Source organism: Rhodococcus sp. T9N (genome assembly GCF_024436645.1).
GTDB classification, from domain to species: domain Bacteria; phylum Actinomycetota; class Actinomycetes; order Mycobacteriales; family Mycobacteriaceae; genus Rhodococcus_F; species Rhodococcus_F qingshengii.
Genome location: NZ_JAMSKS010000019.1, coordinates 56,791 through 114,461 on the forward strand (window position 1 = coordinate 56,791; position 57,671 = coordinate 114,461).

Consider the following 57,671-nt stretch of genomic DNA (forward strand, 5'->3'; position numbering starts at 1 on the left):
GGTTGTCGGCCCGCGCGACGGAGACACGCCTCGTACGCGGTTGACACACTCGATGGAGGTCGCACAGATCGGGCGAGGGATCGCCGACGGACTCGGTTGCGATCCGGACCTGGTGGACCTCGCCGGTCTCGCGCACGACATCGGGCACCCACCGTACGGTCACAACGGCGAGAAGGCCCTCGACGAAGTCGCCAAGGACTGCGGAGGTTTCGAGGGCAATGCGCAGAATCTGCGGATCTTGACCAGCCTCGAACCCAAGATCCTGCGCCCCGACGGTCTGAGTGCCGGCCTCAATCTCACCAGGGCATCACTCGACGCAGCCATCAAGTACCCGTGGACCCGGCCGCAGCCCGGCGCGAAGTTCGGGGCATACGACGACGACGCAGAGGTGCTCGCCTGGGTTCGAGAGGGGGCGCTCGAGCGTCGGCAATGCCTGGAAGCTCAGGTCATGGACTGGGCCGACGACATCGCGTACTCCGTGCACGACGTGGAGGACGGGGTGATCGCAGGCCGTATCGACCTTCGCTCGCTTGCTGATCCGTCCGAGCAGCGCGCACTGGCAGAACTGGGGGCCTCCGAGTTTCGGGGGTTGGTAGTCGACGATCTGATCGACGCCGCTCAACGGTTGTCCGAACTCCCCGTCGTACGCGGGGTCGGAAGTTTCGACGGAACACTCGGAAGTTCCGTCGCGTTGAAGAATCTCACGAGTGAATTGGTGGGTCGCTTCGCCACCGCGGCGATCGCCAGCACCCGGCTGACACACGGTGACCGACCCCTCTCGCGCTATCAAGCCGACCTCGACATACCCGAGGCCGTCGCATCCGAGGTGGCGTTGCTCAAGACCGTGGCGCTGTACTACGTGATGTCCGACGCCGGACACAAAGCGCGTCAGGATCGGCAGCGTGATCGTGTTCATCGCGTCGCGGAATGGCTGCTGGCAACTGCGCCGGCCGGGCTCGATCCGATCCTGCTGCCCGCGTGGGAACGCGCCGCGGACGACGGTGCTCGGGTCCGGGTAGTGGTGGATCAGATCGCGTCGTACACGGAGAGTCGGCTGGAACGGGTGGACAAAGCGAGCCTGGGCGCGCAGGCCAGCTGGGGCTGAGCCACTTACGCCCTCAGCAAGTCATCCGCGTCGACGGGTCGGTAGTGGTATCGAGCCACTTGCCGTAAGCGTCGCCACCTGCTGCGCGAACGTCCTTGCAGATCTTCGACTCGGTGTTCCCGGATTCGCGATACACCGTGTAGATCGCCGTCCCCGAATCGGAGACTTGACGCAGTGACGGGCAGGACTGGTCTGTGCGTAGGTATTTCGAGCCGGGGAACGCGTCGAGGTAGTTCTGGATCTCGCTGGCGTACGTTGCCGGATCGGTGGCATTGGCCAACACCACGATTCCGGTTCCTTTGCATGAGGGGACGGTGATCGGCTTGCTCACCCCGAGATCGCCGTTCTTCGTGGCGGGGTTCGGCGCCCGCGTGGTCGTGGTTGCCTGCTGTCCGGCGGTGGGTAGCGGCTCGAGCTTCGGCGTTCTGACCGGATCCTGAATGGGCGCCAGTGCCGACGTGGCGGTGGAAGCTGCTACAGCGGTTGGTGATTCGGGGCCCGAATTCCCCAGCGTCACCCAGGCCGCCGTGCCTCCTGCGGCCAGAACGAGTGCAATTCCAGCCGCACCGATCGCGATCGGTGCTCGGTTTCGCTTGGTCTTTGTCACGATGTGCGTGTAGTTCCCGTGAGCGGGATTCGCCGTGGTGTAGATGGGCGGCCCGACGATCGTGGGGTGCAGTCCGCCGGCGGCACCGGGGGTGTCGGTCGTCGAGAGGGTCTGCCGCGCTTGGAGTGCGAGCGCTCCCGTAGTCGGATAGCGGTGTGCGGGATCCTTTGCCATGCCGCGAGCCACGATGGCGTCAAAACCTTGCGGGAGCGATGGAACCGTCAGCGTGGGGCGTGGCGGCCGAGCGTTCAGGTGCGAATTGACCAGATGCTCGATGCTTGTGGTGTTGAAAGGTGTTGTTCCGGTGAGTGATTGGTAGAGGACACAAGCCAGGGAATAGACATCCGCTGCGGCCGTCGGCGTTTCGATTCCGAACCGCTCCGGCGCCATGTACGCATAGGAACCGACTGCGCTTCCCTCGGTGGTGATCTTCGTGTCCGTCTGTGAGTATGCGATTCCGAAGTCGACGAGGTAGGCGAAGCCGTTGTTCGTGAGAATGATGTTGTCTGGTTTGACGTCGCGATGGATGAGCCCGCGGGCATGTGCGGCGTCCAACGCCGAGGCGATTTGCGAGACGATGTCGACGGCTCGCGCCGGGGTGAGTCTGCCGAACTCGGCCAACTCCGCGCGCAACGTATGACCTTCGACCAATCGCATGTCGATGAAGAGAACTCCGTCGATCTCGCCCCAGTCGTGCACCGGGATCACGTGCGGTTCGTTCAGGGCGGCGGTGGTGCGAGATTCTCGGCGGAAACGAGCTTGGAATGACGGGTCGGCCGCAAGCTCTCGATGGAGCAACTTGAGAGCGACCAGGCGATCCTTCGAGGTGTCGTACGCCTCGTACACTTCACCCATTCCGCCTCGGCCGAGGAGGCTACGCAACTCGTACACGCCGAATCGGGTTCCTGATCGCCCTTCGTGCGCGCTCGAGGCGTTTTCAGTCATCGTCGGTCCCATCGCTGCGTTGCAGAGTCGGCCATCAACATATCGTTGTCAGGAGGTGCCGGGGGACCGCCTAGACTGATGTACGTGGCGGGCCGAATTTCTGACAGAGACATCGCGGCCATTCGCGAACGCACTCGCATCGAGGACATCGTCGGTGAATACGTTTCACTCAAGCGTGCCGGTGGCGATTCGATCAAAGGTCTGTGTCCCTTTCACGACGAGAAGTCGCCGTCGTTCCACGTGCGACCCAACCACGGCCTCTACCACTGCTTCGGCTGCGGTGAGGGTGGTGACGTGTACTCGTTCCTGCAGAAGATGGATCACATCAGCTTCGTAGAGGCCGTCGAGCAGTTGGCGGATCGACTCAGCTACACGATTTCGTACGAGGGCGGCGGACCGTCCGTTCAGCGCGATCGCGGCACCCGTGCACGCTTGATCGCAGCAAACGCGGCGGCTCAGGAGTTCTACGCCGCTCGTCTGCGCGAACCCGATGCCCAGGCGGCTCGCGACTACCTCACCGAGCGAAACTTCGACGGTGCAGCGGCCCTGCAGTTCGGGTGTGGATACGCGCCAGAAGGTTGGGACACTCTCACAAAACACTTGATGTCCAAAGGTTTCGAGTTCAAAGAACTAGAAGCAGCCGGGCTGTCCAAAGAAGGCCGGCGAGGTCCGATCGACCGGTTCCATCGCCGACTTCTGTGGCCGATCCGCAGCGTCGCCGGTGACGTCATCGGCTTCGGTGCCCGCAAGCTCTTCGACGACGACACCATGCCGGGTAAGTACGTCAACACGCCGGAAACGATTCTCTACAAGAAGTCTCAGGTCTTGTTCGGCTTGGACCTCGCCAAGCGCGACATCGCCAAGGGACACCAGGCGGTAGTCGTCGAGGGTTACACCGACGTCATGGCGATGCATTTGGCCGGCGTCAAGACCGCCGTCGCTTCGTGCGGAACCGCCTTCGGTGAGGAGCACCTTGCGATGCTCCGCCGACTCCTGATGGACGACAGCTACTTTCGCGGTGAGATCATCTACACCTTCGACGGTGACGCCGCGGGGCAGGCCGCTGCGATGAAGGCGTTCGAGGGTGATCAAAAGATGGCCGGGCAGACGTTCGTCGCCGTCGCGCCCGACGGAATGGACCCGTGCGATCTGCGACTGAAGTCTGGTGACGCCGCCGTTCGCGACCTCGTGGCACGGCGCACTCCGATGTTCGAGTTCGTGGTGAAGTCCATCCTCACCGAACACGATCTGGAGACCGCTGAAGGTCGTGTCGAGGCACTGCGTCGTACCGTGCCCGTCGTTGCGCAGATCAAGGAATCAACTCTGCGCGACAGCTACGCGAATCTGTTGTGCGGATGGGTCGGTTGGGACGATCTTCCGTCGGTTCGACGACGCGTGCGTGACGAAGCTCGCAAACGGGCGTCGACGCGTGGATCGTCACCGGCGCCCAAGCGTCGTCAGGTTGTCGACCAACCTGCTGCCGATGCGCTTGCGCTGCCGATCGGAATCTCCAGGCCCCGGCCCAACGATCCCGCGCTCTCGACGCAGCGAGCTGTCCTCAAGGCCGCATTGCAGCACCCTGGCATCGCCGGCAGTGTCTTCGACTCGTTGCCGCCCGAGACGTTCACCCACCCCGCCTACGTTGTCATCAGACAGGCAATGGCTGACGCCGGTGGAACGAGCAAGGGACTCGGCGGCGCCGAGTGGATCGAAGTCGTCACCAAGGGCGTCGAAGACATGACGGTGGCCTCGGTTGTATCTGAGCTGGCCGTCGAACCGATGCCGTGTGACGAAGACACGGTTCCGCGCTACATCAACGGAGTGCTCGCACGACTGCAGGAAGCGTGGGTGGGCGAGCAGGTTGCCGACCTCAAATCCAAGCTTCAGCGCGTTTCACCTGCTGCAGCCCCCGAGGAGTACAACTCACTGTTCGGCGACCTCGTGGCGCTGGAGCAGTATCGCCGACAGCTGCGTGAGCAGGCTGTCGGCGACCAAAGCGTCTGACCTAGCGGTTTTTCTTCAACTGGTCGTGGGGGACCAGAATCGTAGTCTCCTCGTTGATCGGCTTCATCGGCTCGAGCTTGGGCTGAGTACTCAGTGAGTCGGCCAGCTTCTGCCGTGACGCGTCCAACACCTTCTTGGTGGCCGGACTGGTGGCCACCGCCTTCGCGGCCCGGCTGATCTGCTCGTATCGTGCGCGGCCCGCTTTGGTTCCCAGGACGTACCCAGCTGCAACACCGATCAACAAACGCATCATTCCTGCTTCCCTCCAGCACCGATCGTCCTGACTCCATCCTGCCTGATGACTCGCTGGGCAGGCGATTTGGTACTTCGGTGAAGGATTCGCTACAGTTTCTCAGGCAACGCCGGAACGGGCGAAGCGAGCAAGACAATCCCCTGTAGCTCAATTGGCAGAGCTTCCGACTGTTAATCGGACGGTTGCTGGTTCGAGTCCAGCCGGGGGAGCAGCAAAGCCCCTCACCTGAGAAATCGGGTGGGGGGCTTTCTTGTTGTGGTCTGATCTTGTTTTTGTCTGACCTAGTGCGCTCGCAGCAGACCCACCGATCGAAGTGCCGATTCGACGTCTGCCGCCTTGTTTGCTTGTTCGCCGCGAATTCCCAGCCGTCGAGCGCTGAGGACGTTCACCGGGTTGTCGTCGACGAAGAAGGTCTGCTGTGGACGCGCATCGAGCAACTCCAGCGCAGCCAGGAAGGCCGCAGGTTCGGGTTTGGTAGCTCCGAGCATGCAGGAGAAAACATGCTCGTCGATTGCCGATGGAGTTACGACACTCTCGATGGCGGCCAAGAGAACAGGTCCGTTGTCGGAGAGTGTGGCGACCACGACCCCCTCGCTTCGAAGCGCGATTGCGAGATCGATGACCGCGCGGTCCGGGATGAAGGCCTTGGCCCAGGCTCGGCGTAGCTCGTCGCGGTCACCAGGAAACCCGAGTCGTCGAAAGCGTTCCAGGATCGCGGTTTCGGAGTGAATGCCGAGATCGCATTCCTGGTCGAACCCGGACGCGAACACGAGGGCATGAATCTCGTCTTCCGTGACGCCGATGGCCGCAGCCAGTTCTGCGGCGCGACGGTCAGGCTCGAATCGACACAGCACGCCACCCAAGTCGAACAACACGAGTTCAGGTGGTCCGCTGTCGTTCGCCATGTCGCAGAGGATAGGCGGCATCAGCATCAGTGAACGCGAAGCGAAGATGATGGCGGCGGAGATGCGAAAAGCCCGACGCAATACTCTGCGTCGGGCTTTCGGCGGAACCGTCGAACTGTTCGGCCGGTGCGCCTACTTCGCTGCGCGATCCGACGGCTCGAACAGTCGGACGATGTGGCTGGGGTTGATGTAGTAGACACCATTCGGAGAATTGAGAACGAGAGTGTCTTCGGTGAAATCGGTGACGGTGCCGTTCAGCTTCGCGCCGTCGGACATGATGATCCGGATCGTGGCCTTCGAGTTCTTGAATTCGGTCAGTGCAAGCTTCATGTGGTGATCCTGTTCCGTGGGGTGTGCACTCCCACGGTATCGGCTCATCGCGCCTGTGCCGACCAACCTTGGAAGACTCGACTCGAAAGAGTGCAACGCGTCACCGCCTGCCCGATTGTGATCCGCGTCGGATGTGCCGGTAACATTCGGATTCGCCGCGATGCATCGCATCCGGATGGGGCGGTAGCTCAGTCGGTTAGAGCCGTGGACTCATAATCCATTGGTCGCGGGTTCGAGCCCCGCCCGCCCCACAGAATAATTGCAGCTCAAATGCACTTTTGAAGAATTCGGGATGGCGTCTTTTTGCGTATGCCCACATTCTGCCCACGTTCTCAATCAATCCACGCTTCCGGCTCTATGCTGGTCACCTTGCTCTCGGCATGGGCGGCAGCATCGATTTTCGATGCCACATCACCCCTGGTTCCCGCCGACAAATCGGGCGAACTCTTTGCGGTCGGGGTATCCCGGTGGGAAGTAGCAGTCACCGGGGGTGCGGAAGCGGAAGCCGGACCGAACGCAGGGCCGAATTATGTCGTGGCGAGATGCGCGATCAGCGGAACGAAATTGGCGGACTATCCGACGATTCGCAGAACTGATGGCCGAGCTTCGTTCGGCGTGCCGCGCTACGCAACTCTTACTCCACGGCGGGCCGACTAAGTGCGCCGACAATCAGGAGTAGAAGGAGTATCTATGACACGACCTTGGGTAAGCCGGTTTGGTCCGATGGTTCAGGCTGGAAGGACGCAGCCGGAACGGTCGTATGGCTGCGTTCACTACCCTTCGGCTGGTTAATAGCGACCACAACCAGAGGTATTACCGCGACCCAAAAGATCGGGTCTATATCCCGGAATTTGGTTGCCACTTCTGTTGCGCCTGTTACGAAGAAGGCGACCATGTACGCGAGTGGGTAGAACTGGCCTTTCCTGGCCCAGCATGCGGCGGACCTGGAGGCGACGAGTAGCAGTATGCCGACAGTGAAGGCAGTGAGTAGTCCGCCAGTCGCCAGTGAATTCACGAGCATGTTGTGTCCATGGAACGCGATATCTATAAGGTCGTTTCGTACTTTGCTGATCTCGCTGTACCAGGCTTGCCCGTTGCCGAATACAGGATTTTCGCGCCAGGCTGCGAGGCTGCCAATCCAGATCCTGCCTCTCGACGACAGTGCGTTGGCATCAGTTGTCATCAATGGAATTGTGACCATCGTGGCGGCCGCAGCCATCAGAGCCACTGCGGCCCACTTTCCACGGAGCGGGCTACTCAGGAGTTTTGCAATGAAGACTGCAGCAAAGGCGGCGAGAGTGGCGGCGAGCGCAGTCCTTGACCCGGACCACAAAACTGCAACTCCGACAATACCTATCAGCGTCCATCTTACGCGAGAGCTTTGTGTGAGTAGGACTGCTGGAGCACCAAGGGCCAGAATAACTCCGAGCACGTTCGGGTGGTTGTAAAACCCTGCGAGGAGAGTGGATCCGAAGTTCGCTTTTTCGGAATCAGTGAGTGCGCCACTGGCCCCTGCCATCAAGCCTTTTGCCGGTGCGACTAGTCCGAGCGTGATGCTGCCTGCGGCAACAAGCCCGATCATCGGTGCCAGTATCCTGAGGTCAGTGATTGTAGCGGAGAAGGCGTAGAGGGCGAGCACCACTGCCGGGTACGCCGCCGCGTGTATAGGCGGCACACCCGTTTCGTACATGGTGTGGGCGATGGCCAGTGCCCAGGGGGCTAGGCAAGCCCAAAGCGCGATCTGACTGTGTTCCCCCACCTCTAGGGAGGAGTTTTTACGGACGATTGCAAGTGCGCAGCACAGCAGGGTCAGGTAGATCAGAGCGTACGAAACTAGAGCCGCGGCCTGGGCTGTGGAGGCTACGTCAGCTACTGCGTTGGCGCGCCGCTTGGTCAGCGCGACTTGAGTGAGACCCGGGATGGTGCAGGCAAGGAACGCGACGATGAGGATTGTCGAGATTTGTTTCCGACTCGGGTTTGGCTGTTCATGTTGGTTGGCCGATTTGGTGCGCCGCATCCGTCCGGACGCCCATGGCATGACGAGAGTGGCGCCTGCTGAGACGGCCGTTCCGATGAAGATAACGAGGATGGCGGTGTCTACTGTCTTAGGTTCAAACATCGACACGGTCCAGCGCTAGGTGAGGCATCGTTTCATTGTCCGGTGCGCTGGTGCCTTGGCCTACGGGTTTTGGTGCGTGGATCGTGCGACGAAGGTCCTATTTGTTTGTCGGGTGTCGCTACAAAGCCCCAATCTCGTTGCGAGGTGAGTCGATCCTCTGCGTTTGCACAAGGATCTTTGCGGTTGCACATGAATGTCGCACCTTCGTCGATCTCAGACGAGATGGAGGTCTCGGATCCGGATACCCAATCCTCGACAAGTATCGGGAGCGCAGTGCAATTGGGCGCAACCGAGCGAGCGACGTGCCGGACGTGAAGGAAATGTAGGTACCTATCCGGGTATTTCAGCGTGTGTGCTCGACGTACAGAAGTGTCACGCTGTAGACGTGCCTAACGGTGTAGGTACAAGGCAGTCGAGCCGTCCCCCCCCCGCGGCTCGGCTGCACCCAACTGTTGAGGTGGGGACCGAATAGACGCGTTAGAACTGTCGGCTGAAAGTTCCGTACCGACTCGGAGAGGGATGCGACTCGGGACCGTACGCGCAGCTACGAGATCGGTTGTCTTACGCCAGGTTCGTGATCACCGGCCCCATCATGGACAGCCGTCCTCGGTCCGCGATCGTGGCCGACGTAAACGGTCGAAATCCGTTCCACAGCTGAGCAATCCACGCCGCTATTCGTTGACGCGCTGACCGGCAGCCGACTGTCGGAAACGACTCCACGCGAGGAACGGCAACGATAGTGGGCCCCGCAACTGCGGGGCCCTTTCCCTGTCTGAAAAGCGCTGTCGGACTTGGGTCATCACCATTGAGGACTTCGTGCTCGATCACTGGAAACGAGAGCCAACGAGGGCTGTCTCGCCGTCCTTGTCTGCGTCGGATCCATTTTGCCGAGCTTCGTGAATTGCAGAATCCGCAGCCCGCGAGAGCTCAGTAGTTGCCTTGATCGGGTGCAAAACCGGGCAATCGGAACAAAACACTTGTCGATGCGTTACAACTATTGTAAAAGTGTAACGACGAACTGCAAGTGAACAGCAACTTGAAGGTCTCGCTACCGGAAGCCGATGGGCGCCGGGGGAGATTCGTCTGCTGTCGATGGACGCGACGCCGTTGGGCGGCACGGATAAAGGCTCTGTGAATTGCGCCGGGTCGCACCCCTGATCAACCTGACAGACCAACGTAACGGAGAACATACTGTGACAATCAAGAACTCGATCGGGCCTGGTGTCGAAGCCGATCATGGAAACAGGCTGTTTGGCAACACTATTCGATCGCCTGAAGGTGAGGAACTGGTCCAGCGGCTGAATGCCATGTTCGAGCGAGCGAACAGCGCAGGTCAGGTGGTGAATCAACGAGAACTCTCGACCGTGCTTTCTGTGCGGAGATCCGAGGGTTCGCCGGTCGACCGGTCGATTCCGGCGCCTGACAGGCTGATGCATGCGATCGAGGGACTCTCGTACGAATCCCTTTCCCTGTTGATTTGTGCGGCCGAGCATTTACTGCGTTCGGAAGGGGTACATGTCGACTCGACGCCCTTCACGTGAGGGGCGACGAGACCCGTCGAGGAAATCGAAGTGATCGGTCCGTCGCCGACGAACGAGTATTTTGTCACGAACGGAATGACGTAGTTACGTCGTCGTTTGTAATTCTGTTGTGCGACCGGCGAATCAGGCCTCCGGCGTTGCTCGGTCGCACGATCCCGATTTCGCTGCTTCGAAGGCTTCTTGGGTGCGCTCACGCGCCTCAGCGTCGAATCCTCTTCAGTCGTCGTGCGGTCCGCTCGTGTCATCGCGGACTCGATCGATCGGTGACGCGGAATCAGTCGGAGTAGGTCCCAGTTCTTCGGCCGATCCGAGTATCGACCGGCAAATCTTGTCGACGGAGTCAGATGCCGATACCGGCACAGAAATACGGATCAACATTCACCTCGGGAAGCCGCATGAAGTGAATTGACTATCGCAGTCTGCTGTTGTGGTGTGAACGTTGCCCAGGCGCTGGCGGAACCCACGAGTTCAGGGACATCGTTCCATCCAGGGCTCTGTAGCCGGGCCAACGCCGCCTCGACCGTCCCGAAAACTTCGAGGTACGCATGTGCGTCGTCGCATGTGAAGGCGAGTTCGTGGGGTTCCGCGTCGCCCACGTCCCCGCCACACGAAGTAAGCATCAGCACGAATGGAGTCGCAATAGCGATCATGATTCGCTTCATCGGCCAATCGAAGCAGACTGACCCCGCCCTGGCGGACTATTCTCGATCCATGCCGATCACCCCGGATACAAAGAACTGGACCTGGGTCCTCGAACGCCCATGCGCCGAGTGCGGGTTTGATTCGTCCGCTGTGGCGTTCGCGGATGTTCCAGATCTTGTGCGTAGCAATGCCGTCTCGTGGGCCGAGGTACTGGAGCGCGAGAATGTGACGGAGCGACCGGACAGCGAAACATGGTCAGCGCTGGAGTATTCCGCCCACGTACGCGACGTGTTCCGGATCTTCAAGGTGCGGTTGGAACAGATGCTCGAATTCGACGATCCGCGATTCGAGAACTGGGATCAGGACGCAACAGCCGAGGCCGAGCGGTACAACGACCAAGATCCGGCAAAGGTGGCATCGGAATTGTCCGACGCCGCGGCGGAGGTCGCGAATGCCTTCGAAACCGTGCCAGAGGGCAGCCGCCAACGACGGGGTCTCCGCAGTGACGGATCGGCGTTCACCGTCGAATCGTTGGCGGCCTACTTCATTCACGATCCGATCCATCACCTGCACGACGTCTCGGTGTAGTCAGAGCCCGCGCACCTCCTCGAGGGTTCTTCTGGCTCCGACGGAGTGCAATGAGTCGAGGGTCTTTCGGAAGCTTGCGACAAATCGGCGATCGTCCACGAGATCGCCGAACACTTGTCGGTACCCGATGAAGGCCAACGGGTCGCTCGACTGTTTCTGGGCGAGCGGCACCAGAGTGTCCGACAGCTGATCGACGACGGTGATGGGATCTCCGTTCTCGTCTGTGCCCTCGGCGTAGCGGGCCCAGCTAGCGACAATTGCGGTGGACAGGTTGATCGACCCACCGGTGTCGAGTTGGGTCCGGATGACGGGCAACAGCCACTTGGGAATTCGATCGGACGACTCGGCGCACAGACGTGCAATCGTGTCGCGGATCTGGGGGTTCGAGAATCGTTCGATGAGGGTCTTCTTGTACTGATCCAGGTCGACGCCGGGTACCGGGTCAAGGGTCGGCGTCGCTTCGAGATTCATGTAGTCGAGCAGGAACCCCGACAAGAGTTCGTCCTGGCATGCCTCGTGGACCAGGCGGTATCCGGCAAGGTAGCCGAAGTAAGCGATGCCTTGATGGCCGGCATTGAGAAGGCGCAGTTTCATCAGTTCGTACGGGCGAACATCCGGCACGAGATTGACGCCGGCATTCTCCAGAGGTGGCCTGCCTGAGGTGAACTCGTCCTCGAGGAACCACGCGGTGAACGGCTCAGCCGCGACCGGCCACTGATCTTCCACGCCAAACGTCTCGGCGATCTCGGTGGTCACCTCGGCTGTCGTGACGGGTGTGATCCGGTCGACCATGGAGTTGGGGAAGGCGCCGTTCTCGTCGATCCATTCCGCAAGTTCGGGATCTTTCAGAGCGGCGAAGGCTTCGACAGCCGTCTTGGCGACCGATCCGTTGCCTTCGATGTTGTCGCAACTCATGATCGTGAACGGGGCGAGGCCCCGGTCGCGACGGAGTGCGAGTGCCGCACAAATCAGACCGAAGGTGGTGCGGGGGAGTGTTCCCGGCTCGAGATCGTGCATTACATCGGGATCGGACGCGTCGAACTCACCCGTAGTGTGCGAGATGTTGTATCCGCCCTCGGTGATGGTGAGAGATACGATTTTCGTCGATTCGGATGCCATCTTTTCGATCACCGCCTCCGGATCCTCCGGAGCGAACAGGTACTCGACGATCGACCCGATGACCCGGGCCTCGAGGGTTCCGTCGGAATGCTTGAGCGCCAGCGTGTAGAGGCCGTCCTGCGCGCGGAGTGCGTCTTTCATTCGCTTGTCCGACGGCATCACTCCCACTCCGCAGATTCCCCAGTCGAAGCCCTCACCGCGTCGCAGGAGAGCATCGATGTACATGGCCTGGTGTGCACGGTGAAAGCCTCCGACACCGAAATGCACTATGCCGGTAGTAACTTTGCTCCGGTCGTAGGTCGGCACTTCGAGTGCAGCATCGAAGTCGAGCAGGGTCTTCGTATTGAGTTCCATGAAAGTACTAGTCTCCTTCGGCGACAATGACTACGGCTTTGATGCTGCCGGGAATGCGATCGGCCACCAGGGCCTCTTGCGACTGTTCGAGTGAAAAGCGTGCTGTGACCATCGAGTCCAGATCGACGCGCCCGGCAGCGACCAGTGCGGCGGCGATCGGCCACGTGTTGGCGTATCGGAACACTCCGGTGAGCATCAGTTCGCGATTCTGAATGATCGGGACCGGCAACGGTATCTCGTCGGCACCCATTCCGACCAGAACGACGGTTCCAGCGGGCCGAACTGCGTGAATCCCGTCGATCACTGCGGCCGTGGCCCCCGACGCGTCGATGAATGCGTCGACGGCCAGCGAGCGTACGTCGCTTACATGGGGATCAACGACGGTTGTTGCGCCGAATTTCAGTGCCACATCACGCCGGGCCGCGTCGATGTCCGAGACGATGACTTCCGTCGCGCCGAATGCCTTGGCCACCTGCGTCGTCACGATTCCTACCGGGCCGGCGCCGGCGATCAACACCCGAGAGCCGGCAGTGATCCCCGCCTTCTGGGCTGAGGCGATCCCTACGGAAAGTGGCTCGAACAGCGCAGCTGCCTCGTAGGACACGGAATCTGCGATGGGATGGGCGAAGTCGGCACCGATCGTGACGTAGTCGGTCAGCGCACCGTCGATCGGCGGCGTCGCGAAGAACTCCATATGAGGGCAGAGGTTGTATCTGCCTGCCTTGGATTCGGGACTTGTCGGATCGGGCTTCTGAGGCTCGATGGAGACACGCTGCCCGATGCGTCTTGGGTCGACGCCGTCACCGACCGCAGCGATGCGTCCCGATGCTTCGTGTCCGAGAACGAGCGGTGAGTTGACTACGTAAGGGCCGATGCGACCTTCGTGAAAGTAGTGCGCGTCCGACCCGCACACGCCCACGGCATGGATGCGAACGAGGACTTCACCCGCCTTCGGGGACGGTCGTGGTCTCTCGACCATCTGCATCTTTCCGGTCTCGACGAGGACATTTGCCCGAATTGTCGCAGGTAGATCGACGGATTCTCCGGAAACTGTTGTGTGGGTCACAACGTAGATGTTAGCTTAATGAGCATAAGAACATCTAGTGAGCATTTGCTCACGATCAAGAAACTTTGAACCTGATGCACAAGGAGACCGCGTGAACCAGTCGGCTCAGCCCACAGGACTCAAGACGTCGAAGTTGCCCGCTTCCGAAGATGTGCGGCTCGCCTTGCGGGCAGCGACCATGTATCACCTCGAAGGTGCCACTCAGGCGGAGATTGCAGCGAAGTTGGGCGTCTCGCGGCCGACAGCCGGGCGACTGTTGGCCAGGGCGCGGACGCAAGGTTTGGTCAGGGTCGAGATTTTGGTACCGCCTGAGCTCGAAGGTTCGGTGAACACGGAGTTGGAATCGAAGCTGGAGAAGCACTTCGGGTTGGCCGAAGTGTTGATCGTCCCCGAAGCGATTTCGGATGCGGACGACCCGGACTTCGACGCACTCGGTCGAAGAGCAGCGGAAGTTCTGGTTCGTCGTCTGCAGCCGTCGAGCGTTCTCGGGTTTACCTGGGGTCCGGAAACCGTTGCGGTAGCAGGATCTTTGCCAGACAAGGCCGCGAAGTGCTCGGCTGTGGTACAACTTGACGGCTCCATGACGGTGACCGACTACCAAACCGGTGTCGACTTCACCATCGGCCGATGTGCACAACAGTTGCAGGCCAATCCTATTCGTCTCAACGCTCCGCTGTATGCCGACCCGGCGACTGTGGAGTCGATGCGAAACGACTCGGTGATCTCGAAGGCGCTGCATGCCGGAACTGATTCCGACATCATGGTTTTCGGAGTTGGTGCCGTCTCGACGGCCACGACCTTGTTTGCCGGTAGCTTCGTCGACTCGACCATGCTGGACGAGTTGGAAAGTCGAGGCGCTGTCGGTGAAATCGGCGGCCGCTTCTACACGATCGACGGCAATCCAGTGGAGGGGCCACTGCCTGAGCGAACGGTCTCCGTATCGCTCGACGCAGTGAAATCCTGCGATCAGACGATTCTGATTTCGGGGGGAACACACAAACGCCAGGCCGTTCTGGGCGCATTGCGCGGAGGTTTGGCAAACGTACTCGTCACCGACGTCGAGTGCGCCCAGTGGCTGCTCGAAGGCTAGCGATCTCACGAGTTTCGCGGTCCGAGCGCGCGACTGACACGCAAGTGTGAAGGAAGGTAATCCGTGAAAACAGGAAGACGAGTGTGGGGCGCTGCCGCGGCGGCGCTCTGCCTCCTGGTGTCGGGATGTGCGGGCGCTGGTGCGCTCGGTGGTTCCGGCGAACGAACAGTCACCATCGCGATGGTGTCGAACTCGCAGATGCAGGACGCCATCAAACTGGCGCCGGCTTTCGAAGCCGAGAACCCTGGCATCGACCTCAAATTCGTCAGCCTTTCCGAGAACCAGGCGCGCGCCAAGATCACGGCCTCGACGGCAACCGGCGGCGGTGAGTTCGACGTCGTGATGATCAGCAACTACGAGACACCTCAGTGGGCCGCCAACGGTTGGCTCACGAACCTGTCCGAGTATGCAGACAAGACGCCCGGTTTTGACGAGGACGACTTCGTACCGTCGATCAAGACTTCTCTGTCATACGAGGACAGTATGTACGCGGTTCCGTTCTACGGGGAGTCGTCGTTCCTGATGTACCGCAAGGATCTGTTCGATCAGGCGGGGATAACAGTTCCCGAAGACCCGACGTGGCAAGAAGTCGCAGGTTGGGCAGCGCAGTTCGACAACCCGGATGCCAAGATGGCGGGAATCTGCTTGCGCGGAAAGCCTGGCTGGGGTGAGGTACTCGCACCGCTGAACACAGTGATCAACACCTTCGGTGGACGCTGGTACGACGAGAATTGGAATGCGCAGCTGACCAGTCCGCAGGTCGAGGATGCGGTTCAGTTCTACGTGGACACGGTCAAGGAGCACGGTCAGCCGGGTCCTGCCACAAGCGGATTCGGTGAATGTGCAACACAATTCGCGCAAGGCAACACGGCGATGTGGTACGACGCGACGTCGGCTGTGTCGGTTCTCGAGGACCCTGCGTCGTCGAAGGTAGTCGGCAACATCGGATATGCGAAGGCCCCGAAGGTCGAGAAGTCCGATCCTGGTTGGCTCTACACGTGGGCGCTCGGAATCCCGGAGTCGGCAAAGAACAAAGATGATGCCTGGAAGTTCATTTCCTGGATGACGAACAAGGACTACATCCAGAAGGTCGGAACCGAACTCGGCTGGTCGAGAGTTCCTCCGGGAAGTCGCCTATCGACCTACGAGATTCCGGAATATCAAGAGGCCGCACAGGCATTCGGTCCGATCACCCTCGAATCGATCAACAATGCAGATCCGAAAAACCCTACAGTGCAACCGGTTCCGTACACCGGCGTCCAGTTCCTAACCATCCCTGAGTTTCAGGACCTGGGCACTCGCGTCAGCCAGCAGATCAGTGCGGCCATCGCGGGTCAGAAGAGCGTGAAAGAAGCACTCGAACAATCCCAGCAGTATGCCGAGGTGGTCGGCAAGACCTATCAGGAGAACCGATGACTACGGTTGCCGAGCCCAGAACTACGGTGGACGACGCGCCACCGGTCCGTGTCGAAAAGAAGATCTCCCGCGCCGAGGGTTGGCGTCGTAGAGGTCCCCTGTTGCCGGCGTTGATCTTTTCGATCGTCGTCACCCAGATTCCGTTTCTGTTCACCCTCTACTACTCGACGCAGTCGTGGAACCTTGTCCGGCCGGGATCGCGGCACTTCAACGGGTTCGACAACTACATCGAGGTTTTCAAGGACAGTCAGTTTCGGGAAGTCGCGGTCAACACGGTCATCATGATCGTGGGGACGGTCATCGTTTCGGTGATCCTCGGACTCGCGTTGGCACTGCTACTCGACAGAGCCTTCCTCGGTCGCGGGATCGTGCGGACACTGCTGATCACGCCGTTTCTCATCACCCCCGTCGCTGGCGCATTGCTCTGGAAGACAACAATGTTCGACCCGGTGTTCGGTATCGTGAACTTCGTCCTCCAGCCTTTCGGTGTCGGCCAGGTCGACTGGGTCAGCAAGTTTCCGCTCGCCGCCGTCATGATCAATCTGATCTGGCAGTGGACGCCTTTCATGATGCTGCTCATTCTGGCCGGCTTGCAGTCCATGCCCCGAGACATCCTCGAAGCCGCACGGGTGGACGGAGCCAAGCCGTTTGCGATGTTCCGCGAACTGACACTGCCGCACCTGCGCCGTTTCATCGAACTCGGTGCAGTTCTGGGTGCGATCTATCTCGTGAACACCTTTGACGCGGTGTACATGATGACGTCGGGCGGGCCAGGCGTGGCCAGTTCGAACCTGCCGTTCTACATCTACCAGCGCGCGTTCCTCGGCTTCGACGTAGGTCAAGCTGCGGCGATGGGTGTCGTGACAGTGATCGCGACCATCATCGTGTCGACACTTGCGCTCCGATTGATCTTCAAGAGCTTCACCGGCAGCGAGGAGGCGGCGTGATGACTGCCGTAGAGACGACAAGCGTGACGACCGACAAACCCGTCGTCAAGAAAAAGAAGAGCAGTAAGTTCAGTCCGTGGTCGGTCGTGGCGTGGATCGCCGCTCTGGGATTCTTCTTCCCGGTCTTCTGGATGGTCCTGACCGCATTCAAGACCGAGGCAGACGCCTACACGGATCCGCCGAAGTTGTTCTTCACCCCGACGCTCGAGCAGTTTCGTGCCGTTCTCGATTCCGGTCTCGGCACGACGCTGGCGAACTCGGCATTTGCCACAGGAATGTCGACGATTCTTGTTCTGCTACTGGGTGTTCCGGCGGCTTTTGCGCTCTCGCTTCGCCCGGTGAAGAAGACTCAGGATGTGCTGTTCTTCTTCATCAGTACCAAGATGCTCCCAGTCGTCGCTGCAATCGTGCCGCTGTACGTGATCGTCAACGACATCGGATTGCTCGACAATATCTGGGCGCTGGTCATCTTGTACACATCGATGAATCTGCCGATCGCAGTGTGGATGATGCGTTCGTTCTTTCTCGAAGTCCCCGGCGAACTTCTCGAAGCTGCCAGCATGGACGGCGCGAGTTTGTGGACCTCGGTTCGCGAGGTGATCCTCCCGCTGATCTCGCCCGGAATTGCTGCGACTGCGCTGATCTGCGTGATCTTCTCGTGGAACGAATTCTTCTTCGCCGTCAACCTGACAGCTGTTCAAGCACAGACGATTCCGGTCTTCCTGGTCGGGTTCATCACCGGCGAGGGCCTGTACTGGGCTCGGCTCTCCGCGGCAGCGACCATGGCGGCATTGCCCGTCATCCTGGCCGGTTGGTTCGCCCAGAACAAACTGGTGCGCGGCCTGTCCTTCGGTGCAATCAAATAATTCTCCTCACCCTCTCAGGAGTTCGTCATGGCTGAAATCTCGTACCAGAAAGCGTCTTGCATCTACGAAGGTGCCGGGACCCTCGCTGTCGATTCACTCGATCTCGACATCAACGACGGGGAGTTCATCGTGCTCGTCGGTCCGTCAGGTTCCGGAAAGTCCACGGCCCTGCGCATGTTGGCAGGGCTCGAGGACATCGATTCCGGCGCGATCACCATCAACGGCAAGGACATGACCGATGTCCCGTCCAAGGATCGCGACATCGCAATGGTCTTCCAGAATTACGCGCTGTACCCCAACAAAACCGTCGGGGAAAATATGGGGTTCGCGTTGAAGATGCGCGGTGTGCCCGTCGAGGAGCGTAAGAAGAAAGTGGCCGAAGCGGCCAAACTGCTTGACCTGACTGACTATCTCGACCGCAAGCCGGCCAAGCTTTCCGGTGGTCAACGGCAGCGAGTTGCCATGGGCCGAGCTATCGTTCGTGAACCGCAAGTGTTCTGCATGGACGAGCCGCTCTCCAACCTCGACGCAAAGCTACGCGTCCAGACCCGCACGCAGATCGCGGCGTTGCAGCGTCGTCTCGGAACCACCACCGTCTACGTCACGCACGATCAGGTGGAAGCGATGACGATGGGTGATCGCGTGGCAGTGCTCAAGGGCGGCAAGTTGCAACAATTCGCTTCTCCGACCGAACTTTACGATCGGCCGGCCAATGCGTTTGTTGCCGGCTTCATCGGATCTCCAGGTATGAACTTGGTAACGGCGCCGGTCAGTTCGGGTGGGGTGCGTTTCGGCGACGTCGAGGTTCCGCTGGACCGCGAGCAGATGGCGGCAATCGCCGCGGCCGGTCTGGCTTCGGTCACAGTGGGAATTCGGCCCGAGCAATTCCAGGTGGTTGCTGCCGGAGACGGAATCGCAGCTCAGATCGACCTGGTAGAGGAACTGGGCAACGAGTCGTACATCTACGCACACGTGCCTGGTACCGAAGCCGACCCGATCTCGCTCGTTGCACGCACCGGCGGTCGATCGAAGCTGCAGTACGGCCAGACGCTGGGCTTCGAGCGGGTGGACGGCCTCGTTCACCTCTTCGACCCGGCTACGGGCGAGCGTGTGGGTAGCTGAATCCCATCACATCTATCTTCGACTGGTGAGAAGGTTAGGGTCTACCGATGAGTGATACACGCGAACGATCCGTCGTGGTGTGTGGTGAGGGATTGGTTGATCTGGTTCCGGTGGGGGAGAACTTCTCACCCAAGTTGGGCGGTGGACCGTTCAACGTTGCGATTGCACTGGGTCGACTCGGATCCGACGTGGGATTCGTCTCTCGCTTGTCCACAGACGCTTTCGGAGATCGGATGATCGACTCGCTGGCCGCGTCCAATGTCGACACAACTGGGGTCGAACGTGGGCCCGAGCCGACAACTCTGGCCGTCGTGAACCTTGCAGCGGACGGAGGTGCGCGGTATTCCTTCTACCTCGAGGGAACGGCGGATCGACAGTTCGCGCTGCCGAAACTTCCCTCTGCCCGGGCATTCTCGTTCGGAACGCTGTCGCTGGTGCTCGAGCCCGGGGCCTCTGCCTACGAAGCTTTGCTGCACGAAGCACACGCCCGCGGTCGACTCACCATGGTCGACCCCAACATTCGTCCGGCGGTGATCTCCGACCCGGACGCGTATCGACGACGGTTTCGTTCGTGGTTGCCCGCCATCGATATTCTCAAAGTGAGCGACGACGACGCGAAGTGGTTGGGTTCGGTCGACGGCGCCGAGTGGCTCCACGAAGGCGTCGGCGCCGTCCTGCTCACCCGTGGTGGTGACGGGTTGCGGTTGATCACCGAGGAACTCGATGTTTCGGTGCCGGCGCCCGCGGTCGACGTCGCGGACACGATCGGTGCGGGCGATACCGTTCACGGAGCCCTGTTGGCCTACCTTGATCGTCACGACGCACTCGACGTCGCTGTTGTGCGTGCGTTCACCGAGGCAGATTGGTCGGCCGCGTTGACCTTTGCCGCACGCGCGGCAGCCGTCACCGTGTCACGTCCCGGGGCGGATCCGCCGTGGTCAAGGGAGTTGGGCCTGCCCGTCTAGCACTGGGGACCACCGCCCTACTGCGAGCGCAGTACGTCGAACTGCCTACCTGTGCACGATGTGCGACGGGGTCGTGTATCGGCACAGTGACACGCATGTCGATATTCCTGTACAAACTCTCGCGACTCGCGTTTCGGCGCCGTTGGGCAATGGTGGGCTTCTGGGTCGTCCTGCTGGTGGCGGGCGGAGTAGGCGCAGCAACGCTGTCCGGTCCGACCGTCAATACGTTGTCGATTCCGGGCACCGAATCACAAGCGGCGCAAGATCTTCTGGCTGAAAGATTTCCGCAATCGTCCACCGACGGAGCCAGTGCTCGCATCGTCTTCGAATCTCCGGCGGGCACGACGCTCACCGATCCGGCGATTCGACAATCCGTCAGTGACTTGGTCTCTGCGCTCGGGAAGGATCCTGAGATTGCAGCGGTATCGGATCCGTATGCCTCCGGCGGAGTGTCGCCGACTGGGACGATCGGATACATGCAGGTCTCCTATACCGCCGACTCGATGGACTTACCGGACAGTTCGAAAGAACTGCTCGAGTCCGCCGTCCACGACGCCGCGGATTCAGGGCTGGCAGTCGATGTTGCCGGCAACGTGCTGATGGAAAGCAGCGCCGAATCGATGGGAGAGGTGATCGGAGTCGCGATCGCCGCGGTGGTGCTGACCGTCACCTTCGGTTCCTTGGTTGCGGCGGGGCTTCCCTTGATCAGCGCGTTGATCGGCATCGGCATCGCGATCTGCACGATCACAATCGCAACTGGTTTCATCGAATTAGGTTCGAGCACAACCGTCCTGGCAATGATGCTGGGGCTCGCCGTGGCGATCGACTATTCGCTCTTCATCGTCTCGCGCTACCGCTCCGAACTACGTGACGGACATGATCCAGAAATTGCTGCGGGCCGCGCAGCGGGGACTGCGGGTTCGGCCGTAGTGTTCGCGGGGTTGACGGTGCTCATCGCATTGGCAGGACTGTTCGTCGTGAACATCCCGTTCCTGACGAGCATGGGTCTGGCTGCAGCATTCGCAGTTGCTGTTGCAGTGGTGATTTCACTGACGCTGCTGCCCGCCACACTCGGATTTGCAGGGTCGCGCGTCATGAGTCGGTCTGATCGTCGACTGCTGGCGTCCGGCGGTGAACTGACACACCGGAAACAGTCGGAGGGGGCGGGCTCGCGATGGGCCGAGTTCGTGATCCGGCGTCGAGTTCCGGTTTTGCTCGCGTCAGTCCTCGGGCTGGGATTGCTGGCGATCCCCACATTCGGAATCAACCTGAGTTTGGCGAGCCCACCAGTGCCCGACACAACTGCCGCCAGGGCTACCGACCGACTATCCGAGGGGTTCGGTGCCGGGTTCAGCGGTCCGCTCATGGTGGTCGTCGACGTTGCCGACGCCGCAGATCCGGCAGCGGCATTGAGCGGCGCCCAGGAAAAGCTCGGTGCTCTGCCCGACGTAGCGGCAGTGACGCCGCCAGCACTCAATCAGGCCGGCGATACAGCAGTCATCACGGTGGTTCCCTCGAGTGGCCCGGAAACCGAGGCAACAAAGGCGCTCGTCGCAGATATACGTGAGGTCGCCGGATCACTGACCGACGAGACCGGAGCCACGATGTCGGTCACCGGTCAGACAGCGTTGACGATCGACGTTTCGGATCGCCTGGCCGACGCCCTGGTTCCCTACCTCGCATTGGTCGTCGGCCTCGCCTTCATCCTCCTGATGTTGGTGTTCCGCTCGATCTTGGTACCACTCAAGGCAACTCTCGGATTTCTGCTCTCGATCGGTGCGACGTTCGGTGTGCTGGTCGCGATCTTCCAGTGGGGTTGGTTCGCCGGCATTCTCGGAATCGAAGGTCAAACCGGATCAGTTGTGGCGATGTTGCCCATCTTCATGATTGGCATCGTCTTCGGGTTGGCGATGGACTACCAGGTGTTCCTGGTGACCAGAATGCGTGAAGCGTTCGTCCACGGTGACGGACCGGATGAAGCAGTCGTGAAGGGCTTCGACCAGGGCGCGCGAGTGGTCACGGCCGCGGCGCTGATCATGATCGCCGTTTTCGCGGGCTTCATCTTCGGCGGCGACGCCTTCATCATGCAGATCGGACTCGGACTCTCGTTCGCGGTTCTGTTCGACGCCTTCGTGATTCGTATGACCGTCGTACCGGCCGTCATGTCCCTGTTGGGCTCGAGGGCATGGTGGTTCCCCTCATGGCTGGACCGGTTGGTCCCGAACGTCGATGTCGAGGGGGAGCAGTTGACTGCGCTGCTCGCAGATTCGAAGGAATCCAGTGAACCCACGAGCGACAAGTTGTCGGTGTGACCCGGATACGGTAGATCGATGACTTCGACATCGACGTGGGGTCGATGGTGTGCGGAACACCCGCGCACCATCGACCTGGCACTGGCGATTCTCGTGCTCCTTGCCACGTGGACGGCGCACCGCATCGCGCTCGACGGCAATGACACCCGCGAGGTCACGGTTGTGGGAGTGCTTGTAACAGCGATCGCAGCGGCAACCATCGTGTTCCGAAGGCGCTATCCGTTCTCGGCACTGGCGGTGGCAGTACTCCTCGGCGTATTGATGATTGCGCTGTCAGCGCCGCCGAATGCCGGCACAGGTTCCGCAGCGATGGTGTGCCTCTACTACGTTGCCAGCACGAGTGACCGCCGGAGGACCTTCTTCGCAGCGGCGAGCACAGTCAGCTCGCTGATGCTCGTCACAATCTTCCTGGGAGTGGGGAACAATCTCCTGCAGGAGGCACTGGGGTTGTTGGCTTGGTTGCTGATGGCAAGTTTTGCCGGCGCCGAGGTCCGTTCTCGCCGAGCCTATCTGGAGTCCGTGGAGGCGCGCGCGGTGCAAGCGGAAAGAATGCGCGAGGACGAGGCCCGACACCGCGTCGTCGAAGAAAGGATGCGGATTGCGCGAGACCTGCACGACGTTGTCGCGCACCACATTGCCTTGGTCAACCTGCAAGTCGGGGTCGCGTCGCACTTGATCGGGAAAGACCCCGAGAAGGCGACGACTGCACTACGCGGAGTGGAGGAAACGTCCAAGGCGGCACTCGATGAAATTCGGGCCACGGTCGGAGTTCTCCGTGACGCTCAGGACGGTGATCGCTCGATGAAGCCGGCTCCGGGGCTTTCGGATCTACCGGCACTGGTGGATCAATTCGTCAGTGCGGGAATGGAAATCGAAGTGCGCGCTGTGGGTTCGCTGCGCCCTCTCGGGCCAGCAGTAGACCTCACGGCGTACCGAATTATCCAGGAAGCACTCGTGAATGCGAGCAAGCATGCGTTGCCAGGGGCCGTCACCGTGTCGTTGTCGTACGAAGCCGAGGTTCTGGTGCTGTCGGTCGAAAACTCCGGAACGGCAGTGCCTTCGACGTCACCGCCCGGGTACGGACTGCTGGGAATGAAGGAGAGGGCACAGGCAATGGGAGGCGAGGTCTCAGCAGGATTCCGCGCGGACGGGGGATTTCGTGTGGACGCCCAACTGCCGCTTGTCTCGGTGTCCAGGGGTTCGGAGAGTGGGGAGTCGTGAGTATTCGGGTGGTAGTGGCAGACGATCAGGCGCTCTTCCGTCAAACGCTTGCGCTGCTGATCGGTTCGGAAGAGGACATGGAGGTGGTCGCCGAGGCGGCAGACGGAGAGCAGGCATTCCAGGCGGCGATCGAGCACCGACCCGACGTTGTATTGATGGACATTCGAATGCCAGGCACCAGCGGAGTCGAAGCGACCGCCATGATTGCCGATCATCCGGATTTGACCGACGTGCGCGTGTTGATCCTTACCACCTTCGAAGTGGATGAGCATGTGGCACAGGCGATCCGGGCTGGAGCCAGCGGCTTCATCGGCAAAGGAATCCGAGCGGAGGATCTACTCGATGCTGTTCGGACGGTCGCAGGTGGGAACTCTTTGCTGTCGCCGATTGCGACCAGCGCGTTGATTTCTCGGTTCCTTTCCACTCCGTCGCGGGCCGACTCGACTTCTGGGATTTTCGGTCAATTGACACCACGCGAACTCGAAGTGGTAACCCTCGTTGCCCTCGGGATGTCCAACGACGAAATCGCCGCGGAATTGGTGATCAGCGCGGTCACGGCAAAAACCCATGTGAATCGGGCGATGACGAAACTGGATGTCCGCGACCGCGCGCAACTGGTGGTTCTCGCATATCAATGCGGTGTGGTGATTCCGGGACGCTCGGTGGATTGACTCGAAAAACTCTTGACTCGAACGGGTGTTCGAGTATGATATGGGGAGGGGATCGGGGGATTCAATGAGTGTCTTGTTGTCGGATGTGGTGTCTGGTTCTGCGGTGGGGTTACGTGGACGTCTGTGGCGGTTGACTGCTGCGGAGTTGCGCGCTGCTGCTGTCGAGGCGAGTGCGGAGATTCTGCGCCTGGAAGCCGTTCGTGTTGCGGTGGTCGACGAACTCTCGTTGCGCCCGGATGATCAGGTGATTGCCAGCCGCGGTGTGGGGTCCTGGTTGGCGGCGAACACGATGTTGCAGGTTCGGGACGGGAAGAAGATCGCCGCGTTGGGCGCGGCGTTGCGGCCGCTTCCGGGTGTGGCGGCTCGGTTCGGTTGTGGGGATTGCTCCTTCGATCATGCCGTGTTGATCGTGGCGTTCTGTGAATCACCACCGAAGGGGATGCCGGAGGAGGCGCTCCCGAAGTGCATCGATTTGTTGCTCGCTGCTGCGTCGGGTGTGGAGGCGACGACGACGAAAGTGCGGAACGTGATCGCGACGTTGGAGCGGTTGTTCGAATCGGATGAGATTCCGCCCGCCGAGGATGTCGATCTCAACGAGTTGCGGATCGCGTCGACGCTCAATGGTCGGGTGGTGGTGCGTGGGGATTTCGACGCCCTGACCGGTGAAATGTTGTTGTCGGCGTTGTCGAATCTGACGATGCCGACCCCCGCTCCGGATGGAACCCCGGATTCTCGGTCGGCGGCGAAACGCACTGCGGACGGGTTCACCGAACTGATCCGCCGTTACCTGGACTGCGCCAAAACAGGCACAGACGGTGGTCAACGCCCGCACGTGAACGTGCACATCAACGCTCGGGATCTCGCTGAGCATCGGGACTGCGCCGCGACACCCTCCACTGCTGATGACGGAATGGCTGTATCGGATCTCGATGTCGGGCACATGCCCTGGCTCGGACCGCTGTCGGTGTCGCAGACCAGGCTTCTCGGGTGTGATTGTTTCCTGTCCACGGTTCTGCTCGACGATCACGGCGCACCGCTCGATGCGAAACCCGGAAAACGATTGGTCACCCCCGAACAGCGAGTGGCGTTGATCGCCCGAGACAGGGGCTGCGCGTTCCCGGGGTGTTCATGTGTGCCTGCCTGGACGGATGCGCACCATATCCGGCACTGGGCCAACGGTGGCCCGACGGTGATGAACAACCTTGTCCTGCTGTGCCGTTCGCACCACCGGTTGATGCACCGGAAATCCGGGTTCGTCGGGAAATGGGAAATCCGAATAGGCGCCGACAACAAACCGTGGTTCATCCCACCACCCTCGATTGACCCGCAGCAGCAACCGAGGCCGGCCAACACCACATTCAAAACCTGAGGACGAACCTCAGATGCACCAGAACATGCCCAGGTCTGTTTCAGACCCGCTGCTCTGTGTCCGACCGATTGGTGGGGGGTGGAGTCGAATGGTTGCGTGCTTTCGGGGCGGCTCTACTTTCGGGTGCCCGTGTGGCCTGTCCCACTCAGTGGGTCATTATTCCGTTGTTGCCGCGCCGGTTGTGCCAGGTCATTTGGACGTCTGACCTGCAGTGCAAAATCTTTCGTTAGAACACGTTCCAATTTCGCAGATTTGTGGCTATGGTCACAGAGATAGATGCGGGTGTGCGAATGAAAGGGTGAAGTGACGTGAAGACCAAGGGTGCAATCCTGTGGGGCCTCAATGAAAAGTGGTCCGTCGAGGAGATCGAGATCGGTGAGCCGGTAGCCGGCGAAGTTCAGATTCGCATGGAAGCGGCCGGAATGTGCCACTCCGATCACCACATCGTCACCGGCGCGACCCCGATGCCGTCGTTCCCCGTCATGGGTGGGCACGAGGGTTCGGGCGTCATCACCAAGCTCGGCCCGGAGGTCAAGGGTCTGGAGGTCGGCGACCACGTCGTTCTGTCCTTCATTCCGGCTTGTGGAACCTGTCCGGCGTGTTCGGCCGGTCATCAGAACCTGTGTGACCTCGGGATGGGCCTCCTCAGCGGCCAGGCCATCAGTGACGGCACTTACCGGATCCAGGCTCGCGGCGAAAACGTGATCCCGATGTGCCTGCTAGGGACGTTCTCGCCCTACATGGTCGTGAACCAGTCGTCAGTGGTGAAGATCGACAAGGACATTCCGTTCGAGGTTGCCGCACTCGTCGGTTGCGGCGTTCCGACCGGTTGGGGATCGGCAACCCACATCGCCGATGTGAAGCCCGGCGAAGACGTTGTGATCATGGGTGTCGGCGGCGTCGGTATCAGTGCGCTACAGGGTGCAGTTGCATCGGGCGCCCGGTACATCTTTGCCATCGACCCCGTGCCGTGGAAGCGTGAGCAGGCTCTGAAGTTCGGCGCAACGCACGCTTTCGAAAGCGCTGCCGCTGCCATTCAGCCGATCATCGACGCTACGTATGGCCGCATGGCACAGAAGACGATCATCACCGTCGGCGAAATGAGGGGTGAGTACGTCGAAGAAGCGATGATTCTGACGGCAAAGGCCGGCCGTTGTGTCGTCACCGCAATGGGGCACCTGACGGACATGGATGTGAAGCTGAACCTGTTCCTGATGGCGATGCTTCAGAAGGACCTTCAGGGCAACATTTTCGGCGGTGGCAACGCTCGCCAGGACGTGCCGAACCTCCTCGCGATGTACAAGGCAGGCAAGCTGAACCTCGACGACATGGTGACTCGGACCTACACGCTCGAAGGCGTGAACGACGGCTACCAGGACATGTTGGATGGCAAGAACATCCGCGGCGTCATCCGCTACACCGAAGCTGACTGGTGATCGGAAGCGCAACTCTTGTGCCAGTAGTCTGATCGGGTGCCCAGTACTCACAGTCTCGACGTAATCCAGCAGTGGCCGGTCGACAATGCGGCAGCGGTCGTCCTCTCCGGGAAGAATCCCGGTGAGGGCGACCGCATTCGTGGTTTCAGTGGCGACCAGGCGCATGTTTTCCCCCTGGCTTCGGTGACAAAACTGTTGTGCGCCTACGCGATTCTCGTGGCAGTGGAGGAGGGGGCGGTCGAGTTGGATGGGCCGGCCGGGCCTGAGGGGTCGACCGTTCGTCATCTCCTCGCACATGCTTCGGGATTGGCATTCGCCGAACGTGTTGTTCAGGCGCCGGTGGCGTCGAAGCGGATCTACTCGAGTGCGGGGTTCGAGGTGCTTGCCGAGTTGGTTTCCCGGGAGACCGAGATCGAATTTGCCGACTATCTGGCCGAGGCGGTGTTCGCGCCGTTGGCGATGACCAGCGCGGCTCTTGTCGGTCCGGCCGGTCACGGTGCGCAGGCATCGGCAGACGACTTGGCCAAGTTCGCGGCTGAACTGCTCTCGCCGACTCTGGTCTCGGCGCAGACGTTCGCAGAGGCGACAACTGTGCAGTTCCCGGGGCTCAACGGAATTCTTCCGGGTTACGGCTCTCAGCGCCCCAACGACTGGGGGCTCGGATTCGAAATTCGGGGCGACAAGCGTCCGCATTGGACGGGTCTCGAGAACTCGGCCGCTACCTTCGGTCATTTCGGCCAGTCCGGGACGTTCCTGTGGGTCGATCCCACGATCGATACTGCGTGCGTCGTGCTTACCGATCGCGATTTCGGTGATTGGGCCAAGCCTTTGTGGACCGAATTGTCGGATGGCGTGGTCGGTGAAGTTTCGCGGTAGAGCACAAATTTCTCTCCTTCCACTGGCGCAACACGGGTAACACAAGGCACACTGTTCAATCGAGCGTGCTGCACGAACTCGACAGAGGTCGTTGGGGAAGACGTCCCTCGTCGAAGCAGGAGGCTCGAGTGCGCGAAATGAATCAATTCGCGGACGTGACGACTGGTGTGGTTTACATCCACTCGTCGCCCGCGGCGCTGTGCCCGCACGTGGATTGGGCTTTGTCCGCCACGTTGGACAGCCCTGCCAAGCTCAGATGGACCTCACAGCCTGCCTACGACGGGCTTCTGCGTGCGACGACGGACTGGACGGGTCCCGTCGGAACCTGTGCCCGCCTGGTCGACTCGCTACGCGCGTGGCCGATGTTGCGGTTCGAGGTCACCGAGGACCCGAGTCACGGCGTCGACGGCGAACGGTACAGCCATGTGCCCGGTCTGGGCCTGTGGCGCGGATCCACCAGTGCGAACGGTGATGTCGTCGTAGGGGAGATGAAACTGCGGTCCATCATGAATTCCGGTGGAGACATCGCCGCGGAAATCGATCGGGCGATAGGTACACCGTGGGACGAGGAACTCGAACCCTTCCGGAGTTCAGGCGAAGGTGCCGAAGTGACATGGCTGCGAAGGCGTGTCAGCTGACCGAGGTCCATCCTGAACCCGGAGTGCTCTCGCGGCTTGAACGACAAAGACTTGAATGACAAAGGTGGGCCCCGCCGTATCGGCGAGGCCCACCTTGCTGTCCAGGGTTGTCAGAGCGGAATGTTCTTGTGCCGCGCGCGGACAGATGGTGCAGACGCGAGGGCAGCGGTCACGATGCTGCGAGTCTTCGCCGGGTCGATTTCCTCGTCGACGACGCCGATTTCGACCGCGCGGTCGACGCCGCCCGCGATTGCCTCGTGCTCGGCAGCGAGTCGGTCGTGCAATGCTTCACGCTCGTCGTCCGGTGCAGCTGCGAGGGCCCGCTTGTGCAGGATGCCGACAGCAGCCTTCGCACCCATCACGGCTACTTCGGAGTTGGGCCAAGCGAATACGGCCGTGGCTCCCAGTGCTCGCGAGTTCATCGCGATGTAGGCGCCGCCGTAGATCTTTCGAGTGACGACGGTGACGCGGGGGACCGTTGCCTCGGCGAAGGCGTGAAGTAACTTCGCTCCGCGTCGGACAACGCCTTCCCACTCCATCGAGACGCCCGGCAAATACCCGGGAACATCGACGACGACCACGAGCGGCACGCCAAATGCGTTGCACAGTCGCACGAATCGAGCGGCCTTCTCTGCACTTTCGGAGTTCAGGCACCCCCCGAGTCGCAGTGGGTTGTTCGCAATGACGCCAACGGTGCGTCCGGCCATCCGGCCGAAACCGGTGACGATGCTCCGAGCGTAATTGCCTTGCAGTTCTTCGAAACTCGACTCGCCTTCGACGTTGTCGAGCATTTCGTGAACGATCGGACGAACGTCGTACGCGCGTTTCGCGGAGGCAGGCATCATGGCGCGCAGATCGCTGTCGCCGAGTTCCGCTGCCCGCTGATCGAATTCGCCCTGCTCGCACATCATCGAGACCAGGCGGCGCGCGCGGTGCAATGCGTCGGCCTCGTCGTGTGCGGCGATGTGAGCGACACCCGACTTCTTGGTGTGTGTGTCCGGACCGCCGAGTGACACCATGTCGACCTGTTCGCCGGTGACACTACGAACTACGTCTGGCCCGGTGACGAACACTCGGCCTTCCGGCGCCATGATCACGACATCGGTGAGGGCTGGACCATACGCGGCTCCGCCAGCGGCAAAGCCGAGCACGACGGAAATTTGAGGTATGAGACCCGACGCGCGGACCATGGCCTCGAAGACCAGTCCGACGGCGTGGAGCGCCTCGACGCCTTCAGCCAGACGCGCGCCACCGGAGTGCCAGAGGCCCACGATGGGGGACTCTTCCTCGATAGCGGTATCGATGGCTTTGACGAGGTGTTTGCAACCGTCGACGCCCATGGCGCCACCCATGACAGTGGCGTCGGAGCAGTACGCGATGGTGCGGACGCCGTCGATGTTTCCGGACGCGGCGAGCACACCGGATTTGTCACGGGCGTGGAGCGGCACTGTTGTGCCGGGGTCGAACAGATTTTCCAGGCGCGCAAGAGGATCGCGCGGGTCTGTCGATGATTCGGACTTTGTCACGGGGGCCAGGATGGTCATCGCGTCCTCCTTCAGTACGAGCCTTGGGTGGAACGAAAGGTCGGTGTTGTCCGCGGGTGACGTTGTGTTGCAACGACACCCGCGGACAGGTGCAAACCGCGGTTCGGGCTAGGCCCGACCGAAGGCGAGCGCGACATTGTGCCCACCGAAACCGAACGAGTTGTTCAGTGCGAAATCGAAAGAGCCGGTTCGGGGTTCACCCTTGACGACATCGAGATCGATTTCTGGATCCTGGCTGTCAACGTTGAGCGTGGGCGGGATGATCCCGTCACGCACTGCCAGAACCGTGAGGACTGATTCGAGGGCGCCGACAGCGCCGATCGAGTGTCCCAGCGCGGATTTCGGGCCGTACACCGCAGCGTGATTGCCGACTGCTGCGTTGATTGCCTTTGCCTCTGCGATGTCACCGATCGGCGTCGCAGTGGCGTGGGCGTTGATGTGCTTGATGTCGGACTTCGTCAGTCCGGCCATCTCGATTGCTCGGGTCATGGCTCGCGCCGCGCCCAGGCCTTCCGGATGCGGTGCCACGATGTGGTACCCGTCCGAAGTGATTCCGGAACCAAGCAGGCGGGCGTGAATCGTTGCCCCGCGTGCCTTTGCGTGCTCCTCGGTTTCGAGGATCATCAAGGCGCCGGCTTCGCCGAAGACAAATCCGTCGCGGTCCTTGTCGAAAGGACGTGAAGCTGCGGCCGGATTGTCGTTGTTGGTGCTCATCGCACGCATCATGGCGAAGCTCGCGATCGGAACGGCGTCGATGAAGCTCTCGACTCCACCAGCCACAACCATGTCCGCGTCACCCATGACAAGCATGCGGTGAGCGTGAGCAATTGCCTCGGAACCTGATGAACATGCCGACACCGGAGTGATGACGCCACCGCGGGCCCCGAGTTCGAGTCCGACCGTTGCGGCCGGTCCGTTGGGCATGACCATCTGCACCGAGAACGGGGACACCTTGCGGTATCCGCCGCCACGGAGCTTGTCGACGGCGTCGATGAGCGTGTCGCCGCCGCCGAGTCCGGTGCCGATGACAACGGCCAGGCGGTCCTGATCGACTTCAGGGCTGCCGGCGTTGCTCCAGACCGTGCGACTCAACGTGAGGGCAAGGCGTTCCACCCAGCTCATCCGTCGAATTTCGACGCGGGACAAGCCCTCGTCCGGTGAAACCTTCAGGTGCCCGCCGATGCGAATGGGAAGGTCGAACTCGTCGATGAACGGGTCATCGAGGATTCCGATGCCGCTTTCGCCGGCGAGTAGCGCCTTCCACGTGCCATCCACATCACCAGCCACCGAGGTCGACGTCGCGAGGCTCGTGACGACGATGTCGGGGAATTTCCCTTTGCGGGTAGAAGCGGAAGTCACGGTCGGCTCACTCTGCGTTCTTGGCTTCGGCGCCTTCGGCTTCGAGCTTCTGGATGTACGCGACGATGTCGCCGACGGTGCGCAGGCCTGCGAGATCCTCGTCGGGGACCTTCACGCCGTACTTGTCTTCGGTCTGAACGGCGATCTCGACCATGGACAGGGAGTCGATATCGAGGTCGTCCACGAAGGACTTGTCGACGGTGACCTCGGAAGGCTCGATACCGGTGACCTCCTCCACGATCTGGCCGAGTTCCGCGATGATTTCTTCCTGAGTGTGGGCCACTGGTGTGGCTCCCTTCTTGATCGATTGAGGTGGGGTGAAACGTCCGGCCGCCGTTCGGGCTGATCGGCCGGGTGGGCGTCCGAGCTAGGTCAGCTCGGACAGTGCGGAGATATCCTCCGGGTTCTTGAGGGCCACCGTCGGTGTGCCACGCATTTCACGCTTGGCAATTCCGACGAGGGTTCCGGCCGGCGGGAGTTCCACGATCGCGCTGACTTCTGCTGTCCGCAACGACGCGGAGCAGAGGTCCCAACGAACGGGGCGGGTTACCTGCGCGGCAAGCTTGGTGAGGGCGTCGGCGCCCGAGGAGACGGGTGCGCCATCCGAGTTGGAAAGCAGCGTGCGCGTCGGATCGGAAGGGGTGATCTTGGCGGCAGCAGCTGCGACGGCGTCCTGCGCCGGCGCCATGAAGCGGGTGTGGAAAGCTCCGGCGACGGGTAGTGCGCGGACTCGGGCCTTTTCGGGTGCGTTTGCTGCGAGTTCTTCGAGCGCGGTGAGCAGTCCGGCCGCCACGATCTGGCCGGCCGCATTGCGGTTGGCTGCTTCCAGCCCGAGTTCTTCGATTCGTGCGAGCACTTCGGCTTCGTCTCCACCGAGAACGGCTGACATGCCCGTGGGCTCGAGCGAACAAGCCTTGGCCATCTCGGCGCCACGGAGGGCGGCAAGCGCGACCGCGTCGTCAGCGGAGATAACACCGGCGACCGCAGCAGCGGCAAGCTCACCCACCGAATGGCCGGCAGCGATGACGTCGGCGCCGAGGAGCCCACGTGATTCGATTTCCTCGTATGCCAGCAGAGCAGCGGCAACGACGAGGGGCTGGGTTACCGAGGTGTCGGTGATTTCTTCGGCGGTCGCGGTCGTGCCGAGTCGGACGAGGTCCAGGCCGGCTGCCTTCGACCACACTTCGAGGCGGTCTTGTGCTCCGGGCAGTGCCAGCCAGGGGCTGAGCATGCCGGGTGTCTGAGAGCCCTGTCCCGGGGCGAGCAACGAAATCACTTATTAAGAGAACACCGCCGCGAGCGACCTGCGAGATGTCGGTCGCGATGAACTCTGGCGAAGTGTTTTGTAGGGTTCCCACAAAATCCCACGTCGCGCTCGGCCATCGAAATTGGACGCTCAGGGGTTACAGGTTTGTTTGTCCGGATGTTAAAGATGTGACTGAAGTAACCGAATTGTTCGATTTGAGATCGATTTGTGTCAATCGGCCCACGGTAGCGGCGATCCGTAGTACATACGCGTCGCGTGGATTCGTTGGATCCCGGCCGGTAACTTCGGCGATTCGCTTCAAGCGGTACCGAACGGTATTTGGATGAACAAACAGAAGACGTGCACAAGTCTCAACCGCACCTCCACAGTCGAGATAACTGTCTAAAGTATCGGTCAAGACTGTGCCGGATTCAGCTAAAGGTGCGACGAGGAAATCGCGAAGAGCCTTCACGGCAGCGGCGTCTCCCAGTAGTGCCCGTTCCGGGAGCAGTTCAGTCGCGAAAACGGGACGAGGTGCGCCGCGCCACCCGGCAACAGCCTTGATTCCCGCCAGAGCTTCGGACGCACTGAAGTGCGCTGCGCTCAACGAGGGTGTCGTCGGGCCGATCACCACCGGCTCGTCGGCGAAACTCATGAGCAGGTCTTGAAGGAATTGGCTGCCTTCCGTCTTACTGCTCAGCTCGCCGCTGACGATCATCACCAGTCGCGGACCCTGCACCACGGCGAGAACAGCGCGCCCGTGCGCGGCGGCAGTCGCGTGGACGGTGCCGGCAACCGAGACCCGCTCGTCCGGCGGGGGAGACCCGACGATGACGGTGGCCGGAGCCGTGGCATCCCAGTTCAAGGTGGCGGCGCGAGAGAGCATGTCCGAGCCGGTGTCTCCCTGCACGACGGCGTCGACGACGAGCGCTTCCAGTCGCGTGTCCAGGGCACCCCGCGACTCGGCAGCGCTTGCGTACACCGTCGCTGCTGCGAAACCGAGTTCACGCCCGTAGCGCAGGACGGCTTCTGTCAGCGCGATCAGCTGCTGATCGTTGCGGGCGAGAGCCGGCAGCCATTTCTCGAAGAACTCCATCGCCACCCGGACCATGTCGACGGTCTGGCGCAGCGTGAGCTGTCGAGCAAGATCCTGAGGGATGACCGGAAACGACTCGTATCCGAAGCTGATCTCCGAGTCGAGTTGCCGCAGCCATTCCAGGAAATTCACCACCGACGTCTGCACCAACAGTTGAACGTCGGCGCGTTGCGAAGCGTCGAGACTGTCGAAGAACGGAAGCTGCTCCTCCATCACGGTCACGGCCTCGGTGGAGAGCCGGCCGGAGAACTGTTTGACGCGACGGAGCAAGGCTTCTGGAAGTGGATCGCGAACCTGACGACGGCGGGCGAGTACAGCCTGCAACCCGGACGACTGTGGTCGAGTGCGGCGTACGCCCTCTTCGGGTTTCTCGGGATCAGGTTCGGGCATGAGAAAAACCTACGCCCATCGCCGCAGCGGATGTCGAGATGACACCCGCGGCGATGGGCGTAGGTCTGTTTTCGATCGCTGGGACTGTTGCCCTACGACTTAGGCGCTACCGGTGTCCCCGGTCTGCTCGGGAGCAGCATTCACGTCGTCGATGCGGTATCGGCTCGCTGCTTCGACGGCCTTCGACCGCTCGATCGATCCTTCCTTTGCCAAACCGATCAGCACGGCAACGACGATGGATTCGGCATCGACGTTGAAGTAACGACGCGCAGCGGTGCGGGTGTCGGAGAAGCCGAACCCGTCCGTGCCGAGCGTGGTGTAGTCGCCGGGAACCCACTGACGGATCTGGTCCGAGACCGCCCGCATCCAGTCCGAAGCCGCAACTACGGGGCCTTGGGCCGACGACAACGCCGTGGTGACGAAGGGAACCGGAGCATCCTCGGACGGATTGAGCAGCGCCTGACGTTCGCATTCGACGCCTTCGCGGCGCAGCTCACCCCAGGACGTGACCGACCAGACGTCGGCCGAGACGCCCCATTCGTCGGCAAGTAGCTTCTGCGCGCGCAGCCCCTCGGGCATCGCGACACCGGAGACGAGGATCTGTGCCTTCGGGCCGGATGCTTCGGACGTCTTGTAGAGGTAGATGCCCTTGAGCAAGCCCTCGACGTCGAGACCTTCGGGCTCGGCCGGCTGAACGTACGGCTCGTTGTAGATGGTCAGGTAGTAGAAGATGTTCTCGCCACCGAAACCGTCGACGCCCTCGGTGCCGCCGTACATGCGGCGCAAGCCGTCCTTGACGATGTGCGCCAACTCGTACGAGAACGCGGCGTCGTACGTGACAGCTGCGGGGTTGGTGGATGCCAGGAGCAGCGAGTGTCCGTCGGCGTGCTGGAGACCTTCACCGGTCAGAGTTGTACGACCGGCGGTGGCGCCGAGAACGAATCCCCGAGCCATCTGGTCGGCAGCCGCCCACAGGCCGTCGCCGGTGCGCTGGAAACCGAACATCGAGTAGAAGATGTACAGCGGAATCATCGGTTCACCGTGGGTGGCGTACGACGTGCCGACTGCGGTGAACGATGCCGTCGAGCCGGCCTCGTTGATGCCCTCGTGCAGGATCTGGCCGATCGGGCTCTCCTTGTAGGCGAGCATGAGTTCGGCGTCGACGGAGGTGTAGAGCTGCCCGTTGCGGTTGTAGATCTTCAGCGACGGGAACCACGAGTCCATACCGAACGTGCGAGCCTCGTCCGGGATGATCGGCACGATGCGCTTGCCGATTTCCTTGTCGCGCAACAGTTCCTTGAGGATGCGCACGATCGCCATGGTGGTGGCGACTTCCTGCTTGCCCGAACCCTTGCGGATGACGTCGTACGTCTTGTCCTCGGGGAGCTTGAGCGGAGCAGCGTCGGTGTTGCGGGAAGGCAGGAACCCGCCGAGTGCTTTACGACGGTCGAGCATGTACTTGATCTCGGGAGCGTCCGCGCCCGGGTGGTAGTACGGAGGCAGGTACGGATCCTTCTCGAGCTCGGCGTCCGAGATCGGGATGTGCTGCATGTCGCGGAACGCCTTGAGATCGTCCAGCGTCAGCTTCTTCATCTGGTGTGTGGCGTTGCGGCCCTCGAAGTGCTTACCGAGGGTGTAGCCCTTGATGGTGTGCGCCAGGATGACCGTCGGCTGGCCCTTGTGTGCCATGGCCGCTGCGTAGGCGGCGTGGACCTTGCGGTAGTCGTGGCCACCGCGCTTGAGGTTCCAGATTTCCTGGTCTGTGAGGTCCTTGACCAGTTCCTTGGTGCGGGGGTCACGTCCGAAGAAGTGATCGCGTACGAACGCGCCGTCGTTGGCCTTGTACGTCTGGTAGTCACCGTCCGGCGTCACGTTCATCAGGTTGACCAGTGCGCCGTCACGATCGGCGTGCAGCAGCGCATCCCACTCGCGACCCCAGACGACCTTGATGACGTTCCAGCCGGCACCGCGGAAGAACGATTCCAGTTCCTGGATGATCTTTCCGTTGCCGCGGACCGGGCCGTCGAGGCGTTGGAGGTTGCAGTTCACGACGAACGTGAGGTTGTCGAGGCCTTCGGTTGCCGCGACGTGAGCGAGGCCGCGTGACTCGGGCTCGTCCATTTCGCCGTCGCCGAGGAACGCCCACACGTGCTGATCGGTGGTGTCCTTGATGCCGCGGTCGTTGAGGTAGTGGTTGAACCGGGCCTGGTAGATGGCGTTCATCGGGCCGAGGCCCATCGAGACCGTCGGGAACTCCCAGAAGTCGGGAAGCAGCCGTGGGTGCGGGTAGGACGGCAGTGCGCCGCCGAAGTCGGCGTGGGACTTCTCCTGGCGGAATCCGTCGAGCTGTTCCGCGGGGATGCGGCCCTCGAGGAAGGCGCGTGCGTAGATGCCGGGGGAGGCGTGACCCTGGATGAAGATGTGGTCGCCACCGCCCGGGTGGTCCTTGCCGCGGAAGAAGTGGTTGAAGCCGACCTCGTACAACGCTGCCGAGGATGCGTAGGTGGAGATGTGACCGCCGACGCCGACGCCCGGTCGCTGAGCGCGGTGGACCATGATCGCGGCGTTCCAACGGATCCAGGCGCGATAGCGGCGCTCGACCTCTTCGTCACCGGGGAACCACGGCTCGTTTTCGGTCGGAATCGTGTTGACGTAGTCGGTCGACGTGAGCGCGGGGAGTGCGACGTGCTTCTCGCCGGCGCGTTCGAGCATGCGGAGCATGAGGTAGCGGGCACGCGTGGGTCCGGATCGATCCAGAAGTCCGTCGAATGATTCGAGCCATTCGGTGGTCTCGTCCGGATCGATGTCCGGCAGGTACGACGCAACACCTTCGCGAATGACGCGAACGCGACCGTCGGTTCCCCCCGGCGTATTCGACGCGGGCGAACCCGACTCGCCGGCGGCGCCGGAATCGGCGTTCTGCCCGGACGCGGGACCCTGGATCAGGTCAGACAACGTGTGCTCCTCATTGGTTTGGGGACGCGTGGTGGGGCGTCCTTACATAGGTGATCGAGGCCTTGTTAGGTCCGACGCACTTCCATCGTGAATATGGCGCGTACCTCATCTTTCACCATCCCGGTCGGTCCGGCACACCTCGCCTCTGGTTACTCTCGGGTAGCGTTTTTCGGCGTGACGCAGGGGTGTGATGGTTCCCCGTAGTCACAGGCTTGGGGGATCGATCGGAACGTATGAAGGGGTGGGAAAAAATAAACAAAGAAATCAATTACGGCAGGGTCGGGGCGTGGGTCTCGGTCGGATCGATCGCAGTGGGACTGTCGGTGATCGTGGGATGTTCGGCGGCGGTGACCGGATCGGCAGTACCCAATGAAGCGCACGTGGCTGCATACCAATCCGAGGTGAGTATTTCGATGGCCGCCGCATCCTCGTCGAAAGCGGCGGCAGATGCGGCAGAGGCGGCGTTCGCGATCTGTGAGGAAGCGGTCTCCCGATCGAAAAACGACGTGGTTGCGTTCAATGCCTACGTCGACGCCGGAAATCATGGTGAGACCGACCTGAGAGCCGAAGCAAGCGCTGCTGCTTCCTCGGCAAGGGAGACGGCCTCGTGGTTCGACTCGGTCTCGAGTGAACTTCCGACGCAACTTTCCGGACTGTTCGCCGAATTGGCCGCGAACCTACGTTCATCTGCTGTCGTGATCGAGAGTGATCATTCGGCCGATGAAATCAATTCGATCAGCGATACGAGCAATTCGATTCGCAAGTCGATCTTCGATGAATGTGGATCCCTGTGACCTGCGGTAATCCGCAGGCGTAAGGTTCGCCGTGTGTCAGAAGACGATCTTTGGTGAAAGTTTTCGGCGTGGTCGGCTTGCGCTAACGCCTCAGACCATGTTCGCTTTCCCTAATTGATCGTCAAACGGTAGGTGTGCGGGGTCGCCACACACCATCAACAAAAGGAGGACCCCACCGTGGTCGCCGCGGCGGATGCCCAGAACTACGCTCAGAAACTCGGGATTACCACTGACATGGTGGTGCAGGAACTGGGCTGGGATGAGGATACCGACGACGGCATTCGTGCCGCGGTTGAGGAAACCATCGGCGGGGAAATGCTCGACGAGGATTCCGACGAGGTCATCGACGTCGTGCTGCTGTGGTGGCGCGACGAGGACGGTGACCTGGTAGACGCCCTCATGGATGCCATCGGGCCCCTCGCCGACGAAGGCTTCGTGTGGGTTCTCACTCCCAAGACCGGTCTCGACGGACATGTCGAGCCCAGCGAGATCGCCGAATCGGCGCCGACTGCCGGCCTGACGCAGACATCGGCAGCCAACCTCGGTGACTGGTCGGGAAGTCGACTGGTTCAGCCGAAGGCTCGTCCGGCCAACAAGCGCTGACCCGGTCCTTTCCGCACTTTCCCAAGGAATCGCACATGCCTCTCGAAGTTGGTGCCCAGGCACCGGATTTCACCTTGAAGGACCAGAACAACCAGGAAGTTTCGCTCGCAGATTTCCGCGGTAAGAAGAACGTTCTGCTGGTCTTCTATCCGTTGGCCTTCACCGGGACTTGTCAGGGGGAACTCTGCAAGGTCCGTGACGAGCTTCCGAAGTTCGAGAACGACGACACCGCCATTCTCGCGATTTCTGTCGGTGCTTCGCCGACTCACAAGATCTGGTCGGCCGAGCAGGGATACACATTTCCCTTGCTGTCGGACTTCTGGCCGCACGGTGAGGTCGCTCAGAAGTACGAGGTGTTCAACGACAAGTTGGGCTTCGCGAATCGTGGCACCTTTGTCATCGACAAAGACGGAATCATTCGTTTTGCCGAGATGAACGGCCCCGGAGAAGCCCGTGACCACGGACTTTGGGCAAATGCGCTTGCCGCGCTAGAGTCTTAGAGCACTCCCGGTGAGGGTCTCACCGGGAGTTCGGGCGTGTAGCTCAGTGGTAGAGCTCTGGTTTTACACACCAGCGGTCGGGGGTTCGAAACCCTCCGCGCCCACCGAAGAATTCAAACCCCGATCTGCATGTCGATGCAGATCGGGGTTTTTCATTTTCGACAACGAATTGTCCGCAATACGCCATTCTGGACGCATGTCCAGTTCTGTGATCGAAGTAGCCGTCGACCCGACGCGCGTGCATCCCACCCGTCCGCACATACACATCGCCGAGATGCCCAGTCTCAGTGTTGCGTTGTTCGCGGGGCAGACGATCCGGGTTCGTTCCCAGAGCGACGCACTGGCGACCGGGATTGCCCGCGTCTGGGAGATCAACCGAATGCACCGCTTGATCTATCTGACGATCGACTGGGACGGCTAGAGATCAGCGCGGGCAGACACGTGACGGTTGGCCAGAGAACGAGCGTGGCTGCTACAACTACGCTCGTGCACATTTCGGTTCGCTCGTCCCAATCTCGATTCAATGCGCGAGCTGCCGGGCTTCTCCTCGGCTTCGTCGCGGATCGGGCATTCGCCGATCCGGGGCGGTTCCATCCGGTTGCCGGCTTCGGAACCGCAGCTATCGCGCTGCAGAAGATCTCTTACCGGGACTCGCGAGCGGCCGGAACACTTCATGTCGCCGTGCTCTTGGCCGGCACCGCAGGACTTGGGCTCGCAGCCGAAACAGCGTCGCGCCGGGCCGGTTGGGTGGCCGTCACGGGTACGACGGCGATAGCTACCTGGGCCGTGCTCGGCGGGACGTCGCTTGCACGCACCGGCATCGACATGGCCGCTCGATTGGAGGCGTCACAGGTCGACGGCGACCTGACGACAGCGCGTGAGCTACTTCCTTCACTCTGCGGACGCGATCCCTCGGTGCTGGGCGAGGAGGGCCTCACGCGTGCAGCACTGGAGTCGGTTGCCGAGAACACCTCGGATGCAACCGTCGGCGCAGTGTTCTGGGGTGCAATTGCGGGCGTGCCAGGTCTGTTCGTCTACCGCGCTGCCAACACACTCGACGCGATGATCGGCTACCGCTCCGAGAAATACCTCAGATTCGGGTGGGCTGCGGCGAGGTTCGACGACCTGGTCAACATCGTCCCCGCTCGGCTGACAGGTGCGCTGACGGCTGCGTGTGCACCGGTGGTAGGCGGCTCGGTTCAGGAATCACTGGCGGCGTGGAAACGCGACGCAGCGGCTCATCCAAGCCCCAATGCGGGCGTCGCGGAAGCGTCGGCGGCAGGGGCGTTGGGCATTTCGTTGGGTGGTCGGACCGAGTACGCGCACGGGGTGGAGATGCGTCCCGTCCTCGGCCGCGGGCCTGTCCCGACGCCGAACGATCTGCGCCGCGCGTCGAGGCTTTCGTCGGCGGTGCAGATCAGTGCAGTTGTGGTGTCAGCGGGTATTGCCGTATCGATCGGCAAGTTTGGCTTCCTGCGCCGTCAGCGGCACTGATTCCGGCTCCGGCTTCTTGCGACGGCTGAAGGTACGAGCCGGTTCGGCGGGGGGTGCGGCAGGCGCGGACACCGGCGCTTCCGGGGTCGTCTCGGCAGCGGCGTCGTCGGCTGCGAAACCGTCCACAGCTGCTTGAGCTGCCTTTTCCTTGCGACGTTCGCGCCACTCGGCGCGAATGAAGTAAGCCAGTCCGAGCGGCGCCATGATGCCGAACGCCAGCCATTGGAACCCGTACGAGAGGTAGGGGCCCGCGTCGAGTTGGGGGAGAGGGATCGTCCCCAGGCCGCCGGGCTGGTCGGGTTCGAGTTGGATGTACGCGTCGATCAGGTCCGTTCCGATGAACTCGCCGATAGGTTGTGCGTCGATCGAGTAGACCTGTTTCGCGCCGTCCTCGAACATCGGAACTCGGCCGGGCGCGGTGCCTTCCGACAGACGCACGCGACCGTTGAGGGTGACCGGATCGGTCGGCGGCGCGGCGATGGGCGGTGCCTCGGCGCCGTTGATCGGCCGAACGTATCCGCGATTGACGAGGATCGTGCGACCGTCGTCCAGGCGGAAAGGCGTCAGGATCTCGTACGACGGTGCGCCCTCGATGGACTGCAGTCGAACGAGGATGTCGGCGTCCGGCAGATAGGTGCCTGCCGCGGTGATGTTTCGCCATTCGTCGTCCGGTGCGATCGTCGAATCGGCGATGACATCACCGATCGGCACGGTCTCCGCGTTGATCGAGTTCGAGATCAGATCATTGCGGTGCTCGGTCTTCGTGTTCTTGCCGAGCTGCCACGGAGCGAGCACGGTGAAGCACAGGTAGGCGAAGAGCCCGACCACAGCTGCCAGTACCAACCAACCGGGCCGCAACAGGAATTTCAGTCTTCGCACACGTCCACGGTATCCGTTGCCCGAACGGGAGTGAATTTTGCTCCGGGTTCAGGCTCGCTCGCGGATCCAGTCGAGTATGTCGGGAATGGCTGCTTCGATCTGGTCTCGCACCAGTTCGAAGTCCTCCTGATCCCCGTAGTACGGGTCCGGAACCGATTCTCCGTCAGCCTCGGGGTCGAACGATCGCAGTAGGCGCCGACGCTCGGTTGGCACGCCGAGATGAGCAAGCTCACGTTCATGGCCGGTGTCGAGGGCGACGACCAGATCGGCCGCGAGATGATCTGCATTGACCTGCGCGGCACTGTGGCCCGTCGGATATCCGGCCGCTCGGAGCACGACGTTGGTCCGCTCGTCGGCCTCGCTACCGGTGTGAAACCCCTCGGTACCTGCACTGCTGACACGGACTCGGTCGGCGAGGCCTTCACGGTCCAGATGCGCGAGCAAGATCTTTTCGGCCATCGGTGACCGGCAGATATTGCCGGTGCACACAAACGTCACATGAAGTGATTCAGTCACGTGGAGTGGTTCAGTGGCGGCCATCGAGAAGTCCTCCCAGTTCGGATGCCGACGATACGGAGCGAAACGCTTGCCGCGCTTCCTCGGCGGAACCGTAGCCCCATTCGACGACGACGGTGGGGATGCCGTACTTCGCGGCGCCGAGCACGTCGTGATCACGGTCGCCGATCATGAGAACGTCGGGGGTTCCGCCGTCGGATGCGAGGACGGGAGTGATCCCGAGTGAGGTCAGCGAATGCGCGATCACATCGGGTTTAGCCCGACGAGTTCCGTCGTCACTCGCGCCGCCGATGAACTCGAAGTGCTCGGCCAGGCCGAAATGCTCGAGGATGCGAATGGCGAATCGCTCCGACTTGGAGGTGGCGACGGCCAGTCGGGTGCCGCTCGCGCGAGCCTTACCCAGGACGACGTCCATGCCTTCGTACACCGAGTTCTCCTGCCACCCGGTCGCGTCGTAACGCTCGATGTACGCGGCGATCGCCCGATCCACGTCCGCCGGGGCCATACCGAGTGACCTGAAGGTGTCGACCATCGGCGGGCCGATCACCGATGCCAACATCGCTTCCGTCGGCTCCGGATGGCCGACAGTTGCCAACGCGTGTCGGAAGCCGCCGTGAATGCCGGGAGCGGAATCGGTGATGGTGCCGTCCAGATCGAACAGAACTACGGGAAAGCGGTCGAGCGGTGGTGTCGTCACGGCACTCATTGTCCCGGACGGCAGGGGTGATGTCCGCGCACGGTGCTCGACCGTAGGCTGACCGGGTGAGTACCGGAACGGTTGACCTGGAGAGCTTGCGACATCACGGCGATGTCGAAGCGGAGCCCGGGTTACTCGATTTTGCCGTCAACGTTCAAGGCTCCGGCCCGCCGAAGTGGTTGCGGGATCGGCTGGCCGCAGGGCTGGCGACGCTCGGTTCGTACCCGTCGGCCGCGGCGGAACTGAAGGCACGCGAAACGGTCGCGCAGCGGCACAGGCGCCGGCCCGAAGAGGTGTTGTTGCTCTCGGGCGGTGCCGAGGGATTCGCGATGCTGCCGCGCCTGGGCGCTCGTTCGGCAGCGCTGATCCATCCGTCGTTCACCGAGCCGGAACTGGCACTGCGAGAGGCCGGTGTGCCGGTGACTCAAGTGATTCTGGAGCCGCCTTTCGAGCTTCGGACCGCGCAGGTACCCGAATCCGCGGACCTTGTCGTTCTGGGCAATCCGACCAACCCGACGTCCGTGCTTCACCCCAAGGCCGATGTGTTGGCATTGCGTCAGCCGGGCCGGATCCTGGTGGTGGACGAGGCCTTCGGCGACGCGGTCCCCGGCGAAACGGAGAGCATCGCCGGTGTCGAGTCGGCGGATGTACTGGTCCTTCGGAGCCTGACCAAGACGTGGGCGCTCGCCGGATTGCGGTGTGGATACGCGATCGGCTCTCCCGATCTTCTGGCTCGACTCAGTCACGGCCGAGCCCACTGGCCGTTGGGCAGTCTGCAGATCGAGGCCATCACGGCGTGCTGCGAACCGTTCGCCGTCGAGCAGTCGAGGATCAAAGCCGACGCGATTGCCGTGGACCGCCGAGACATGTCGCGGCGACTGACCGAGATCGGGATTGCCGTGCACGAACCCGCTGCGGGGCCGTTCGTGCTCATCGACCTCCGTGACGGCGCCACGATGCGAGAGCACCTGCGTGCCCGCGGAATCGCCGTCCGCAGGTGCGACACCTTTCCCGGACTCGGCCCGGATCGGCTGCGCGTGGCCGTCCGTCCAGCCGAGCAGGTTGCGGTACTGATCGAAGCGATGAAGGAGATCTTGTGAGTGGCCCAACCCTTGCGGACGTCATAGCCGTGCTGGAATCCGCTTATCCGCCGGCCCTGGCGGAATCGTGGGACTCGGTCGGCCTGGTCTGCGGCGATCCGGCCGACGCTGTGACGAGAGTGGTTTTCGCGGTGGATCCGACCGAGGCAGTGGTCGACGACGCCATCGCCTCCGGTGCCGACCTTCTGGTCGTTCACCATCCACTTCTGCTGCGTGGGGTGGACACCGTCGGTGCTCACACACCCAAAGGTGCGTTGGTTCACAAGCTCATCAAGGCGGGGTGCGCGCTGTTCTCGGCGCACACCAATGCGGACTCGGCCGACCCCGGAGTGTCCGACGCGTTGGCGCAGGCTCTGGGCCTGACCGTGCTGCGCCCGATCGAACCCAAGCCGACGCAGCCGCTCGACAAGTGGGTCGTCATGGTTCCGGTGGAGAATGCATCGGCCGTGCAGGATGCACTTTTCGAGGCCGGGGCTGGGCGGATCGGTGACTACAGCCAGTGCAGTTGGACCGTCACCGGTACGGGTCAGTTCCTGCCCGCCGACGGAGCGAATCCGACGATCGGGACCGTCGGCGCTGTGGAGCAGGTTCGCGAGAATCGTGTGGAAGTGATTGCCCCTCGCGGAAAGCGAAGCGCAGTGCTGGGCGCATTGCGTGCCTCCCATCCGTACGAGGAACCGGCCTTCGATGTCTTCGAACTCGCAGCGTTCCCCAGTTCACTCGGACTGGGGCGGTTGGGTGAGCTCGACCACCCCGAAACCTTGCGGGAATTCACCGCGCGAGTGGCGCGCTCACTGCCCTCGACCGAGTGGGGTGTTCGCGCGGCCGGAGATCCAGAAGCGACCGTTCGTACCGTGGCGGTGTGCGGCGGTTCCGGCGACTCGTATCTCGACGTGGTGGCGGCACTGGGCGCCGACGTCTACGTCACTGCGGACCTGCGGCATCATCCCGCGGACGAGCATCTACGCGCCGGTGGCCCGGCTTTGGTCGACGTCGCGCACTGGGCGAGTGAATACCCGTGGTGCGCACAGGCGAAATCGGTGCTCGACGCCGCGTTTGCCGACAATCCGGAGTGGGAAAGCCGGGTTTCGACAATTCGCACCGATCCGTGGTGTTTGAGTGCGCATTAGTGCAGCGCTCTGCAAGGTACGGTTGCACGAACAATTCAAGAGCAGTTCTTCGAGAGCCGTCCTTCGCGAGCACTGCCGACATCGGACTTACAGCAGGAGTTATACAGCGTGAACGTCGAACCACAGGTGCAATCCAAGCTTCTCGACCTCGCTGGGGTGGATGCTGAGCTCACTCGGATCACCCACCGACGCGGAGCGCTTCCCGAGCAGCAGGAAGTCGAACGTCTCGAGGCCGAGCGAATCAGCCGTAAAGACGCGTCCGTAGCCGTCGAAATCCAGATCGACGACATCGATCGCGACATTCGCAAGCTCGAAGGCGAGGTCGACGCGGTTCGTCAGCGCGAGGATCGTGACCGCACACTCTTGCAGAGCGGGTCGGTCGGGGCGAAGCAGCTCACCGAACTCGAACACGAACTCGGCAGCCTGGTCCGGCGTCAGGGGCTCCTCGAAGACGAGTTGCTCGAAGTGATGGAGCAGCGTGAGGCGTTGCAGGCCGATCACGATCACGCCGGTGCCCAGCTGTCCCAGGCCGAAGAAGAGCTGATCGACGCCAAGCGTCGCCGCGACGATGCCGTCGCTGATCTGGACAAGGCGCAGGAGCGTTGCGCCGCCGATCGAGAACGACTCGTCGGTGAATTCCCCGCCGATTTCCTTGCTGTCTACGAGAAGCAGCGCAGCCTGGGCGGACCGGGCGCGGCGCTTCTGCAGGCACGCCGATGCGGCGCTTGCCGGATCGAGATCGACCGCGGCGAGATCTCCCGAATCGCCGCGACACCGGCCGACGTCGTAGTTCGTTGCCCAGAGTGCAATGCAATCATGGTGCGTACCAAGGAGTCCGGTCTGTGACTCTCTCGCAGGTCATCGTCGAGGCCGACGGTGGATCGCGGGGCAATCCCGGTCCGGCCGGCTACGGAGCGGTGGTGTTGGACGCCTCGCGCTCGGTGTTGGCCGAACGCAAGGAAAGCATCGGTATCGCGACCAACAACGTCGCCGAGTACCGCGGACTGATCGCCGGGTTGACCGCTGCCGGTGAGCTCGGCGCGTCGACGGTCGACGTCCGCATGGATTCCAAGTTGGTCGTCGAGCAGATGTCCGGGCGCTGGAAGGTCAAGCACCCGGACATGATTCCGCTGCAGCGGCGCGCTGCCGAGCTGGCGACGCAGTTCTCGCGAGTGACCTACACGTGGATTCCTCGCGGCGAGAACTCTCATGCCGATCGTCTTGCCAACGAGGCGATGGACGCGGCTGCCGGCATCGAAACCGGCCCAGTCGCACCTTCGGCCCCCGCACCTGCTGCACCTGCCGCGCCGTCCGAAGAGACGTCGGAGCCGCAGATCGCCGGCTCTCCGGGATGGATCGCCACCACCGGCAAGCCGACACGAATGTTGTTGCTACGTCACGGACAGACAGCGATGTCGGTCGATCGCCGGTATTCCGGACGCGGGAATCCGGAGCTCACGGAACTGGGCCGCGCGCAGGCTGCCGGCGCAGCCGGACGCTTCGGGAACCGAGGCGGTATCGACGCCATCGTCTGCTCACCCCTCGGCAGAACCCGTGAGACGGCAGAGGCATCGGCCCGCGTGCTCGGTTTACCCGTCGTCGAGCACAAGGGTTTGATCGAAACCGATTTCGGCGACTGGGACGGACTCACGTTCCGCGAGGCTGCCGAGCGTGACCCGGACCTGCATCGCGAATGGCTCTCGGACACTTCGGTGCGTCCACCGGGCGGCGAGAGTTTCGACGAGGTACGCGAACGAGTCGTCGCCGCGCGTGACGACCTGATCTCGACCTACGGCGGCGCGACGCTGTTGGTCGTCTCTCACGTCACCCCGATCAAGACTTTGGTGCAGCTGGCCCTCGATGCCGGGCCGTCGTTGCTGTACCGGTTGCATCTGGATCTGGCGTCGCTGAGTATCACCGAGTTCTATCCCGACGGGGGAGCCTCGGTCCGGTTGGTCAACGACACGTCACACCTTCGCTGAAAGAGCCCCGACGGCTGATCAGCCTCTGATCAGATCACCAACCACAGGGCACTCACGGCGGCGAGCAATGTCAGTGGCGTCGTGATGACCCCGAGCAGAGTGAATGTCGCCAGCGTGGGCGGTGCGCCCGCGCTGGTGGCGACTCGTCGCCAGAGCATCGTTGCCAGTGAGCCCACGTAGGTGAGGTTGGGGCCGAGGTTGACGCCGATCAACATCGCAAGCACCAGCGCTGGAGGTGCCGCCGTTCCGAGCGCTGCGATCATCAGCAAGGTTGCCGGCAGGTTGTTGACGAGATTGGACGCAACCGCCGCTACCGCGGCGACAAAGAGCAGTGAGCCGTAGCTGGTGTCGCCTGGCAGGATCTGCGCAATCCATTCGCCCACCGGCCCGTTCGCGACTCCGGCGACGATGATTCCGAGAACCAGGACGAACGCGCAGAACCAGAGGTCGGCAGCGTAGAGCATCTTGGCGGCGGTCGTACGGTGCCGAGCCAGAGCGATCGCTCCCAGGACACTCGCACCCACCACCGCGATCCAGGCGGGCTCGATCCCGAAGAAACCCGAAACCGCGAAACCGAGCAGCGTCATTCCGATCACCGTCAGCGGCAGAATCGGCGCAGGCGCAGATCTGGCTGCCACCGTCGGTTCGGCGCTGTCGCCCCGCGCGAGTTCCGAACGGAAGAACAGTCGAAAAATCAGGTACTCGACAGCGATCGTCACGACCCACGGCAACGCCATCAATGCGGTGAAGTGCAAGAACGTCAAACCTGTTGCGGCAAACGCGATGAGGTTGGTCAGGTTGGACACCGGCAGCAGGGTCGACGCCGAATTCGACAGGTGCGCACTGGCATAGGAATGCGGCCGGGGACTTGCTCCGATGGATCGTGCGGCCGCGATCACCGCGGGTGTCAGCAGCACGACGGTGGCGTCGAGGCTCAGGACCGCCGTGGTCAGGGCGGCGGCGCCGAACACATAGATCAGCAACCGGTGTGGATCGGCGAGGGATCTTTGCTGCAGGATCTGGCTGACCCAGCGAAAGACGCCGAGAGCATCGGCGGCATGAGCGAGAACCAGCACGGCAACCAGGAAGACGACGGTGGGTGCCATGCTCGCCAGTTCGTCGCGGGCTTCGTCGAGAGTTACGACGCCGGTCAGGAGAACGACGACAGCTGCCGGCCCGGCGATGACGATCTCGGGAAGCCCGCGTGGACGCACTATCGCGAAGACGAGGACGAGGGCGACGAGCAGGATCGGTAGAAGAGTCACGCGATGGTGCTCCGTGTCGGGGCGAGCGTCATTTGAGCAGTTTGTAGAGCGTGTTCAGGTTTCGGGTTGTGGTGAACGCCTTGAACTTCGGTTTTCCGGTGTTCCTGCCGAACGCGCTCTTGACGGTCTGCCCCTTCTCGACCTCCCAGTACAGGACTCCGTCGCCTGCCGCCACACGCTCGACCGAGGCATCGAGTTGCGCTGCTGCAGTGCTCAATTCCTCCAGGATTTCCGGCTCGGAGGCAACCATCGCATAAGCATGCCAACCCTCGCGTTCGCGCTCGAACGGGTAGTTGTCCACGATCGCCTGCAGTGTCGGAAGGTCGAGGACGAACACCCAAGCCTCGTAGCCGAACTCGCGGGCAAGGGCGGATTCGATCTGTTTCTTCAGCGTCGGGATGTCGGTGCTCGGACTGTCGAACAGAACGTTGCCTGAGGCCAACACGGTTTTCACCCCTTGGAATCCGAGGTCACCGAAGACTCTCGCCAGGTCCGCCATCTTGATGTTGATGCCGCCCACGTTGATACCGCGTAGCAGGGCCACGTACCGAGTCATACGGTGACCATAGTGCCGGCCACCGACAGGCGCCCGGTAGCATACGGGGGCGGACGAGTTGGCCGGGCGGCCGCGGCTTCTGGAACCAGCGCGTATCGCGCACAGGCCTGGGGCCGAGGAAAGTCCGGACTCCACAGAGCAGGGCGGTTGTTAACGGCAACCCGAGGCAACTCGCGGGACAGTGCCACAGAAAACAGACCGCCTGCCTTTCGAGGCAGGTAAGGGTGAAACGGTGCGGTAAGAGCGCACCAGCACCTCGGGTGACCGGGGTGGCTAGGTAAACCCCGCCCGGAGCAAGGTTGAAGGTCGCATCGCTCGCGGTGCGGCTGCGCAGGTGTTCGAGGGCTGCTCGCCCGAGCCTGCGGGTGAACCGCTCGAGGCACCCGGCGACGGTGTGCCCAGATGGATGGTCGCCACTCGGCACTTCGGTGCCGCAGGACAGGATCCGGCTTACACGCCGACTCGTCCGCCCGCGATCTGCACAGTGAGAAAAAGAAGACCCCCACCGGATCGGTGGGGGTCTTCCTTGTTCGAAAAGCTGTCAGACAGGCTTGATGACCAGCAGCGTAGCCCAGTACGTTGCCGCGTCATGGCCCATGAGCGGGAGGAGGTAATCGTAAAGAATTGCGGACATGCGCACTCCATTTTCTGTTCGTAGCTTGTGTTGGGCATTCAAGCAGAACTCACCGTTCGAATGTCCGGTTCTCACCTGCCAGGCCAAGTAGAAAGAATATCAGTCTCACAGCGATCTACAAGCTTCTATCTCACTCTGATGTCACACTGTGGATATGACTGATGAAGATCGACTCTGGTACTTCGACGTGTCCGACGGTTCCGTCACGCAGGGAAAGGGTGCGTCCTCGCTGACGAGGATGGGGCCGTACCCTGATCGGGACTCTGCCGAGCATGCATTGAAGATCGCTGCCGAACGCAACAAAGCCGCCGATCGGGCAGACGAAGACTGGAACAACTGAGCCTTGGAATAACTGAGCCTTGGAACAGCCGGGACTCGAACAACTGGGACCGGTACTGCTGCTACACCGGCCCGAACCGATCATGGAGGATGCGTGCCCGCAAGTCGAATGATGGTGCAGGGAATCGACTTCGGAGTGGTTCGGGCGGAGTTCGACTTGCCAGGAGCATTCTCGGCTGCGGCGCAGGCCGAGGCCGAGAATGCCGTGGATCGTTTCGGTGCCGGGCGTGTCGACGAAACGGGTATCGCCTTCGTGACCATCGACCCTCCCGGATCGATGGACCTCGACCAGGCAGTGCACATCGAGAAGACCTCGACCGGGTACGTCGTGCACTACGCGATCGCCGACGTCGCGGCGGTGGTGACGCCGGGTGGCGCTCTCGACATCGAAACCCGCAAGCGGGGCCAAACCTTCTATCTCCCGGACGGTTCCGTCCCGCTGCATCCCCGAGCGTTGTCGGAGGGATCGGCGAGTCTGCTGCCGGACGTGGTTCGTCCCGCCGCGCTGTGGCGGATCGAACTCGACGCGCAGGCCGAGCCGACGTCGTGGCAGGTGAGACGCGCTCTGGTGAAATCGGTGGCACGTCTGGACTATTCGACCGTGCAGCGCGATGCCGACGCGGGAACCTTGCATCCGTCCATCGCCGCACTACCGGAGTTCGGACGATTGCGCAGTGTCTCGGCGGTTGCCAGGGGTGCCATCGAGCTGAAACTGCCCGAGCAGTCAGTGGTTCGGGATCAGCCGGAGGACGAGTCCTCGGCTCGCTGGCGGATCGAACTGGAGCCACGCACCGAAGCGGACGACTGGAACGCAGAAGTGTCGCTGCTGACCGGGATGTGTGCCGGCCGCATGATGATCGACGCAGGTATCGGGTTGCTTCGCACGCTGCCGCCGGCCGAGGAGTCCGCGGTTCGGACCTTGCGGAGAACTGCAGTGGCGCTGGGTATCACGTGGCCGGAGGGGCAAAGCGTCGGGCAGATTCTTGCCGGACTCGATTCCAACGAGCCGTCGACTATGGCGCTGATGTCGGTTGCGCCGTCGTTGCTGCGCGGGGCAGACTACGCGGCCTTCGACGGCCGACTACCGGAGTTGACGGTGCATGCGGGGATCGGAGCGCCCTACGCTCACGTGACTGCTCCGCTGCGCCGGCTGTCCGATCGTTTCAGCACCGAGGTGTGTCTGGCGATCACAGCTGGTACGCCGGTACCGGAATGGGCGCGCACTGCACTTCCCGAGCTGCCCGACATCATGAGTGGGTCCGACTCGCTGGCGAACAAGGTCGACCGTGCGTGCATCGATCTGACCGAGTCCACGCTGCTCGACGGCCGGGTCGGCGAGGTCTTCGACGCAGTGGTGATGCGCGCCAAGGACGGAAAGCGCTCGGCGGAAGTGTTTGTCCCGTCGATCGCCGTGATTGCGAAATGCGTCGGAACGCCCGACGACGGTGAGCGCGCAAAGGTGCGACTCACCGCCGTCGACACCGTCAAACGGACGGTGGAGTTCACGTTCCCGGCGTAGCGAGCTACCGGTAAGAATCGGTGGCTTCCACCAAGTGATGTGCGATGCCGGGCTCCATCGCGGAGTGTCCGGCGTCGTCGACGATCACGAGCTTGGATTCGGGCCACGCCTTGTGCAGCGCCCAGGCGCTGGTGGCCGGGCAGACGACGTCGTAGCGGCCCTGGACGATCGTCCCCGGAATGCCGTGCAGTGCGGAGCTTTTGCGTAGGAGTTGGTTCTCGTCGAAGAACCCGCCGTTGACGAAGTAGTGGTTCTCGATACGGGCGAAAGCCAAGGCGAACCGGGTCTCGGAGTTCTGTTCGATCTTGTCCGCCTGTGGGTACAGGTAGCTCGTCGATCCTTCCCAAGCCGACCAGGCGATCGCTGCCCGGGCTGCGACGGCGGGGTCTTCGGAATGGAGCAGTTGGTGATAGACCGCGACGAGGTCTTCGCCGCGCTGCGCCTCGGGTACCGGTTCGAGGAATTTGTCCCAGCGCTCCGGGAAGATGTTTCCCGCGCCGCCGTTGTAGTACCAGTCGATCTCGCTACGACGCAGGAGGAAGATCCCGCGCAGGACCAGCTCAGTGACGCGCGTAGGAAACGTTTCGGCGTAGGCGATGGACAGCGTGGAACCCCAGGACCCGCCGAAAACCATCCACTTGTCGATCGAAAGATGTTCGCGCAGGGCTTCGATGTCGGCCAGCAGCTTGTCCGTCGTGTTCACCGACAGGTCGGCGCCGTCGGCAACGTGAGGGGTGGACCGCCCGCAGCCGCGCTGGTCGAGTAGAACGATGCGGTATGCAGCCGGATCGAAGAACTGGCGTACCGCCGGTTGCGCACCACCGCCGGGGCCACCGTGCAGGAACACCACCGGCTTGCCGTCCGGATTTCCGCTGACTTCCCAGTACATGCTCTGGCCGTCACCGACATCGAGGAAGCCGGTGACGAAAGGCTCGATCGGGGGATACAGACTCCGGAGAGTCGACGGCTGCCCTGAAGTGGCTGACGTGTCGGTCATCAGAAGCCCACCAGGCCGGAGGCGAGATCGGGGATCTCGAGTGCGGAAATCGCGCCGCTCCGGACGTCGGGGCACGCGGCTGAGGTTGCCGCGTCGATGCTTTCGCGGTTCTGAGCGAGATCGAGCAGGTTGATGCCGTTCTGCGTCGCCCACGTGATGACGATCGTGTTCAGTCCGCCCTTGCCGAGCGTCGGGGTGACGGTCCGCCAGTTCTGCAGCTGCCCTTCCATATCCGAGCACAACTGCTGGACTTGAGCGTCGGTGAACGTCGAACCGGACGCGGTTGTTGCCGGCGCCGTCGTGGTGGAACTCGCGGGCGTAGTGCTGCTGGGCGCGGGAGAGTTGGTGGACCCTCCCGCGCATCCGCTCAGCACCGTGACGAGAGCTGCCGCGCCGACTACAGCTGCGGCAGTAGAACTTCGACGGTTACCGATCATTGAACGCACCCCTGGCTGGTTGAGAGACAGGCGGCGTTCGCCGGTCTCGGATCAGAAACTGTGTTCTGCGGCCGGGAAAGCGCCAGTGCGAACTTCTGATGCATAGGCTGCGGCTGCGGAACGCAGTTCGTCACCGACGTTACCGAAACGCTTGACGAACTTGGCTGTCTTACCACTCGTGTAACCCGCCATGTCCTGCCAGACGAGTACCTGAGCGTCGCATTCGGAACCGGCCCCGATGCCGACGGTGGGGATGGTGAGTTTGCGGCTGACCTGGCCCGCAATCTCGGCCGGAACCATTTCCATGACGACGGAGAACGCCCCGGCTTCCTGGACTGCAATGGCGTCCGCCACAAGCTGCTCGGCCGCGTCGCCGCGACCCTGGACGCGGAATCCGCCGAGCGAGTTCACGCTCTGCGGGGTGAATCCGACGTGTGCCATGACGGGGATGCCGGCCGAGGTGATTGCCGCGATCTGCTTGCTCATCCGCTCACCGCCCTCGAGTTTGACGGCGTGCGCGAGGCCTTCCTTCATGAACCGTGTGGCAGTCGCCAGGGCCTGCTCGGCGGAACCCTCGTAGGTGCCGAAGGGGAGGTCGGCGACGACGAGTGCGTGCGGCGCGCCGCGAACGACGCCACGCACGAGCGGGAGCAGTTCGTCGACGGTGATCGGCACGGTGGTGTCGTAGCCGTAGACGACGTTGGCGGCAGAGTCGCCGACGAGCAGCACCGGGATGCCTGCGTCTTCGAAGATGCGTGCCGTGGAGTAGTCGTAAGCGGTGAGCATCGACCAGCGTTCGCCGTTCTGCTTCATCTCGGCGAGGTGGTGAATGCGCGTCTTACGCTTCGGTGCATCGGTAGAGCTTGCAGTGGGTACAGAACCGTAGAGAGGTGTTTCGGACATCGTTGTCCCTTTCTGGCCTCGAGGCCCTGAGCGTTGATCGCCTTCGGGTCCCCGGGTGTGGGTGATGACGTGTTCAGTCTGCCACCGGACATCGCCGACACGAATAGTTGACGGGGTGCAATGGGTCACATCACCGCGCGCGTATCAGGTAGGTGCCGAGACGAGGCGAACCGCTGGCTATCGCGGTTTCCTGGCACCATCGATGGCATGTCGAAGTTCGTTCGCCTCTCCGGTGCCCTCGCCGGAAGCGCAGCAGTGCTCGTGTTGGTTGTCGGTTGCACCAGTTCGGAAGGCACGCCCGAATCAGTGGAACCTGCTGGTTCTGCCGCGTCCGCGGTGCCGTCCGGCCTCGAGAAATTCTACGAGCAGACGCTCGACTGGGGTTCGTGCGACCAATTTGTCGAAGAAGGAACTGCGCCGCTGGGGCGTGGGATCGACTGCGCCGAGGTGAGCGTTCCCGTCGACTACGCGAATCCGAACGGCGACACCGCGAAGGTGGTGATCTCGCGTTCGAAGGCAACCGGCGACCGCATCGGCTCACTGTTGCTGAACCCCGGCGGGCCGGGTGGGTCCGGGCTGTCGATGGCGACCTCGGGTTCGGGCACCGAATTGCAGGAACGTTTCGACATGATCGGCTTCGATCCGCGGGGGATCGGGGCGTCGACCCCGCAGGTTCGGTGTTTGACGCCGGAGGAGACCGACGCGGAGCGTGCGGAGGTCAACGTCGACATGACGCCGGAGGGCATCGCTCTCGCCGAGGCGGACAGCAAGGACTACGCCGCCAAGTGCGCTGAGCGGACCGGTACGGAGTTCCTCGCTCATGTCGGTACCTACGAGGTGGTGCGAGATATGGACGTCATTCGGGGCGTTCTCGGCGATCCGAAGATGAACTACCTCGGGTTCTCGTACGGGACCCGGCTCGGATCCACGTACGCGGAAACCTTTCCGCAGAACGTCCGAGCGATGGTCCTCGACGGCGCGCTCGACCCCGAGCAGGATCCGGTCGACGAAGTGGTCTTGCAGGGGCAGGGCTTCCAAGGCGCGTTCGACGCCTTTGTCGCCGACTGTGTCTCGCGAACGGATTGCCCGCTGGGTGATGATCCGGCGCAGGCGCAGGCACGCTTTCAGGCACTCGTCGATCCGTTGATCGAGAAGCCGGCACAGACCACCGATCCGCGCGGGCTGAGTTATTCCGACGCGATCACGGGCGTGCAGCAAGCTCTGTACTCGCCACAGTTGTGGACGCCGCTGCGTGGGGGTCTGTCGAGTCTGGCCGACGGACGCGGCGACTCGCTGCTCAATCTCGCCGACATGTACGAAGGCCGTGAGGATGACGGCAGCTACTCCAACATCAACGACGCGTTCAACGCCATTCGCTGCGTGGACGATCCGGCAACCACCGACCGCGCCGAGGCCGGCGAATCCGACACTCGGTACCGCGAGGCGGCGCCGTTCCTCGACGACGGCCGCGGGACGGGTCAAGCGCCGCTCGACCTGTGCGCGTTCTGGCCCGTTCCGGCTACCGGCAGCCCTCACGCGCTCGACCCCCAGGCACTCGCTGACGCCGGTCTGCCGCAGCTGGTCGTCGTGTCCACGACGCAGGATCCGGCGACCCCGTATCAGGCGGGAGTGGATCTCGCGAAGCAGTTGGGCGCTGCTCTGATCACGTTCGACGGAACCCAACACACGGTGGTTCTGGACGGAAACTCCTGCGTCGACGATGCCGTCGTCGACTACTTCGTTTACTTGAAGGCTCCGGAAGAGGGTCTGACATGTTAGCCGGCGCGGCGCCGTACGCTGCGCCTATTCGATGGTGACCAATCACTCTGTTAACCGGGACCACTGATGTAACACAGATTTAACGTGGCTTGCTTAGTCTCGCGTGCATGGATCGCCAAAAAGAATTCGTGCTTCGTACCCTGGAAGAGCGCGACATTCGGTTTGTCCGCTTGTGGTTCACCGATGTTCTCGGGTACCTCAAATCGGTGGCGATCGCCCCCGCCGAACTCGAAGGCGCTTTCGAGGAGGGAATCGGATTCGACGGTTCCGCCATCGAGGGATTCTCACGAGTCTCCGAAGCCGACACCGTCGCTCGGCCCGACGCCTCGACATTCCAGATCCTGCCGTGGGCGCACAAGGACGGTGCGCAGCATTCCGCTCGCATGTTCTGCGACATCACGATGCCCGACGGTTCGCCGTCGTGGGCCGATCCGCGCCACGTACTGCGTCGCCAGCTGAGCAAGGCCAGCGACTTGGGCTTCAGCTGCTACGTCCACCCGGAAATCGAGTTCTTCCTTCTGGAGAACGGCCCGATCGACGGCACTCCACCGATCCCGGCCGACTCGGGCGGATACTTCGACCAGGCCGTGCACGATTCGGCTCCGAATTTCCGCCGCCACGCCATCGACGCACTCGAGTCGATGGGCATCTCGGTCGAGTTCAGCCACCACGAGGCCGCGCCGGGTCAGCAGGAGATCGATCTGCGCTACGCCGACGCACTCTCGATGGCCGACAACGTGATGACGTTCCGGTACGTCGTCAAGGAGGTCGCGATCGGTGAAGGCGTCCGGGCGAGCTTCATGCCCAAGCCGTTCAGCGATCAGGCCGGCTCCGCGATGCACACCCACATGAGCCTGTTCGAGGGCGACACCAACGCCTTCCACAATCCGGACGATCCGATGCAGCTCTCCGAGACCGGCAAGGCGTTCATCGCCGGCATCCTCGAGCACGCCAACGAGATCAGTGCGGTCACGAACCAGTGGGTCAACTCGTACAAGCGACTCGTCCACGGGGGAGAGGCACCCACTGCTGCGTCGTGGGGCCCGTCCAACCGATCGGCTCTCATTCGCGTCCCGATGTACACGCCCAACAAGGCGTCCTCGCGCCGCGTCGAGATCCGTAGCCCAGACTCGGCTTGCAACCCGTACCTGACTTTCGCGGTCCTGCTTGCTGCCGGTCTTCGCGGCATCGAGAAGGGCTACACCTTGCCGCCCGAGGCAGAAGACGACGTGTGGTCGTTGACCTCCGCCGAGCGCCGCGCCATGGGTTACAAGGAACTGCCGAGCAACTTGGACAGCGCTCTGCGCGAGATGGAGAAGTCGGAGCTCGTGGCCGAAGCACTCGGCGAGCACGTCTTCGATTTCTTCCTGCGCAACAAGCGTCGTGAGTGGGAGGAATACCGCAGCCACGTGACGCCGTTCGAGCTCAAGACCTACCTCGGTCTGTGACGGTGAAACCGCCCGCTGCGAGATCAGCAGTTCCAGGACCGGGTCGACTCGGGCTGGTCGAGCCCACCGCTGCCGACGAGTTGCGTCAGCTCGGTTGGGTCGACGCCGAGAGCATCGAACTCTTGTGGTCGCTGTCGCGTGCCGCGAACGCCGACCTCGCTCTGCGCACCCTTGTGCGGATCAAGGACGGGCTCGGCGACGGGTGGCGCGAACTCGATCAGGTCCTGCGCAAGGACAAGAGCCTGCGCGGCCGTTTGTTCGCACTGGTGGGTGCGTCGTCGGCCTTCGGCGACCACCTGGCCGCGGATCCGATCGGCTGGAAACTGCTCGACGGCACCGCTCTGCCGACCAAGGACGAGGCGACTGCAGCCTTGCTGGAGGTCGTGGGTGCAACTGTCGACGAGGGTGCCACCGAAGGTTCCCTGACCTACCGCGCCACGGTGACCGGGCCGGAAGCTGTTGTTGCTCTGCGTAAGAGCTACAAGGACCAGCTGATGCTGCTGGCTGCGGCTGATCTTGCGGCGACCGTCGAGAACGAACCCGTAGTTCCGTATCAGACTGTGGGGCACCAGCTTTCCGATCTGGCCGACGCCGCGCTGACCGCTGCACTTGCGGTGGCCATCGCAACGGTGTGTCCCGAGGGCAGCTGTCCGATCCGGCTCGCCGTGATCGCCATGGGCAAATGTGGTGCGCGCGAGCTGAACTATGTCTCCGACGTCGACGTGGTGTTCGTCGCCGAACCGGCCGATGCGACGGCCAGTCGCGTTGCCGGTGAGATGATGCGTATCGGTACCTCCGCATTCTTCGAGGTCGATGCTGCGCTGCGGCCCGAAGGCAAGCGCGGAGAACTGGTTCGCTCCCTCGAATCCCACATCACGTACTACAAGCGCTGGGCCAAGACCTGGGAGTTCCAGGCACTGCTCAAGGCTCGTCCGATGACCGGCGACATGGAGCTCGGTCGCCAGTACTCCGAGGCGATGAGCCCGATGGTGTGGATCGCCT

General features: G+C 62.3%; 52 protein-coding genes, 3 tRNA genes and 1 other RNA gene (2 of these 56 only partly in view). 35 read left to right on the forward strand and 21 right to left on the reverse strand.

Going from position 1 to position 57,671, the window contains the following annotated elements; genetic code table 11:
• Window positions 1–1,105, forward strand: the 3' portion of a protein-coding gene (locus M1L53_RS25540; protein WP_261949279.1) for a deoxyguanosinetriphosphate triphosphohydrolase. The gene continues 194 nt to the left of window position 1, outside the view; only the last 1,105 of its 1,299 coding nucleotides appear in the window; its start codon lies off the left edge, out of view; its stop codon occupies window positions 1,103–1,105.
• A gap of 13 nt (window positions 1,106–1,118) precedes the next feature.
• On the opposite strand, the gene M1L53_RS25545 is transcribed toward M1L53_RS25540, so the two are convergent.
• Window positions 1,119–2,657 carry a serine/threonine-protein kinase gene (locus M1L53_RS25545; RefSeq protein ID WP_397517565.1) on the reverse strand — a complete coding sequence of 513 codons (1,539 nt, stop codon included), beginning with the start codon at window positions 2,655–2,657 and terminating at the stop codon, window positions 1,119–1,121.
• Window positions 2,658–2,741: 84 nt separating this feature from the next.
• On the opposite strand from M1L53_RS25545, the gene dnaG reads away from it, so the two are divergent.
• Window positions 2,742–4,661, forward strand: coding sequence for a DNA primase (dnaG, locus tag M1L53_RS25550; protein ID WP_030536590.1), 1,920 nt, complete (start codon window positions 2,742–2,744; stop codon window positions 4,659–4,661).
• A gap of 1 nt (window position 4,662) precedes the next feature.
• On the opposite strand, the gene M1L53_RS25555 is transcribed toward dnaG, so the two are convergent.
• A complete protein-coding gene (locus tag M1L53_RS25555) occupies window positions 4,663–4,914 on the reverse strand; it encodes a hypothetical protein (protein WP_003941570.1) in 252 nt (83 codons plus the stop codon).
• A 136-nt stretch (window positions 4,915–5,050) separates the two neighbouring features.
• Here M1L53_RS25555 and M1L53_RS25560 point away from each other — a divergent pair.
• Window positions 5,051–5,123 (forward strand) — tRNA-Asn (locus tag M1L53_RS25560).
• 72 nt (window positions 5,124–5,195) lie between these two features.
• On the opposite strand, the gene M1L53_RS25565 is transcribed toward M1L53_RS25560, so the two are convergent.
• Window positions 5,196–5,819, reverse strand: coding sequence for an HAD-IA family hydrolase (locus M1L53_RS25565; protein WP_223304513.1), 624 nt, complete (start codon window positions 5,817–5,819; stop codon window positions 5,196–5,198).
• 132 nt (window positions 5,820–5,951) lie between these two features.
• The gene (locus M1L53_RS25570) at window positions 5,952–6,149 is read right to left on the reverse strand and encodes a hypothetical protein (protein ID WP_223304512.1); all 198 of its coding nucleotides are present in this window, start codon (window positions 6,147–6,149) and stop codon (window positions 5,952–5,954) included.
• 177 nt (window positions 6,150–6,326) lie between these two features.
• Between M1L53_RS25570 and M1L53_RS25575 the strand changes: the two genes are divergently transcribed.
• Window positions 6,327–6,400, forward strand: a tRNA-Ile gene (locus M1L53_RS25575).
• A gap of 437 nt (window positions 6,401–6,837) precedes the next feature.
• On the opposite strand, the gene M1L53_RS25580 is transcribed toward M1L53_RS25575, so the two are convergent.
• On the reverse strand, window positions 6,838–8,268 hold the full coding sequence (locus M1L53_RS25580; protein WP_054187649.1) for an O-antigen ligase: 1,431 nt from the start codon (window positions 8,266–8,268) through the stop codon (window positions 6,838–6,840).
• Between the two features lie 1,136 nt (window positions 8,269–9,404).
• Between M1L53_RS25580 and M1L53_RS25585 the strand changes: the two genes are divergently transcribed.
• Both M1L53_RS25585 and M1L53_RS25590 read left to right on the forward strand, forming a co-directional pair.
• Window positions 9,405–9,809: a hypothetical protein gene (locus M1L53_RS25585; RefSeq protein ID WP_231783477.1), complete on the forward strand. Its 405-nt coding sequence runs from the start codon at window positions 9,405–9,407 to the stop codon at window positions 9,807–9,809.
• A 711-nt stretch (window positions 9,810–10,520) separates the two neighbouring features.
• On the forward strand, window positions 10,521–11,039 hold the full coding sequence (locus tag M1L53_RS25590; protein WP_030536585.1) for a DinB family protein: 519 nt from the start codon (window positions 10,521–10,523) through the stop codon (window positions 11,037–11,039).
• On the opposite strand, the gene M1L53_RS25595 is transcribed toward M1L53_RS25590, so the two are convergent.
• Entirely contained in the window at window positions 11,040–12,512 is a 1,473-nt protein-coding gene (locus M1L53_RS25595; RefSeq protein WP_054187647.1) for a mannitol dehydrogenase family protein, read from the reverse strand.
• Window positions 12,513–12,519: 7 nt separating this feature from the next.
• Window positions 12,520–13,530 (reverse strand): NAD(P)-dependent alcohol dehydrogenase, encoded by a 1,011-nt coding sequence (locus tag M1L53_RS25600; RefSeq protein ID WP_050657017.1) that lies wholly within the window; start codon window positions 13,528–13,530, stop codon window positions 12,520–12,522.
• A gap of 139 nt (window positions 13,531–13,669) precedes the next feature.
• Between M1L53_RS25600 and M1L53_RS25605 the strand changes: the two genes are divergently transcribed.
• From M1L53_RS25605 to M1L53_RS25665, 13 genes are all read left to right on the forward strand, one after another.
• Entirely contained in the window at window positions 13,670–14,668 is a 999-nt protein-coding gene (locus M1L53_RS25605) for a sugar-binding transcriptional regulator (RefSeq protein ID WP_042921924.1), read from the forward strand.
• 63 nt (window positions 14,669–14,731) lie between these two features.
• Window positions 14,732–16,084 carry a sugar ABC transporter substrate-binding protein gene (locus M1L53_RS25610; RefSeq protein WP_054187646.1) on the forward strand — a complete coding sequence of 451 codons (1,353 nt, stop codon included), beginning with the start codon at window positions 14,732–14,734 and terminating at the stop codon, window positions 16,082–16,084.
• A complete protein-coding gene (locus M1L53_RS25615; RefSeq protein ID WP_007731135.1) occupies window positions 16,081–17,031 on the forward strand; it encodes a carbohydrate ABC transporter permease in 951 nt (316 codons plus the stop codon). The genes M1L53_RS25610 and M1L53_RS25615 overlap by 4 nt, the downstream gene beginning before the upstream one ends.
• Window positions 17,031–17,897 carry a carbohydrate ABC transporter permease gene (locus M1L53_RS25620; RefSeq protein ID WP_007731137.1) on the forward strand — a complete coding sequence of 289 codons (867 nt, stop codon included), beginning with the start codon at window positions 17,031–17,033 and terminating at the stop codon, window positions 17,895–17,897. The genes M1L53_RS25615 and M1L53_RS25620 overlap by 1 nt, the downstream gene beginning before the upstream one ends.
• Window positions 17,898–17,924: 27 nt before the next feature.
• Window positions 17,925–19,019, forward strand: a complete 1,095-nt coding sequence (locus tag M1L53_RS25625) for an ABC transporter ATP-binding protein (protein WP_042450146.1) — start codon at window positions 17,925–17,927, stop codon at window positions 19,017–19,019.
• 47 nt (window positions 19,020–19,066) lie between these two features.
• Window positions 19,067–19,984 carry a carbohydrate kinase gene (locus tag M1L53_RS25630; protein ID WP_007731141.1) on the forward strand — a complete coding sequence of 306 codons (918 nt, stop codon included), beginning with the start codon at window positions 19,067–19,069 and terminating at the stop codon, window positions 19,982–19,984.
• Window positions 19,985–20,079: 95 nt separating this feature from the next.
• Entirely contained in the window at window positions 20,080–22,296 is a 2,217-nt protein-coding gene (locus M1L53_RS25635; protein WP_054187645.1) for an MMPL family transporter, read from the forward strand.
• An 18-nt stretch (window positions 22,297–22,314) separates the two neighbouring features.
• Complete coding sequence (locus M1L53_RS25640) at window positions 22,315–23,517, forward strand: sensor histidine kinase (protein ID WP_030536577.1); 1,203 nt, start codon at window positions 22,315–22,317, stop codon at window positions 23,515–23,517.
• Window positions 23,514–24,188, forward strand: coding sequence for a response regulator transcription factor (locus M1L53_RS25645; protein ID WP_042921920.1), 675 nt, complete (start codon window positions 23,514–23,516; stop codon window positions 24,186–24,188). Before M1L53_RS25640 ends, M1L53_RS25645 begins: the two co-directional genes overlap by 4 nt.
• Before the next feature lie 64 nt (window positions 24,189–24,252).
• On the forward strand, window positions 24,253–25,557 hold the full coding sequence (locus M1L53_RS25650) for an HNH endonuclease signature motif containing protein (protein WP_142006214.1): 1,305 nt from the start codon (window positions 24,253–24,255) through the stop codon (window positions 25,555–25,557).
• Between the two features lie 308 nt (window positions 25,558–25,865).
• Window positions 25,866–26,993 (forward strand): NDMA-dependent alcohol dehydrogenase, encoded by a 1,128-nt coding sequence (locus M1L53_RS25655; protein ID WP_007735481.1) that lies wholly within the window; start codon window positions 25,866–25,868, stop codon window positions 26,991–26,993.
• A 36-nt stretch (window positions 26,994–27,029) separates the two neighbouring features.
• A complete protein-coding gene (locus M1L53_RS25660) occupies window positions 27,030–27,869 on the forward strand; it encodes a serine hydrolase (protein ID WP_007735479.1) in 840 nt (279 codons plus the stop codon).
• A gap of 128 nt (window positions 27,870–27,997) precedes the next feature.
• Entirely contained in the window at window positions 27,998–28,507 is a 510-nt protein-coding gene (locus M1L53_RS25665) for a DUF3145 domain-containing protein (RefSeq protein WP_042445731.1), read from the forward strand.
• Between the two features lie 110 nt (window positions 28,508–28,617).
• On the opposite strand, the gene M1L53_RS25670 is transcribed toward M1L53_RS25665, so the two are convergent.
• The 6 genes from M1L53_RS25670 to aceE form a co-directional block, all read right to left on the reverse strand.
• Complete coding sequence (locus M1L53_RS25670) at window positions 28,618–30,051, reverse strand: acyl-CoA carboxylase subunit beta (protein WP_003941597.1); 1,434 nt, start codon at window positions 30,049–30,051, stop codon at window positions 28,618–28,620.
• 108 nt (window positions 30,052–30,159) lie between these two features.
• Window positions 30,160–31,410 (reverse strand): KasA/KasB family beta-ketoacyl-ACP synthase, encoded by a 1,251-nt coding sequence (locus M1L53_RS25675; RefSeq protein ID WP_003941591.1) that lies wholly within the window; start codon window positions 31,408–31,410, stop codon window positions 30,160–30,162.
• Between the two features lie 7 nt (window positions 31,411–31,417).
• The gene (gene acpM, locus M1L53_RS25680) at window positions 31,418–31,693 is read right to left on the reverse strand and encodes a meromycolate extension acyl carrier protein AcpM (RefSeq protein ID WP_003941649.1); all 276 of its coding nucleotides are present in this window, start codon (window positions 31,691–31,693) and stop codon (window positions 31,418–31,420) included.
• An 84-nt stretch (window positions 31,694–31,777) separates the two neighbouring features.
• A complete protein-coding gene (locus M1L53_RS25685) occupies window positions 31,778–32,686 on the reverse strand; it encodes an ACP S-malonyltransferase (RefSeq protein WP_003941630.1) in 909 nt (302 codons plus the stop codon).
• Window positions 32,687–32,813: 127 nt separating this feature from the next.
• The gene (locus M1L53_RS25690) at window positions 32,814–34,142 is read right to left on the reverse strand and encodes a CdaR family transcriptional regulator (protein ID WP_003941635.1); all 1,329 of its coding nucleotides are present in this window, start codon (window positions 34,140–34,142) and stop codon (window positions 32,814–32,816) included.
• 99 nt (window positions 34,143–34,241) lie between these two features.
• A complete protein-coding gene (gene aceE / locus M1L53_RS25695) occupies window positions 34,242–37,097 on the reverse strand; it encodes a pyruvate dehydrogenase (acetyl-transferring), homodimeric type (RefSeq protein ID WP_042445740.1) in 2,856 nt (951 codons plus the stop codon).
• Window positions 37,098–37,330: 233 nt separating this feature from the next.
• Here aceE and M1L53_RS25700 point away from each other — a divergent pair, with 233 nt between their 5' ends.
• The 6 genes from M1L53_RS25700 to M1L53_RS25725 all read left to right on the forward strand — a co-directional run bounded on the left by M1L53_RS25700 (window position 37,331) and on the right by M1L53_RS25725 (window position 40,488).
• Window positions 37,331–37,891, forward strand: coding sequence for a hypothetical protein (locus M1L53_RS25700; RefSeq protein ID WP_231915136.1), 561 nt, complete (start codon window positions 37,331–37,333; stop codon window positions 37,889–37,891).
• 177 nt (window positions 37,892–38,068) lie between these two features.
• Window positions 38,069–38,494, forward strand: a complete 426-nt coding sequence (locus M1L53_RS25705; RefSeq protein ID WP_003941575.1) for a DUF3052 domain-containing protein — start codon at window positions 38,069–38,071, stop codon at window positions 38,492–38,494.
• Between the two features lie 35 nt (window positions 38,495–38,529).
• Entirely contained in the window at window positions 38,530–38,994 is a 465-nt protein-coding gene (locus tag M1L53_RS25710) for a peroxiredoxin (RefSeq protein WP_003941619.1), read from the forward strand.
• A 32-nt stretch (window positions 38,995–39,026) separates the two neighbouring features.
• A tRNA-Val gene (locus M1L53_RS25715) sits at window positions 39,027–39,098 on the forward strand.
• Window positions 39,099–39,190: 92 nt separating this feature from the next.
• Window positions 39,191–39,415, forward strand: coding sequence for a hypothetical protein (locus M1L53_RS25720; protein ID WP_050656439.1), 225 nt, complete (start codon window positions 39,191–39,193; stop codon window positions 39,413–39,415).
• Window positions 39,416–39,480: 65 nt separating this feature from the next.
• On the forward strand, window positions 39,481–40,488 hold the full coding sequence (locus M1L53_RS25725; protein WP_081377474.1) for a cobalamin biosynthesis protein: 1,008 nt from the start codon (window positions 39,481–39,483) through the stop codon (window positions 40,486–40,488).
• Here M1L53_RS25725 and M1L53_RS25730 read toward each other — a convergent pair.
• Genes M1L53_RS25730 through M1L53_RS25740 form a run of 3 tightly spaced genes read right to left on the reverse strand, consistent with a single transcriptional unit; the run spans window position 40,429 to window position 42,589 of the window.
• Complete coding sequence (locus tag M1L53_RS25730) at window positions 40,429–41,367, reverse strand: SURF1 family protein (RefSeq protein WP_054186663.1); 939 nt, start codon at window positions 41,365–41,367, stop codon at window positions 40,429–40,431. The two genes, M1L53_RS25725 and M1L53_RS25730, sit on opposite strands and share 60 nt — an antisense overlap.
• Before the next feature lie 48 nt (window positions 41,368–41,415).
• On the reverse strand, window positions 41,416–41,907 hold the full coding sequence (locus M1L53_RS25735) for a low molecular weight protein-tyrosine-phosphatase (protein WP_054186664.1): 492 nt from the start codon (window positions 41,905–41,907) through the stop codon (window positions 41,416–41,418).
• Entirely contained in the window at window positions 41,894–42,589 is a 696-nt protein-coding gene (locus tag M1L53_RS25740) for an HAD hydrolase-like protein (RefSeq protein ID WP_042445748.1), read from the reverse strand. The genes M1L53_RS25735 and M1L53_RS25740 overlap by 14 nt, the downstream gene beginning before the upstream one ends.
• A gap of 56 nt (window positions 42,590–42,645) precedes the next feature.
• On the opposite strand from M1L53_RS25740, the gene cobC reads away from it, so the two are divergent.
• The 4 genes from cobC to M1L53_RS25760 all read left to right on the forward strand — a co-directional run bounded on the left by cobC (window position 42,646) and on the right by M1L53_RS25760 (window position 46,792).
• A complete protein-coding gene (gene cobC, locus M1L53_RS25745) occupies window positions 42,646–43,680 on the forward strand; it encodes an Rv2231c family pyridoxal phosphate-dependent protein CobC (RefSeq protein ID WP_054186665.1) in 1,035 nt (344 codons plus the stop codon).
• Window positions 43,677–44,810, forward strand: a complete 1,134-nt coding sequence (locus tag M1L53_RS25750) for a Nif3-like dinuclear metal center hexameric protein (protein ID WP_007735465.1) — start codon at window positions 43,677–43,679, stop codon at window positions 44,808–44,810. Before cobC ends, M1L53_RS25750 begins: the two co-directional genes overlap by 4 nt.
• Window positions 44,811–44,918: 108 nt before the next feature.
• Window positions 44,919–45,656: a zinc ribbon domain-containing protein gene (locus M1L53_RS25755; protein WP_003941604.1), complete on the forward strand. Its 738-nt coding sequence runs from the start codon at window positions 44,919–44,921 to the stop codon at window positions 45,654–45,656.
• On the forward strand, window positions 45,653–46,792 hold the full coding sequence (locus tag M1L53_RS25760) for a bifunctional RNase H/acid phosphatase (protein ID WP_054186666.1): 1,140 nt from the start codon (window positions 45,653–45,655) through the stop codon (window positions 46,790–46,792). The genes M1L53_RS25755 and M1L53_RS25760 overlap by 4 nt, the downstream gene beginning before the upstream one ends.
• Before the next feature lie 29 nt (window positions 46,793–46,821).
• Here the strand turns inward: M1L53_RS25760 and M1L53_RS25765 are convergent, their stop codons facing one another.
• Window positions 46,822–48,057, reverse strand: coding sequence for an SLC13 family permease (locus tag M1L53_RS25765; protein WP_054186667.1), 1,236 nt, complete (start codon window positions 48,055–48,057; stop codon window positions 46,822–46,824).
• Between the two features lie 28 nt (window positions 48,058–48,085).
• A complete protein-coding gene (locus tag M1L53_RS25770; protein WP_007735458.1) occupies window positions 48,086–48,613 on the reverse strand; it encodes a DUF1697 domain-containing protein in 528 nt (175 codons plus the stop codon).
• Window positions 48,614–48,667: 54 nt separating this feature from the next.
• Between M1L53_RS25770 and rnpB the strand changes: the two genes are divergently transcribed.
• The 3 genes from rnpB (at window position 48,668) to M1L53_RS25785 (ending at window position 51,105) form a co-directional block, all read left to right on the forward strand.
• Window positions 48,668–49,082, forward strand: an RNA gene (gene rnpB, locus M1L53_RS25775) — RNase P RNA component class A.
• Between the two features lie 319 nt (window positions 49,083–49,401).
• Window positions 49,402–49,587, forward strand: a complete 186-nt coding sequence (locus M1L53_RS25780) for a hypothetical protein (RefSeq protein ID WP_007735457.1) — start codon at window positions 49,402–49,404, stop codon at window positions 49,585–49,587.
• A 108-nt stretch (window positions 49,588–49,695) separates the two neighbouring features.
• Window positions 49,696–51,105 carry an RNB domain-containing ribonuclease gene (locus M1L53_RS25785; RefSeq protein WP_054186668.1) on the forward strand — a complete coding sequence of 470 codons (1,410 nt, stop codon included), beginning with the start codon at window positions 49,696–49,698 and terminating at the stop codon, window positions 51,103–51,105.
• Window positions 51,106–51,109: 4 nt separating this feature from the next.
• Here the strand turns inward: M1L53_RS25785 and pip are convergent, their stop codons facing one another.
• The 3 genes from pip to panB are packed head-to-tail and all read right to left on the reverse strand — an operon-like array spanning window position 51,110 to window position 53,442.
• Complete coding sequence (pip, locus tag M1L53_RS25790; protein ID WP_054186669.1) at window positions 51,110–52,102, reverse strand: prolyl aminopeptidase; 993 nt, start codon at window positions 52,100–52,102, stop codon at window positions 51,110–51,112.
• Window positions 52,102–52,539, reverse strand: coding sequence for a hypothetical protein (locus tag M1L53_RS25795; protein ID WP_007735455.1), 438 nt, complete (start codon window positions 52,537–52,539; stop codon window positions 52,102–52,104). Before M1L53_RS25795 ends, pip begins: the two co-directional genes overlap by 1 nt.
• Before the next feature lie 51 nt (window positions 52,540–52,590).
• Window positions 52,591–53,442 (reverse strand): 3-methyl-2-oxobutanoate hydroxymethyltransferase, encoded by an 852-nt coding sequence (gene panB / locus M1L53_RS25800; protein ID WP_003941624.1) that lies wholly within the window; start codon window positions 53,440–53,442, stop codon window positions 52,591–52,593.
• Between the two features lie 207 nt (window positions 53,443–53,649).
• Here panB and M1L53_RS25805 point away from each other — a divergent pair, with 207 nt between their 5' ends.
• From M1L53_RS25805 to M1L53_RS25815, 3 genes are all read left to right on the forward strand, one after another.
• Window positions 53,650–55,221, forward strand: a complete 1,572-nt coding sequence (locus M1L53_RS25805; protein ID WP_007735453.1) for an alpha/beta hydrolase — start codon at window positions 53,650–53,652, stop codon at window positions 55,219–55,221.
• Between the two features lie 107 nt (window positions 55,222–55,328).
• The gene (locus tag M1L53_RS25810; RefSeq protein WP_003941637.1) at window positions 55,329–56,669 is read left to right on the forward strand and encodes a glutamine synthetase family protein; all 1,341 of its coding nucleotides are present in this window, start codon (window positions 55,329–55,331) and stop codon (window positions 56,667–56,669) included.
• Window positions 56,666–57,671 carry the start of a bifunctional [glutamine synthetase] adenylyltransferase/[glutamine synthetase]-adenylyl-L-tyrosine phosphorylase gene (locus tag M1L53_RS25815; protein ID WP_030537556.1) on the forward strand. The gene runs 2,009 nt beyond the window's last position, so the window shows 1,006 of its 3,015 coding nt (coding positions 1–1,006); it begins with the start codon at window positions 56,666–56,668; its stop codon lies off the right edge, out of view. The genes M1L53_RS25810 and M1L53_RS25815 overlap by 4 nt, the downstream gene beginning before the upstream one ends.

Bases quoted from the DNA above. Each gene is read 5' to 3' on its own strand.
- M1L53_RS25545 (WP_397517565.1), bottom strand. From the start codon at position 2,657: ATGACTGAAAACGCCTCGAGCGCGCACGAAGGGCGATCAGGAACCCGA.
- M1L53_RS25555 (WP_003941570.1), bottom strand. From the start codon at position 4,914: ATGATGCGTTTGTTGATCGGTGTTGCAGCTGGGTACGTCCTGGGAACC.
- M1L53_RS25565 (WP_223304513.1), bottom strand. From the start codon at position 5,819: ATGGCGAACGACAGCGGACCACCTGAACTCGTGTTGTTCGACTTGGGT.
- M1L53_RS25570 (WP_223304512.1), bottom strand. From the start codon at position 6,149: ATGAAGCTTGCACTGACCGAATTCAAGAACTCGAAGGCCACGATCCGG.
- M1L53_RS25580 (WP_054187649.1), bottom strand. From the start codon at position 8,268: ATGTTTGAACCTAAGACAGTAGACACCGCCATCCTCGTTATCTTCATC.
- M1L53_RS25590 (WP_030536585.1), top strand. From the start codon at position 10,521: ATGCCGATCACCCCGGATACAAAGAACTGGACCTGGGTCCTCGAACGC.
- M1L53_RS25595 (WP_054187647.1), bottom strand. From the start codon at position 12,512: ATGGAACTCAATACGAAGACCCTGCTCGACTTCGATGCTGCACTCGAA.
- M1L53_RS25615 (WP_007731135.1), top strand. From the start codon at position 16,081: ATGACTACGGTTGCCGAGCCCAGAACTACGGTGGACGACGCGCCACCG.
- M1L53_RS25620 (WP_007731137.1), top strand. From the start codon at position 17,031: ATGACTGCCGTAGAGACGACAAGCGTGACGACCGACAAACCCGTCGTC.
- M1L53_RS25625 (WP_042450146.1), top strand. From the start codon at position 17,925: ATGGCTGAAATCTCGTACCAGAAAGCGTCTTGCATCTACGAAGGTGCC.
- M1L53_RS25630 (WP_007731141.1), top strand. From the start codon at position 19,067: ATGAGTGATACACGCGAACGATCCGTCGTGGTGTGTGGTGAGGGATTG.
- M1L53_RS25635 (WP_054187645.1), top strand. From the start codon at position 20,080: ATGTCGATATTCCTGTACAAACTCTCGCGACTCGCGTTTCGGCGCCGT.
- M1L53_RS25640 (WP_030536577.1), top strand. From the start codon at position 22,315: ATGACTTCGACATCGACGTGGGGTCGATGGTGTGCGGAACACCCGCGC.
- M1L53_RS25650 (WP_142006214.1), top strand. From the start codon at position 24,253: ATGAGTGTCTTGTTGTCGGATGTGGTGTCTGGTTCTGCGGTGGGGTTA.
- M1L53_RS25670 (WP_003941597.1), bottom strand. From the start codon at position 30,051: ATGACCATCCTGGCCCCCGTGACAAAGTCCGAATCATCGACAGACCCG.
- M1L53_RS25690 (WP_003941635.1), bottom strand. From the start codon at position 34,142: ATGCCCGAACCTGATCCCGAGAAACCCGAAGAGGGCGTACGCCGCACT.
- M1L53_RS25700 (WP_231915136.1), top strand. From the start codon at position 37,331: ATGAAGGGGTGGGAAAAAATAAACAAAGAAATCAATTACGGCAGGGTC.
- M1L53_RS25710 (WP_003941619.1), top strand. From the start codon at position 38,530: ATGCCTCTCGAAGTTGGTGCCCAGGCACCGGATTTCACCTTGAAGGAC.
- M1L53_RS25720 (WP_050656439.1), top strand. From the start codon at position 39,191: ATGTCCAGTTCTGTGATCGAAGTAGCCGTCGACCCGACGCGCGTGCAT.
- M1L53_RS25735 (WP_054186664.1), bottom strand. From the start codon at position 41,907: ATGGCCGCCACTGAACCACTCCACGTGACTGAATCACTTCATGTGACG.
- M1L53_RS25740 (WP_042445748.1), bottom strand. From the start codon at position 42,589: ATGAGTGCCGTGACGACACCACCGCTCGACCGCTTTCCCGTAGTTCTG.
- M1L53_RS25770 (WP_007735458.1), bottom strand. From the start codon at position 48,613: ATGACTCGGTACGTGGCCCTGCTACGCGGTATCAACGTGGGCGGCATC.
- M1L53_RS25780 (WP_007735457.1), top strand. From the start codon at position 49,402: ATGACTGATGAAGATCGACTCTGGTACTTCGACGTGTCCGACGGTTCC.
- M1L53_RS25785 (WP_054186668.1), top strand. From the start codon at position 49,696: ATGATGGTGCAGGGAATCGACTTCGGAGTGGTTCGGGCGGAGTTCGAC.
- pip (WP_054186669.1), bottom strand. From the start codon at position 52,102: ATGACCGACACGTCAGCCACTTCAGGGCAGCCGTCGACTCTCCGGAGT.
- M1L53_RS25795 (WP_007735455.1), bottom strand. From the start codon at position 52,539: ATGATCGGTAACCGTCGAAGTTCTACTGCCGCAGCTGTAGTCGGCGCG.
- panB (WP_003941624.1), bottom strand. From the start codon at position 53,442: ATGTCCGAAACACCTCTCTACGGTTCTGTACCCACTGCAAGCTCTACC.
- M1L53_RS25805 (WP_007735453.1), top strand. From the start codon at position 53,650: ATGTCGAAGTTCGTTCGCCTCTCCGGTGCCCTCGCCGGAAGCGCAGCA.
- M1L53_RS25810 (WP_003941637.1), top strand. From the start codon at position 55,329: ATGGATCGCCAAAAAGAATTCGTGCTTCGTACCCTGGAAGAGCGCGAC.